Genomic DNA, 44,798 nt, shown 5'->3' with positions numbered 1-44,798 from the left:
ACGAGCGGGGCGGGCGGGGTGTTCGCGCTGGAAACCGGCGGCGGCGTCGATCTGGTCGCGCTCAACACCCTCGTCGGCTCTTACGGCTTCACCGGCGGCTTCGAGGTGCACAGCCACAGCGGCGATCTCGTGCTCGCCGCCGGCCAGCGGCTGAAATCCGGCTCGGTGGCGCTGACCGCCGATGGCGGCTTCGTCATCGTCTCCGGCGCCATCGACACCTCCGGCGTCAACGGCGGCGAAATCGCATTGTGGGGCGACAAGGGCGTCACGCTGACTTCCACCGCCAAGCTCGACGCCCATGCCAATGGCTATGCCGACACCGATACCCGCCAGGCTTCGGCGGGCGACGTCACCCTGGGAACCGACTTCATCGCCGGCGCAACCTCGACCAGCGCGGACGGCGTGATCTCCGGCGCCAGCGGCGCCATCAGCATCGCGGCCGGCGCCACGCTCGATCTCTCCGCGCGCCGCCCAGGCAACCGAGTGATCGCGCTCGAAAGCGGCCTCGGCTATTACTACGTCGATGGCGACACCGGCGGCGCGCTGACGCTGCGCGCCCCGGTGATCACCGACGCGAGCGGTCATCAGACCGTCGATGTCACGGTCGCCGACGCGGCCTCGGTGGTCGGCGCCAAAAGCGTCGTGCTCGAAGGCTTCCGCAGGTGGGATTTGAAGGCGGTCGCCGCCAGCGGGCGGTTCGCCGGCGTCACCTACAATGCCGCGACCAACACCGTGACGCTGGACGCGAGCATCGACCTCGACGCCGCCAACACCAACGGTACGCGCACCGCCACCGGCGGAATCAACTTCCTCGGCGACGAGGACGCCGGCACGTTGTCGAACTTCGTGCAGACCCTCGACCTCTCGGCGAGCTATGCGCGGCTCGGCGGCCTCGCGGGTCTCTCGACCTTCCACGCGACGGCGGGGCTCGATCTGGTCCACGATGGCGACATCACGCTCGCCTCCAATTGGAACTTCGGCGCCGGCGTGGTGAATGTCGACGCCGCCGTCGCGGCCGGCGCGATGACCGGCTCCGGCAGCAGCGCCAGCGTGGTGTCGGGCAAGGAGGGCGAGGTGCTCGGGCGCTTCACCCGCATGCTCTATCGCACCGGCGGCAGCGCGCTTGGCGAGGCGCCGATTCTGACGCTGCGGGCCGGCGGCAATTTGCGCCTCGACGGCAGCATCACCGACGGCTTCTTCCAGTTCGCCGATCCCAATGCGCCGGCGAGCGTGGGATTGGGAGGGGCCGTTTCCGATTTCAGGCCGTATGGAGGGTCCTTAAATCTCGATTATTCACTCTTCAACCTATTGTTCAATCTGAAGGTCGTGTCTGTTTCGGGAACGGGCGCGCCGTACAACAACGCCGGCAATTCCGTTGCGGCGCTGACGGACGGCGACACGCTGCTCAATTCGGTGATTTTCCCGCAGGCTTGCAGTGACGCCGCTTGCGCGAGCAGTCGCTCCGTTTCGTCCTCCAGCTACAGATTGGTGGCCGGGGCCGCGGTCAAACGGGACGCCGGTGAATTGACCGTGGCGGTCGATCCCCTGACGATCGATCGCGGCAGCGGCGGAACCTTCTCCATCAGCCCGAGCGTCAGCCGATCCGTCACGGCCAGCATCGACTACAGCATTAGTTTCCCGACGATCGCAAACCAGTGGGGCAATTACAACAGTGGATGGAGCGATGCCGCAGGTCTCGTCGCCGTATTCGGAGGTAACGCCACGGCGAACTTTGACGTATCAGGTTACACGGTCGGCAGCGATAGCCTCGCGAATGTGTTCGCCGCCTTTCAGAGCGATCTGTCGTCGGGGACCAATCCCGAGTTGAATGCTCTGGTCGCGCAATATGGTTTGCCCTCCAGCATAAGCACCAGCATAGGCAACAGCATGATGTCTGGGCCAGCGGCGTTGGTGGGATATCTGGTCACGCACTACAATTTCGCTTCGGCGCTTGCCACGGCTATCCGTCTCTCCGCCTTGGACTACGGTTTCTCCTCTCCCCTCCCAACATCGGGAAGCTATACGCTCACGACGAAGAACATGATCCGCACCGGCGCCGGCGACATCGCCATCGCGGCGGCCGGCAATGTCGATCTCACCGGCGGCGTGGCCGCGAACAGCGCCGCCGCGACCGCCTTGATCTACACCGCCGGCCAGCGCGCCACCACCGCCACCACCGCGGCGCGGGACGTCTCGACCGGCGGCGCCGTGACTGTCGGCCTGACGAGCTTGCAGACTTCGGGCAAGCTCTATCTGACCAATGGCGGCGATGTCTCGATCACCGCCGGGCAGGACGTGCTCGGCCGCAGCGGCAGTCTCCTTGCAGATACAATCATCGACGGCACCGGCAAAATCAACATCACCGGCGCTAATGACTCGCTGGAGCCAACCTGGCTGAACGGCGGGTCCTCGTCGAGCGCCACAAGTGTCGGGGCCGACCAGTACATAGTGCTCTCCGGCCTCACCACCGGGGTCGGCGCGCTCGCTGGCGGCGACATCACCATCAAGGCCGGCCGCGACGTCGATGACGCGCCGGTGCTGGCGACCTCGGCGATCCGCACCGTCGCCATCACGAAGGCCGACGGCTCGACCGCCAAGGGCGTGCAGTTCCTCGGCGACAGCAATGTCGCAATCGCGGCCGGGCGCGACATCGCCGGCGGGCTGGTCTATCTCACCTCCGGCAGCGTGACCCTTGACGCCGTCCGCGACATCACCGCCTCAGGCGGCAGTCTCTTGATCGGCACGGCCTCCATCAGCAACATGGCTGGCCTCGACCGCTCGACGCGGCTGCGCCTGATCAACGCCGCCGCCACCGCTACCGCCGGCCGCAACGTCAGCCTCACCTGGGCCGGCGCGCTGCCGTTCTCCAGCGGTTACGGCGAATGGGTCACGTCGGCGTCGAGCCTGAAGGCTGCCGCCGGCGGCGACCTCGCCTTCAACCTCTGGCGCACCGATGATCTCAACACCCTCGACGGCGCGGTGACGCCCGGCGACATCTCGCTGGCGGCGCTGAGCGGAGACCTCACCTTCGGCAACAGCGTCTCCAGCGCGCGGGCCTTCCTGTTCATGGAGCCGGACCCGACCGGCAATCTGGCGCTGGTCGCCGGCGGCGACATCGGGGCGGCGACCATCTCGATGGAGGATTCCGATCCGGTGAACCTGCCGGGGCCGTTCTTCACGATCTATCGATACGCCTGGACCAGTTATTCCGGGTCGGCGCTGCGTTCGCTGATCTTCCCGACCGTGACCTCGCAGACCAGCGAGGCGTGGCTGCGGCTCTATCACAACGAGGACATCACCCATCTCGGCGACGCCAACCCGGTGTTCATCGCCGCCGGCGATGACATCACCAATTTCACACTTTCGGCGCCGAAGGCGGCGCGCGTCACCGCGGGCGGCGACATCGTCAACATGATGTTCTTCGGCCAGAACCTCGCCTCGACCGACGTCACCCGGATCGCCGCCGGCGGCGACATCACCGCCACTTCGACGCTGCTGAAGAACATTGCCAGCGGACAGGACGCGGTGACGCGGGCGACGCTGCAGGGCAATACCTTCGTGATCGGCGGGCCGGGCTCGTTCATCCTGGAGGCCGGCGGCGACATCGGACCGTTCCTCAACTCGGCGACCGTCACCATCCAGTCTGGCAACAGAAACGACGGCTACGTCTACACCACCTACAACTATGCCGGCGGCGTGCGGTCGGTGGGCTATGACTGGAACCCGTGGCTGAAGACGCAGGTCAAAGAGGCCGGCGGCGGCGCCGATCTCTATGTGATGTTCGGGCAGGGCGCGATCGGCCCCGACTACGCCGGCTTCCGCGAGTCCTATGTCAACCCGGCCAATGCCGCGTCGCTGACCTGGGGCGGCTACGGCGAGACGTTGCTGACCTGGATGAAGGCGCGCTACGCCAGCCTTCTGATCGCGACCTATGGGACCACCGAGGTCAGCGAGACACAGGCCTATGCCGCCTTCGTCGGCCTGCCGGCGGTTGAGCAGCATGTGTTCCTGCTGTCGAAGGTGTATTTCAACGAGCTCGAACAGGTCGCTGTCACCACCAGCGCGTCATATGAGAAATACAGTCGCGGCTATGAGGCGGTGAACACCTTGTTCCCGGCCGCCAACGGCTTCACGGCGAACAGCCTGGAAGGCGGCGCGGTCGATACCGCGCGGGTCCACACCGGCGATCTCGACCTGCGCCTCGCCACGCTGCAGACGACGCGCGGCGGCGACATTCGCCTGCTCGGGCCCGGCGGCGACGTCATCGCCGGCTCGGTGGTGCGCACCGCGACGCAAGCCGCGCGGCGCAACTATGACACCAGCCTCTATGGCGGCGGCTATGCCTATTATGGGACCATCAGCGATATCGACTCGATCCCGACCGGCTTCGAGGGCATTCTGACGCTGCGCGGCGGATCGGTGTCGAGCTTCACCGACGGCAGCCTGGTGTTGAACCAGAGCCGGTTGTTCACCCAGAACGGCGGCGATATCGTCGCATGGTCGTCGAACGGCGACCTCAACGCGGGGCAGGGGCCGAAGACCTCGGCGAACTTCCCGCCGATCGCGGTCGATTTCGACTGGAACCTGTTTGCCGAGGTCGATGAACTGGCGGGCGTGTCGGGCGCCGGCATCGCCGCGTTCCAGCCCGAGGTCGGGATCAAGGCCCCCGACGTCTATTTGCTGGCGCCGCGCGGCACGGTCGACGCCGGCGACGCCGGGGTGCGGGTCGCCGGCAATCTCTCCGTGGTCGCCTATCAGGTGCGAAACGCTGACAATTTCCAGGTCGGCGGCGCCGTCGTCGGTTTGCAGATGCCGGCCGCGGCGCCGGTGGCGCTGACCACGACGACCCAGGACAACGCCGCCAACAGCGCGGTCAAGGAGGTCGCCCAGCCAGCCCAAACCGACCGGCCGTCGGTGATCATTGTCGAAGTGATCGGCTATGGCGGCGGCGGCGGCGATACGCCGCCCGCCAATGGCGACGAGGAACGCCGGAGAACGCGGGCCCAGCACAGCTACAACGCCAACGGCGCGGTGCAGGTTCTGGGTCACGGCGTGCTGACCGATCAGGAGAAGCAACTCCTGAGCGAAGAGGAAAAGGCCAGGCTGTGACTCCACGGCGTCAACGCTTTCGTGGCGAAATCAGCGACCTCGGACTATTTTCGCGCGTCGAGCGAGAAGCGAAGGTTGAGCGGCTGCAGCATGTCCGGCGGCGGGGCTTCGCCAATATTGCCCCGCTTGAGGATGACGCGCAGATCTTCGTCCGCGCGCGCGTCCGGCAGGGCTGCGAAGCTGACGCGTTCAACGGAGCCATCGGGATTGACCCAGGCGCGGACCAGCAGCGACGCCGGCGGCCCGCCATTCTTGCCGTGACGATCGACAACGTAGGAGCGCAGCCGGTTCGCCACCGGCTCGTCTTCCGATATCCAGCTCTCGAAGCGAGATTTCACCAGTTTGGCGAACTGGCCCCAGGACGGCGGCGCGTCGGCGGCCGACCGAAAATCATGCGCCGAGGCCGGCGCGGTCATCATCAGGGATCCGATCAGCATGCGCGGCCAAGCCGCCACGCCAAGCCATGTCAAGCGCCGAAACGTCACGGAGAACATCCTTTCCCGAGCGAGTGGATAGTTTGGGCGGCATTAACTCAGGAGGACAATATCGCCTGGCAACCAGGTTGCCCGCGCGCCGAAAAGCCGTTGGACCTGAGCGACGAAGCTGTCGAGCTTCTTGATTTCGAAATCGGCGTTCACAATCCGCTGCCGCAGGTCGGCGTTGACGATCACGATCTTTCCGGCGCGGTATCGGTTGACCTCCTCGACCACGCTCGCGAGCAGGCGTTCGCGAAAAATCAACAAGCCAGCCTGCCAGGCGGTTACTTCGGCGGGATCGACACTGGCGACCGCGCCAATGCCCGCGCGCGAATAGACGATCTGCTGGCCCTCGCCGATGGCGCTGGACTGGCCGGAATGCTGGACTGCGGCGGATCCATTCAGACAGGTCACGGACACCACGCCGTCAAGGCATACCGCGTTGAAACTCGCCTCGTCCGCCACGATCTGGCCACCGGCGGCCTGCACGACCACTGCGCCAGCGAGCGAATGCTGTGCGCTCACGAGAACTTCGCCCGAGATCAATTCGATCGTCGGCTGGCCCTGCGCGGAGCGAAGCGCGATACTTGTCTGGGTGTTCAAATCCAGGGAGACGTTGGAGGCCAGCAGGATCTTGCGCTGTTCGCCTTTTCCGGTTCGATAATCGGCCGACAGTTCCCGCAACGACGGCCAAAGCCCCATTGGCGGTTCAACCACCGCGAAACCGGCGACGGCCGCCGCCGCCAGACCGCCGGCCAGGACCATTCGGCGGCTCATGCGCCGGCTCGGGGCAGGGGAGGGGGCGCTTGTCGCCGACGCCGCCATCGCGAGCCGGCCAGCGACGACGCCCGCGTTGCGATGGATCCAGGCCGCCCGCTTGAAGGCTTCCATGTGGGCGGGGCTCTGGTCGCGCCACCGTTCGAATGTCTCCACATCCGCCCTGGTCGGCTCGCCGGTCTTGAGACGAACGATCCAGGCAATGGCTTCGTCGAGCAGTAAATCCGCCTCGGGCGATTCAGATCGATGGTTCACAGATAATCGCCCGTTTGTGCAAAGTTCATCCGAATCCACTCTCCTGCGGGATGAGATGATCAGGACTTATACCGTCGTCATTCGCGAGCACGCTCGCACTTCTATCAACGCCCATGGATATCCCGACGACGACCGTCGCCGCCAGCGGAAAGTTGAGGCCAGAGAAGGGAAGCCATGCTCTTCAGTATGGCGCCGTACCCTCCTAAGCGGGAGGTCTGTCTATTAGACAACTCAGCGGGCGCTATCATGAAAAAATAAGGTATGTATGTTCAAAATCTCTTGGGACATGGCGGGAGTATCCCCTGGCTCCCGCTTCCATCGCCGCCGTCAGCCCGGGACTCAACCCGTTCTGCGCGCGCGGGCTTATGGGCGTGGACGGGGCCCTCCAAGACGAACAACAGGCGTCCGGTTCAAGCTTTTGGCGCATTGTTGCAGCGCGTTTTGGTAGTCCGCCGCCACCGTCCGAACGCTGACGTTCAGGTGGTCCGCGGTCTCTTGCGCGGTCTTGCCCTCCAGGGACATAAGACGGAGCACTTGGCGCGGTCGCTCCGGAAGATCGAGGAGCGCCCGCTCGAACGCTTTGAAGTCGGACCGGGCCTCGGCGACCATCGCCGGATCGGGCGTCTCGTCGCAGACATCGACAAGGCTGTCGATTTCCGCGACCGAAACGCGATAGCTCTGCGCCTTCCGCCGGTTTCGTTCGATGTTGAGCGCCGTGCGGAAGATGTAGCTCGCAGGATTAAGAACCTGCGTCGTCGCCGGCACGCTGTCGAGACGAACGAAAGTTTCGTGCAGAACATCATAGGCGTGCTCGGATGACCCCAGACGCCTGGTCAGGCGTGCAATGAGGCTGTCGTAGTTCTCGACAATTTGCTGGCGCAGACCGAGCCGCTCAGTTTCAGCCATATCGCGACGCCTACTCAGACCATTCGGAGCCCTTAACTCTAGGGCATCTCAATGCTCGTAACGGCGTCAAGCTACAGCTTTGTGACAATCTCGCGACTTGCTGCGCTTCGATGACGCTCGCCCGCGCGGAAAGCCGGCGCGGTTGCGGCCGCGCCACATCAGGGAGGATCGAAACCAAGCGTCAACTCGATCCTGATGGGATCGGGCAATGTCGCGGGAATGGGGGGGAGCGGCTGGGCGCGATGAATCGCATCGAGCGCCTCCTGGTCGAACAGGCCTTCGCCGGAACTTGTCTTGATCCAGACGCCGAGCACGCGCCCTGCGCGGCTGAGGGAGAATATTGCGTGGACTTTTCCCTGAAGTCGCTTGCTTTCGGCGTCCTTGGGATAGTGCGGGAATCGCTTGATGTGACGCAGCAAAGCGGTTCTGAACTCCCGCATCGCGGGACTGTCGGCGGCGGTGGGAGCCGAGGGCCGACGCGTCACGGGAACCGAGGGGTCAACATGGGCGACAGAATCGGAAGGAAGCGGGATCGCGGACGGATCGGGCGTCTCCGCCGGCTGTTCGGCCGGGGCGCTTGCGGGACTGGGAACGCTGAGTGTGGCGGTCCGCGGCGTGGGAACAACCGGGAGCGGATCGGGAGCGGGAATCGAGACAACTTGCACTTGCAGGAGCGCGTTGGGCTCTGTCCCGGCGCCATGCGCGGCAACCTGCAAGCGGAGCCAATAGACGCCGCCGCAAATCAGCACGACGGCGATCACGGGTGGAGCCATCAGGCGCCAGTAAAAGGCGGACGCCTGGGACTCGGAGCCGTCTTCGCTCGGGCTTTCAGCCCAGCGGCCGTCCGTTTCGCGATGGATCATTGCGCTGTTCTCACCGTGACGATGACGCGCAGAGGCTGCGGCGCGTTGGCCGGCGTCGGCCGATTGATCGTCAGCCCCCGAAGCGCAGCCGAGATCGCCGCGTCGCGCGCGGTTTCGCCTGTCGATCCAAGCAACGCGACCTTCTGGACCCTGCGGGCCGAATCAATCCAAAGGTCGATGACCGCCCGATAATTACCTGAACCGGTCTTGACGTTTTTCCTCAAGACACGCTCGATTTCGGCGCGAACACTTTCGTTGTAATCCTGAAATTGGTCGGAGCGGCTTGGGCTGGCGGCGGCGCGGACATGCAATTCGCCAAGCGACAGGTCGGCTGTTTCCAGCGGGCTGACTGGAGGAACATCTCTCTCCTGCGGACGCGGAGAGACCAGCGCGATCGCTTCCGGACCCGCGCGCACGACTTCGAGATCGGTCCCCGACAACAAACGTCTCAGCGCCGCATCCGGGAGGAATTTGCCAACCACGGCAACGGATTGCCGGCCTGCCGCCGCGCGCGCCTCATAAAGCACCTGGACTCGCATCTGCTGCTGATAGGCGTGCAGCGCATCGGCCAAGGGCTGCGGCGGAATGCTGAATTCAACGGGTTGCGCGCCACCTGTCTGCATTGGCTCCGCCGTCGCCGCAAAACAGATGTAGAGGGCGACCGCCCCCGCCAGCAGGTCACGCGCCCGCTTCTCGGCTTGTCGCAACGCCTCGCCGGAAAAGCCTGTGACGCTTTTCCAGAACCTGCTCAGCGCGGGGCGTGCGACGAATCGCCCTTTCAACATCAACGACTGCGTAATTCTCTCACTCATCGCCGCAACGCTATCCGATCAAGCAGTCACCGAAAAGATCGACAGCGGCCACGCCGCGCCAACGCACTGGGAGGCGCTGTATATAATTTTATTATGACAGAGGTTTATCGTTCCGCGCGGGCGGCGCGTCACCGCCGAGGCCCAATCGGCGCGCTGAAGACCGGCGCCGAGGGGCGGTAGGGGATCACGGATTTCCCGAAATTCTGGCCATATTGCTGCTGGACGCCGGGAATGTTGACGATGCCGATGGCGGTGTCGGGAGACCGCGCGTCAAACGGAGGGGCATTGATGATCAGGCCGGGTTCATCGGCCTTGCGCTTGAGCTGCTTGTTGAGGCGCTCCAAGACGCGGCTGTCCATGCCGCCGCCGTTCCGATCGCTGACCGTCGGCGGCCTCACGGTGATCTCTGGCAATGTGATCTGCTCACCGGCGCGCGCCGGGAGGACGTTCAGCGCCGTCAAGATCATGAAGAAAGTCACTGTGGGCGTGGTCTTGCGCAGCATCATCGGGACGGCCTCGCCTGGATCACCAAAGCGCCCAGCGACGCATTCAGCGCGGCGAAATTGACGGGAGCGACGCCAGATCCCGCCGCGCCCGCACCACCGATACAATAGCGCCCGCAGCCTCGCCCCGCAACCAGCCGCCGGCCCGCGCCGACCGGCTCTCCGAACGTCGCGACGGGAACGCGGCCGGTGACGCGAAAACCGCGGGCGGCGAGTTGAGAGCGCACGGCCAGACAATAATGGACCGAGAGATAGGAGAACCGCGTCTCGCCATGACCGGCGCGATATTTCATCAAGGCGCCGCAGAGGTCGCCGCCAGCCAGACGCCATGCCTGGCCCAGATAAGCGACGCCGAAATGGATATTCGTCTCAGGGATCGCCAGATCGGCGGCGGAGCCGACGAAGCCGAGCATGCGGGCGGTCTCCGGCCGTATCTGCATCAGGCCGATTTCGCCAACGCCGCCGATTTCGCGCGGATTATATCCGCTCTCCACCGCCATGACGGCTTCGGCGATTTCAGGTCCGATGCCCTGGCGCAGGGCTTCCTTTTCGATCAAGGCGCGATAGGCGAGCCGGCCTTCGGCTGTTGGCGCGCCGCCGTCGCCCCGTCCGCCGCCGGAGACTTTGCCGCCCTCTGGCGCCGGCGCGGCTTCAACCGACGCAACGCGGGCGTCAACGGCGGCCTCGGCGGCGCGGGATTGCGCGCCAAACACGGCGAGCCAAAGCGCCGTCGCCAAAACGCCGGTCTGAGCGGAGTGACATCTTGCCATTACGCGAAGCCTTTTCCTCCTGAGCGTTCCACGAGCCCGATGATCGTCATGCGTTCGTCCGGGGCCACGACAGCTCGGTCTCCCGCCTATGCCCGCGCTTCGGCGCCGGGCGCGCCGGTCGGCGCAACCGGCGCGTTCGCCGCCTGATGGCCGTTCGCCTGCTCGATCGAAGGCGCCGCCTGGTTGCTGACCAATTTGGACAGTTCCGTCCGCAGATAGACGATCAGCTCCTGGATCAAGCGATCCCAGATTTCAATCTGGGATCGGAGATGGCTCGGCGTGACGCCGCCGACGACGGAGATGTCCTGCGTCAGCGCAAGGAACGGCGAACTGAGTTGCAGGCGGGCAAAGCGCCGGCTCACATTCCATTGATTGACAATCCCAAGCGGCAGATCGCCTTGCACCTGCAACACCGCGACCAGCGCCGCATCGACAAACTCGTCGCCGCCCGGGATCGGGTTGCCGGGTCGAATCTCAAAGCCGCAACCATTGGTGGCCGAGCGCAGACAGGTCACATTGGCGACGGGATCAGTCATCGTTTCGACGCGATAGCCGAGCGTTTGCAGCGTATCGCGCAGGCTCTCAAGGGTCAGTTTGGCGATGACGGTCTCGGACATGGCGGGCTCCTGCGCGAATTACAGACGAAATGGGAAATCGAAGGTGATGTGGCTCGGTCCGTGACAACGGCTCTGGCGAGATCCGCGTTCAGGATCGGGCGATGGCGCGGTGTCCGCGCCATCGGGATCGAAAGGCGCTATTTCGCCCCCGCCGGGGGTTGCGCCACGAGGTTCGCGATCGCAAGCTCATTCAAAACAGGCGGATTCTGCTTGAGCACTTCGGCGAGATAGGCCTGGCGCAGCGCGCGCGCGCGCTCGGCGCGCATCTGTTGGACGAGCGCCTCGCGCACCTCCGGCAAGGTGCGCGTATAGGCGGCTTTGGTGTCGATCAACTTCAGGATGTGCCAGCCGTCATCGAGACGAACCGGTTCGGATATCGCGCCCTTCGCCAGCCCGGCGAGATGGGGTCGGATCTCCGGTCGAAACTGGCTTTCCACGAGCAAACCGAGAGCCCCGCCATTGGCGGCGCCGGACTCGGTGGCGATGGCGGCGAAATCCGCGCCCGGGGCCTTCAACTTGCGCTGAACATCCTCAAGACGCTTGCGGGCGGCGTCTTCGGTCGTCTTGTCGCCGTCCTTGGCGGCCGCGACGAAGATCTGAGCGACCTCGAACTGACGCGGCGTCAGGAACGCCTCACGGTTGGCGTCATAGACCTTTTGCAATTCATCTTCGCCTGGATAGCTCGCCGGGGGCGTCGACACCATCTGCAGATAAAGCTCGACGAGCGCGCCTTCCCGCATGCGCTCCAGCTGTGTCGTCACACTCGCCTGCTGGTCCCATTTCCGGCTCCGAAGTTCCTCCAACACCAGGCGGTTGGCCAGAAGCATGCGGACGGCCTGACTGAGAATCGCGGGATTCTGTTTCAACGCCTCCTGATCGGCCGGCCGGAGCGTTGCGACATAGGCCCGAATTTCCTCGGCCGAGATGTTGGCGTTGCCCACCCGCGCCACCACATCGTCGCCGGATGAGGACTTTTCCGTCGCCGCGACAGGCCGGCCTGTGGCGACAGGCTGCGTGGCTGGCGACGAAACGGGCTTCGGCTTCGTCGCGGTCGACGCCCCATTCTGCTGAGGCGCGCTTTGGGCGTTGGTCACCCCGGTCATGCCAATAACGACCGCCAGAGCCGCGGAACCGATGACTCCCGCCTTGGTCATCCCTGCCGCTCCGAAAATTTTCATACTCATTGAACTGCCTTCTGATCGAGGAGCCTGTCGTTGGTCTCTTGAATGTAGTTTTCTACCTCAACTTTACTCAGCCCAAGGAGCGGTTCCTGCCCTGGGAGCGCGAGATCTCTGTAACCTTTGAGAAGGTCTTGGCTGGCCTTCAACATCAGGGCGTTCTTGCTCTGGCAGCTCTTGGCGCTGGCTTTGAAGGCATTCGCCTGGCCCTCGAATTTGGCGCGCTCGGCGTCCTTGGACCTTGCGACGTTGGCGGCCTCCTCGTAAGCCGTCTTCCATTTTTCAAGCGTCTCATCGCGCTCCGCCAGGCGCTTGTTGAATTCCTCGACCGCATCGCGCTGCTGCTGCCGGACTTCGCGGACCTCGGCCTTGGCGGCCTTGCTCTCGGCCTTGGCGGCGTCGACTTGCGCTTTGGCGGCGGCCTTGTCGCGCTCGGCGTTCAACTCGTAGTTGGCGATCTTGGCCTGAAGCGCGGCGCGCTGGTCCTCCAATTGCCGAGCCTGCGCGATGGAGCCGCGCAACGCTTCGCGCAGACGGTCGGCTTCGTCCGCCGCATCGGCCCGGACCGAAAACATCGCCACCGCCAGCGACGCCGCTATCACAAGGATGACGTTCAAGTGCGTTTTCATGATCAGAACTTCGCGTTGACATCGAGTTGCACGACATCGACGGCATAGGGCGCGCCGGCGATGTTCTTGGCGCTCATCCAGCGCAGGGAGGCTGCGACGTTCTGGCTCAGGCCAAGATTGCCGCCGAGGAAGTAACCTTGGAGATTGGAGCCCCCCAAGCCGAAATCGGCATCCGCGAAGGCGTCAACAGTCGCATCCGATTCAAGATATTTGTAACCGGCATGCACGTTCCAGTCCCAAAGCTGCTTGATCTCCTTGTCGCCGACCGTCAGACGCCCCAGCCAGCCTTGATTGCCGCCATTGAAAACACCGGATTTCGTACTGGTCCCGGAACCGATATTGTTCACCGCGACAGTCCTCAGGAGACTGCGATCGAACGCGGTATTGGTCACGTATTCGCCGTCCAGGATGATGTGAGCCGGGTTGAAGTGTGTGAAATCCGCCTGGGCGCTGACGACCAGCGGGCGATACTCGCTGGCGAGGCCGAAATACTGAAACTGGCTTGTCGTTCCATAGGTATTGCTCGCCGTCGACTCTATATTGCGCAACGTCCTGTAGGTATTGCCCTTCTGGGCAAACGACGGCCGGGTCAGGTCGGTATTGCACGCGTCGGACGCGTTGAGCACGGAGCAGAGGTCGGAGTATTTTCCCTGCACGTTGTCAAAGTCATAATAGGCGACGCCGAACCGAACCGCGGTTTCGGGATTGATCTCGCGAAAGAAGCCGACTTGCACGCCGAACAGCCATTTGTCGGTGTTTTTGAATTTGCTGGGTTGGCCGTTGTTGACGCCGAGATTGATGCCGGCGTTCAGGTCCGTGTTGTAGATCGGGAACGCGCCGAGCACCGCGAAGGGCGTGAAGTCATCGCCCACGTCATGCTTGACTTGCACCGCGGCGCCATCGAAGCCGAGTTCCTTGCTCCAGACGATATCCGTCGGCGACCAGAACGGATTGTCGAAGCGCCCGAGGTAGAACGTCGCATCGTCAAAAGGCTTGTATGACAGAAACGCGCGATCGAGCCACAGCGAGTATTTCGAGAAATTGCCGCCGGTCGCTCCCAGCGTCTGGTTTGTCGAGACCGGCGAATTGCTCTGGCCGGTCGCGAACCTGAAACCCGCGGCAAAACCGTTGGTCAAATCCGCGGCCAATCCGAGCCGGGCGCGAAGCAGATATTGCTGACGGTTCTGATCGGAATTATAGGTCGGATAGTAATAGGGATTGGAGCTCACGGGGCTGTTATCGTAAGGCGAACCGGTGTTGATCTGGTTGAAATTGGGGGTTCCCGAGGGATCGTTGCCTTGCGGGTAGAAGCTGCCCTGATAGCGGCCGCGCAAGTCGCCATAGACGTGAATGCGCTCGGCCCATTCCGGATAGAGGCCAGGCGACGCCCAGTTTTCGTTCTTCGCCTTTTCCATCACCTCTTGCTTGATCTGCTCGCGCAATTGCTGCTTGACGATTTCCGGGACGTAGGTGACGTGCCGCGCGCCGCGCGGCTCGGCCGCCGAGGCCGCCGCCGTCGCGGCTTTCGCGGCCTCGCTGGCCTTGGCGGCGGCGTCCTTGGTCGCCTGTCGCGACACATAGGCCTCGTCCTCGGCCTGTTTGATCAGTCCCTGGGCTTCCTCTTCGCTCAAGGCGCCGCGCTTGACCAACAGATTGACAAGATTGATCGACATGTTCGGCGACATCGGTTTCGCCTTGGAGACCGTCGCGCGCTTCTGATCGCTGTTCTTGGCGGGGGGCGGCGCCTGTGGATCCGTCTCGCTCTGGGCAAGGGCCGGATTAACGCACAGCAGCGTGGACAGCGACAGAGCGAGCGGGATCTCGCAACGGCGCCGATTCAATTTTCGTCCAAACATCAGTCCCCACTCCTAGAGCTAAATCCGCACGTTCGTGTTCATTCGATTTGTTGTGAGGCTCTCAGCCCGGTCGCCGTTCGGTGATCCGGGTGACGATTGGCATCGGCATGTCGGCGGGCGGCGGACTCCGCAGCGTCAGCGCCCCCAGCACTTCGTTTCTGATGACGGCGTCGAGTTCCGCGTCGCCCGTCGAAGATCCCAATTGAACGCGGGTGATGCGACCGGTCGCGTCCGCCCATAACCGGACCTGCATCTGAACGGACGCATTACGCGTCTTGGCGTTGCCGCGCAGAGCCGCCTCGATTTGCGAACTGACCATCGCCGAGTATCCGCCCCAACGACTGCCGCCGGAACCTCCTCCCCCCCCTCCGTAGGGGCTGCCGCCCGGCTTGCCGCCGAGATTGAACGCGTCGCCTGGCCCCTCCGCCTTGGCGTCAAGCGCCAGAGGACCCGGCGGAGGCTCGTTCTTGACGTCCTTGAGCGGCTCGTCCTTCGGCTTGTCGATGGGCTTGTCTTCCTCCACCGGCTTTTGTTCGTTGATCTCCTGCTCGGTCACCTTCGGCTGCTCGATCATTTTCTGCTCGGGCGGAGGCGGCGGCGGAGGCGGCGGCGGCGCGACGGTGAAGATCGTCAGGTCGCGCACCTGGAGCGGCGGCGCCATATCGTCGTGGCGGATCAACACATAAATTCCGCCGCAGATCGCCAGCGCGATCACGCCGACGGTCGCGCCACGACGCAGATATGATCCGCTTTGCCGACGGCCTTCCTGCCCTTCCTCGGACTCATCGTCGGACTGGCTCTCGATTTGGCTCGGGTCGCTCACGCAAACGCCTCCCCGGATGTCAAATCCGCCTGCTTGGCTTCGAGGTACTGCACAACAAACTGCATGAGCACGTCGACGCTGGCCGTCTCGATCCGCATTGTCGTGTCCTCGGCAAAATGCAGGATCAGGTCGTAAACCGCCTCGCGCGGATCAAAAGCGATGTAGCTCGCGTCATCGATGCGCAGACAGGACCGGTCACCCCGCTCGATCTCCAGGACAACCAAATCGCCGGGAATCCCCATGGCCGCGATCCGCATCCGCAGACACTTGGCGAGCCCGACCAACAGCGCTTCGCCGCGAATGGGAAACCGCAGCAGCGCCGCCGTCTCCGCTGCGCGCGCAACCGGCGGGACACACGCCGCCCGAGCGGCGGCGCGCGGCCTCGTCTTTATCCCGGCGCCCGGGATGAGGCGCATCAACCGCTTGCGCGCCGCGAGCCGGATGCCGTGTCCGAACTCCGCCAGGACAGCCATGACCGACGGCCACCCCATGCCGAGCGCATGTTTCGCGCCCCGAGCGACGCCGGCATGCGGCGCATCGCCGCCGCGTTCCCGCCGCGCAGAGCGTGCGACGTCGGCGGGATCAGGATTGGCGACCACGGACAGCACCATCGCAGCCCCCATCACTTCACAAGCGGCTTGGTGGCGAGTCCGACCTGAGTCAGTCCGATGCGGCCAAGCAGATCGAGAACGTCCATGACGTTCTGGTATTGCGCCTGCGCATCGCCGCGCAGCACGATCGGGAACTCCGGCGTCAGCGCCTTCTGCTGGATCAGGCGCTGTTCCAGTTCAGGCAACGTCACCGGAATGGTGTCGAGGAAGATCTTGCCATCATTGCCGACGGTGATCGCCTTCGTGGTCTGGGTCGCGAGGCTGGGGGCCGCCGACGCCTTCGGCAGATTGACCTTCTGGCCCTGCACCGTCGCGGTCGTCATGATGATGAAAATCACCAGGAGGACGTAAGCGAGATCCAGCATCGGCGTGATGTTGATGTCGTCATACGGTTTTGCATCGGACTGGATTTGCATGGCCGTCATTCCGCTGCAATTTGGTGGTCGACGGGATCGGGCCGATTGTTGTCCTCATCGTGGACCTCGGCCATCCGCGTGATGAATTCGTCGACGAAAACCTGAACGTCCGTCGTCAAATTCTTGATGCGGGAGATCAGGTAGTTGTAGCCGAACAGCGCGGGGATCGCGACGGCGAGGCCGGCGACGGTCGCCACCAGCGCGGCCGCGATGCCAGGCGCGATGGCGTTGACGTTGACATCGCCTGAAGCCGCGATCGCCGCGAAGGTGATCATGACGCCGACCACCGTTCCGAGCAGCCCGAGGAACGGTCCGCCGGAAATCGCGATCGTCAGGACGACCATCAACCGGTTGAGTTTCTGCATCTCCTTGGCCACGGCGCTATCGAGCATCGCCCGGATCGAGGCGATCGCCGCGGCCGACAGCACAGGCGCTTTTCGGCCGTGTCTGGCCAGGCGTCGGTGAATCTCGTTCGCGCCGACGTGATAGATGCGATAGAGCGAAGAGGATCGCATCCTGGCGGCTTCGCCGGGCGCGAGACGCCCGCCCAGCGTGGAAACGTCCTTCGTATCGCCGCGACCGAGCGCGCCGAGATCGTTGGACATTTCATGGAACGCTTTCAGGAAGTCCGCGTTGGCGCGGGACTGCCTGTTGATATAGCCGGTCCGGTCCCACATCACGACCCAGCTCAGCACGGCCATCATCATCAGCACGCCGATGACGACCCAGCCGTCGAGCGTGACCGATTTCAGGATCACCGCGAAATAACCCGACAGCCAGCTTGCGGTCTCCTCATCGACGCTGAAGGACAACAGCTTGGACTGATCCGGCCCTTGCCCGATCGCCGCGAACCTGATGAAGCCGTTGGGGCGCGCGACCTTGGAGATCTGCAGTTCGTCGATGTCGCCGACGAACCCCCCCATCGCGGCGGGGGCTTCGACAGGAGCCGGAGCCGCCGCTGAGGAAGCCGGTTCGGAAGCGACCGGCGCCGCGCCGGGAACCGCCGCATCGCCGCCGATCAGCGCGATCGAGTTGAGAGCCGGCAGTGAAGCGGCGACAGAAGCATAGGGAACGCCGTCCAGAAACAGCGAGACCTGACCATTGTTGGCGACCACCGCCAGATGACGCCAGCCGCCCGGCGCGACCGGCGCGCCCGCGCCGCTGCGTTGAGTCACGCCCGCATTCGTCACCTCGACAAACGGCGCGCCATTGTCGATCCCGATCACGAGACCGTTTGACGCGGCGGTGTCGCGCCGGCTGTAGATCGCGGCATTGGCCTGCGCCGCGGCCGGCTTGATCCATGCCGACCAGGTGAAGGCTGAATTGGCCGCCAGCGCCAGCGTTGGCGAGGCCGGCAATGTCAGGGCGGACCGCCCGTCCAGACGCAGGCCGGTGGCGATGATCGATCCATCGGCGGGTTGGCCCACGCTTTGAGCATTATTGGCCCATACGGTGGAGTCCATCGGCGGCGCGCCGCGCTCGCTGAAGTGATAGACCAGCACCGCGTCGGTATCGTAGACGCCCTTGGCGTCGCTGGCCGCCACTGCCTTTTTATTGCCGTAGTAGAGCCAGATATCGGACTTGGCCCCGGCCAGCACGTTCGGCGCGGATACCCACACCAGCGCCTCACCCAGGAGCGAATCGAATTTTTCGATTTGAAACTTCAAGGGCGTCTTGTCGTCGGAGGCGATGAAGCGAAGGTCGCTGCCATCGTCCTTGGTCGAACCGAAGCGGAAATTGCCCAAATGCAGCCGCACCAGAACCGGCGTGGAGCCGATCGGATCGGTGATGTTGGCGCCAGACGCGCTGGCGTCGATGGTGATTTTCTTGCGCAACGACCAGTCGTCGTTCCACCATGCCTGCGCCGGCGAAGGCAGCAAGGCGACAATCGCCACAACCGCCAGAAGCGCGTTCGTGAGAAATCTCGCCGTCGCTGGAAATTTACGCAGCGGCGCAATCATGTTTGACCGACCCATCGTCATCAGAATTCACCCCAGAAGCGGAAATTGACGCGCTCGTTCCCCGCGCGCGTGTAGGTTTGGCTGATCTGCGGCACAGCAAAGGTGAGCACGCCGTTGAAGTAGTTGAATATCTTGAAGCGGGAGCCGACGCCGTAGCTCCAGACCGAGAATTCCGTCTGTTGGCTTGGCAGCGGCCTCAATGTCGAGGCGCGCCCGGCGTCGGTGAAGCCAAACAGGCGCCATTCATTGAACACCATGATCGGCTCCGCCTTCTCTGCGCCGGCGTTCTTCAACTGCTCCTGCAGCAGACCGCCGACGTCGGGAGAGCGAAGCTCGATATTGCCGACGACGCCGTTGTCGCCAAGCACCTCCGATTCGAGATAGCCGCGCACGGTATCAAGCCCGCCGATGCTGAACTGTTCAGACGAGACCAGCGGTCCGTCGGCGGCCTGCGCCTGGACCTTGCCAAAAAGCTGGAAGCCTTCGCCCAGTTCCTGGGTGTGCGAGAGATCGAAGTTGAAATGGGCGAAACTCGGCTGCGCGGCGTAACGCTTGGCGTCGAAGTCGGCGGTGCTGCTGCTGAGCGCGCCGATATTCGACGTCGCCGAGGCGTTCATTTGCGTGACGAAACCGTCACTCTGGTAGGTCGCGCCATAGCTGGCGACCATCGGATAATAGGTCACCGGCGAGGAAAACGCGTCCGCGCCGAGTTTGACGCTCTGATCGAAGTGCTTGTAATCGAGGCCGGCCGACAGCGTATGGAAGAACCCCTCCCGCGTAGGCAACGTCATCACCGCGCGCGCGCCGACAATCTCGCCGGGACCGATGATGCTCACGCCGCCAACTGTTCCAACACTGCTTTCCGACTTGACGCCATAGACCAGCAGGCTCAACCAGTCGACGCCCGGCGCGCGGGCCAGATAGGATCCGGAAAACACCTGCGCATCGGAGGGACGTTCCGGCGCGACCTGATAGCTCAGGCTCAGCGAATGCCCGAGCTGCCAGAGATTGTCGTAGTGAACCGTGGCGTTGAGCCGCGACGATGTCGTATTGGGCGAGTTACGATTGTTGTATTCCAGCGCGCCGTGGACCGGAAGCTTGTCCTCGACGTTCAGATCCACATCGACCGTGCCAGGCGCCACGCCCGCGCGCAGCACTGGCGTCACCTTCCGGTCCGGCCATTGGTTGAGCGCCATGATATCCTTGGTCACCGCCCCGAACTCGGGCAGACCGCCCTCCTTCAAAGAAGGCGCATTCTCCTTGATCTTGTCCGTGTCGAAATAGCGCGAATTCTTGACCCGCAGCCGGCCGACCTTCATCTCGGCGACCTGCAGCCGGACGACCTTGTTTCCGACATTCTGCGCCGGCACGGAGACGCTGACGGTTTGGTAGCCCTTGTCGTGATAGGCTTTCTCGAGCGCCGCTCGCGCTTTCTCCACATCGTCCGGCGTGCGGTTCGGCCCCAGGAACGGGTAGATCGCCGTGTCGAGATCAATCTCGGGCAGCTTGTCCGCCCCGATCACCGTGAAATCGTCGATGTCGAAATGCTGCGGCGGCGCGGGAGAGGCGGGGGTGGAGGGCGCGCTGGGCGCTTGCGCCTTGGCGGCGGCGCCCGCCGCCTTCGCGGATGCCGATTTTGCCGGGGCGTTGGCGACAGTCGATTGATCGGTCTGAGCCGCCAACGCCGGATCGACGGCAAGAACGCCGCCCGCCACGACCATCGGCGTCATTTTCAGGTACAAAGCCACCCATTGCGCAGACCCCAGCCTGCGCATCCTGTCGTTCAATCGTCTTCGCACGAAACGCCCGCCTGTCTCGAAACCGATCCGCGCATCGACGAGGTTCTTCACCTTCGTCAACGCGGCCATGACTTTAAGACAACTGGGCCTGACCTAACCTGCAAAATCTTCCTAAGAAAAACCCGCCTGTGCGCTGGCGGGCTCTGTTGCCTCAACATGATCCCGGAAACACAGCCCGCCGTTGCAAGCATCTGTTCATAATTGACAATGGTGAAGGAGGCGGCTTTCGTAATGGGCCCTCGGTTGTCGAGAGCCGTCGCTCGGCTTGCGCGAAATAAGCGATGGCGCAACCACGATGCAGCAGTGGCGCGGTTCCGTGATCCGCCGATGCAGCCCGGAATACGGCTTCAGCACCGTAAGGATAGCCGCCGCCTCTGTAACCATCGCCGTCCGAACATGCGCCTCCCCCTTGTCATCGATCAATCAATGACGAGTTCGGACAGACGCCGTATTGCATGGGACATGCGCTGAAAGGCGTCAGGGCAGTCCATCGGCTTGCAGCCAGGCGACGGGAGCCTATTGAACCGGGCGGGCGTCCCGCCAACAGCAATTGGACCCGTCAAACGAACGCGCCAGCATTCACCGGCCGAGTTGCGCCCGCTTCTCGTCGGCAAGCCGCACGGCCTGCGCCTCGGTGAGCGCGCCGACGCCAACCACCTGGTAGCGACTACGCGGGTCCGGGCTTTGCAACTCGCTGCGCTTGCTGCGGCGTTCGTCGTCCTCCTTAGGCGCGGGAGGCGTATCGCCGCTGCCGCCGCCATAGCCGATCACCTCGACGATGATCACCGACGGCCGGTCACTTGGGCCGGTCTGGGTAACGTCCTTGACCGCGTTGTTGGCGGCGTTGTCCTGGGTCGACGTGGTCAGCGCCGCCGGCGCCGCCGCCGGCATTTGCAGCCCGGTGACGGCGCCGCCAACCTGGAAATTGTCGCCGTTGCGGACCTGATAGGCGACGATCGACAGATTGCCCGCGACCCGGACGCCGGCGTCGCCGGCATCGACGATGCCGCGAGGCGCCAAGAGATAGACGTCGGGCGCCTTGATGCCGACCGCAGGCTGGAACGCGGCGATGCCGGCGCCGGACACCCCGGCCTGCTCATCGACCTCGCCATACAGGTCCCAGTTGAAATCCACCACCACCGGTGGGAAGTTGGCCGAGGTTTTTGGCCCCTGTCCGGCGTTGAGATCGCCGTTCGAGGACCACGCCAGAATGTCACCTCCATTCTGGGTGAACAGCCTGCTCTGGTTCAGCACCAGGCTGCCGTCGGTGAAACTCGACACCGAGCCGCCGCGCAACGTCAAAATGCCTTCGAGACCGACCGGGATTTTGTCGATCGCGGTGGCGTTGGCGTAGGCCCAGTTCGACGCCGCCGCGCCGCCATACACATCGATGCTGTAGTTGCGCCGCGCCGCCTGGGTCGAGGTGCGCACCACCGAGCCGGCGATGACGTCGCCGCCCGGCCCGAACAGCCGGATGTCGCCGCCGCGGGTGGTCTGCAAGGTGGCAAGCCGCAGATCGAGATTGCCGGTGTGGACGCGGGCGGTATCGACCGCGCCGCCTTCCAGGCCGTTGGCGGTGAAGCCGTGAGCCGCCGGGAACAAAGTGTTCACCGCCTCATAGCCGCGGCTGTATTTCATATAGGACGGGCTTGTGGTCACCCCAACCTGTTCGAGTTCGTTGAAGTACACCTCCGACAGCAAGAAGATCCGCTGCTCCAGCGGCGACAGCGCGGTGAAGGCGGCGTAGGCCTGGCTGTCGCTGACCGCGGTGGCGCCAAAGGCCGCCAGCAGCGCCGCGGCGTGGCGCGTCTTCATCCATTGCGCCAACTGCGCGCCATAGCCGCCCCAGGTCAGCGCCGAAACATTGGCCGGATCGACATAGCGGTCGCGCAGCGCGCTGTAGTCGGCGCCAATCGCGCCGAGCCCGAACATCACATAGAGATCGGCGCCGCCGCCGCCCGTCGTCACCGCGCTCTTCAGCCAGGGATTCCAGTCGTAGCCGACGGACATCACGCCGCCGCCGAAGGTGGTCGGCGTCGAGATGTCGCAGCCGCAGGCGATCGAGTGAGAGCTGACCTGGGTCACCGAGGAGTTGAGGAACGGCCCGATGTCGCCGCCGGCCTCGAGGAAGAACGCGCCGGGGCCGCCGATCACGAAAGTGTTGCCGTGCAGCGTCGGCAGCGTGACCTTGGCGGCATTGACCACCTGCGACGCGGTGGCGGTGATGTCGCCGCCGGCGGCGATGCGGGTGATGTCGGTGGCGGCCAGGTTCTGGCCGAAGAACATCATGTTGACGATGTCGCCGCCGGCGATGATGCGCGCCTGCTTCGGCGCCGCCAGGGTGACGTCGAGGATGTCGCCGCCCGCGGCGACGAACACCGGCAGCGGGTCGCCCGCGTGGGTGATATTCTCGTTGTGGAACAGCCGCTTCTGCGCCTCGGTGGTGGTCGATGTCGCCACCGGAAGGCCGTTGCTGCTGACCGCGTGGGTGGCGCCGGTCGGGAAGAACGGCGCGGAGGCCAGGTTCGCGGGATCGACGTCGCTCATGACGATTGTCACCGGATTGATGCTGCCGCCGGCCAGCAGCGCCAGCTGCCCGTCGGGGTCCGGCATCATCGTGAACGACGCCCAATCGACGGCGCTGTTGAGCACGTTGAAGGTCATGTCCCCGGTCAGCGCCGCGATGCTGACGCTGCCCGGAAGAATGCTGTTGCCGTAGTCTCCGACGATCGAGACGTCGCCGGCGGCAAGCAGCGACAGCGACAAGCCGGCCGACCCGGGCCGCAGCGCGAGGTCGCGGCCCGCCGTGGCGGTCGCGGTCGCATTGTCGAAGCTCAGAAGGGTCTTGCGATCGAAGCCCGTGGTCAGATTTGACCCGATCAGCGCGCTGCCGGCGGCGGCGGCGATATCGCGTTGGGCGGCGAGCGTCGCGGCGCCGGAACTGACGCTGACCCGCCCGCCGAGGATGTCGCGGCCGGCGGTGAAAGCGACATCGCTGTCGCCGAGGTATTGCATGGCCTTGGCGCTGCGACCGTCGGCCAGCGTCAGCGCCACGGTGCGGATCGCCGACGTCGAGATCGCCGGCACGTCGTTGATGTCGTGGCCGGCCGAGATGGTGATGTCGCCACCGGCCAATGCGCCGACGCCAGTCTTGAAGCCGGACGGTTTCAGATGCCGATCGACCAGATTGCTGATCGAGGGAACGATATTGTCTAGGCTGATCCAGTCCGTCGTGGTGTTCGGGGCGCCATAGATGTTCGCAATCAGACTGCCGCTGCGCCCCAGCACGTCGCCGCCGGCCCTGATGCCGATGTCGCCGCCATTGCTGAGATAGAGCCCGCCCGTCACCATGTTGGCGGCGAGGTTGACAGCCGCCATGGAGCCGGTGGAAACGTCGCGCGCGGTGGTCGCCGTGGTGGAGGCGCGCTGGCCGACGGTATAGACCGCGACCGCGTCACTGACGCTGTTCGTCGCCACCCCACCGGTCAGATCGACATCGCCGGCGGCGGCGAGGCTGATGCTGCCGGCGCCGGTGCAGATCATATTGCGGGTGGTCAGCGTCGATGTTCCGATTGCCGGAAATGGCGAGGTCTTTCCCGCATCCGCGTATGCGGCATTGACGTCCTGCAGGAGAGCCATAGCGAAGTTATAATGCTTTACGAAATAGGCGACCACCGCCGCCGGCGCCTGTATATATCCAGGGTTGATTTTTGGCGCGCCGTATTGTGCGATCAAATTGGCCAACTCCGCCGGGACCGAGCCGGATTGCAGATCGGCGGAAAAGGCCGTCGTGAGGTTCGCAACGTTCATGATGCCGTACCAGCCGGAATAATCGCTGGCGTCGAAAGTGACGACCATTCCTGGCCCCACGGCAGCGACGAAATCGTCAACGCTTGCCCATCCACCGATGTAGTCGCCCCAGCCGTCATCCGCCGTCGGGAACAGAAAGGTGTAAGCACCGGAATTGGTCACGCTCCGACTCGTCGTCGGCGCCATGGAGAATGTTGCTCTGCTGTCGGCATTTATCATCATCGGATTGACCGACGCCGTCAAACCGCCCGCACCCCGGCGCAATGCCGCCCCGGCCACCAATTTGTAGGTCGTCGAAGCGACAGCGCTGGAATTTGAGCAAGCGGCGTCGCTGCAGACCAATGGGAACACCACCGAATTCGCCAGCGTGTCGCCGGTGGTGGCCGCGGTTGGCGAATTACCGGCGGAGTTGTAGGGCGAGCCGGATCCGCCGGCCGAGATCACCTTGATCCCCCCGTAATACACCGCGTTTGAATAACCAATATCGAAGCGAATGTTATCCGGGTACGCCCCCGGCCAACCAGCGCTGAAGTAACCATTCGCGCTGATGCTTAAAGGGGCCGGCGCGTTGGGATCGGCGAACTGAAAGAACCCGTCGGTGATGCTGCCTTCGAGCCGCAGGTCGCCAACGGCGCGCAGCGCCAGCACCGGCGCGCCGCCGAGGGCGCTGCCGCCGGTGCGATAGAGCATGCGGGTGAAGCGCCCGAGCACCTCGCCTTCCTTGCCCGAAACCACGCTGGCGCTGCTGCCGGAGCCGATCATCGCGCCGGCCGCGACGGCGGCGTCGACATTGACCACGCCGGCGCCGAAATTCCAGGTGGAGGCCAGGGTGATATCGCCGTCATGCGCCAGATCGAGCCCGGGCCGGACCTGGAAATTCGACTGCGCGGCGAGACCGCCGAGCTGACCATAGGCCGAGGAAATATCGAGCGTCTGCACAAAGGTCGATAGCGTGCCGGCGCCTTCGTCGCCGAGGAAATTCAGCCCGCCGACGCTGGCGCGCGTACCATTGGCGTTGGCGGTGTCGAGATCGGCGCCGACATCGAGCGTCACCGCGTTGGTGGCGGCATTATAGGTCACGCCGGTGAACAATCCGCTCGCGGCCACCGCCTTGAGATCCCATCGGCGGAACGCTTCGATGACCACGCTCTTGGCGCCGACCACGGAAGACGCCGAGGCGACGTTGACGTTGACGGTCTGGCGGCCGGCGCCGTTGTCGATCACCGGGGCGCGCAGCGTCAGCGTGCCGCCGCTGTCGCCATCGACGTAGGAATAGCCGTAGCCGCTGGCGAGCGGGATGGCGCGGTTGCCCGGCCGGTGCGCCGAGATGTCGATCCTGGCGCCGGCCGCGATGGTGATGGCCCCGCTGGCGCCGGAGATCACGCCGTCGGCGCCGGTCGAAGTGGAGCCAGTGATGAAGTCGGAGCCGAGTGTGACATCGCCGGCCGCGGCCTTTCGCGGATCGGTGTCGGCATAGCCGTTGGCATGGGCGTCGAGTTTTGCCGTCGAGGTCAGCGCGACGCCCCGGTTGCCCCACAATGCGATATCGCCGCCATTGACGCCCGAGGTGTCGATCGCGCCGGCGATTCTGACGAAGCCGCCATCGGCGGTCAGCGCCACCGAACCGGATTTCAGGATCTGCCCGGCGTCGAGCACGAGGTCGCCGGCATGGCTGTGCAGTTCGAAGCCGCCAGTGAAGCCATAAGAGCCGGCCAGCGTATTGAGCGCCACCAGATCGACGCCGCCGCCGCTCTCCAGCGCGAACACGCCGCCGCCGCCGCTTCTCGCGGCGCCGTCGATGGCGCCGCCGAAGACGACATTGCCTGCGACCGCCGAGATGTCCAGCCGCCCGGCATTGCCGGCGCCGCCCGCAACCGAGACCAGCGTGCCGGCGCCGAGCGTGATGTCGCCGGCCTTAGCGGTCAGCCGCACGACGCCGCCGGCGGCCGACGCTGTAGTGGAGTCGGTGGCGTCGCCGAACATCGCAACGTAGCCTGGGGCTTCAACCACGGCGCCGTTCGACAGCGACAGCGCGGACGCCGAGATCAGCTCGACCAGCCCGGCGCTGGCATGCAGCGTGCTACCGCTGACCGCGACCGAACCGCCGCGCAGCGACAACGCGGCGCCGGGGATGCCGCCGAGCTTGGCGAGATCGAGCGCCGCGGCGCCGAGATTGTCGATGCTGAGCGCGCCGCTGGTGGTCAGGGTCAGGTCGGGGATCACGGTGGCGCCGGCTGCCGCGCTCACAGCGCGGTCGCCGAGATAGGGCGTGTGCAGCGTCAGCGCACCGGCGCCGGTGTTGAGCCCGGCGTTCTGGCCGGTGACGAAGACGCCATTGCTGGCGGACAAGGTCACGCCGCCGAAGAAGTCCTTGCTCTGCAACGCCACCGCGGCCGACAGCGCCAAGGTGGTGCCGGTCGGCAACGTTACCGATACTGAACCGTCAAGCTTCACCGCCTGATTCGCACCGTAGGTCCAGACGGCCGTGCCGCTGAGATAGCGCGCGCCCTCGGGCAGCGTGACGTTGAGGCCGCCGGCGTTGAACGAGAGGCCGGAAATGGTGATCTCGCTGCCGGCCTGTAGCGTGGTCCCTGCGTTCAATTGGCTGACCACGCCAGTGCCAGCATCGAGCGTCACCACGGTTCCGGCCGGCAGCAGCACCGGCGTGGCGTCGAGCAGCTTTTGATAGCCGAAGTTCGATGACCATATCATCGTCCCGGCCGGGATGACGACGCGGGTATCGGCCTTCAGCGTGGTGGTGACGGTCGCAGCCGTGGTGGTGGCCTTGGTGGCGACCAGCCCGCCGCTGAAATGGATGCTGCCGGCCTTGATCTCGAGGCTGCCGGACTTGGCCAGGCAGCTGTCGCAGGCATAGCCGGAGGTCGCGGAATTGCCCAGCGTCACGCTGTCGGCGTTGACCGTGACCGCGCCGCCCTGGGCGCCCGCCAGCATCGAGGCGTCGAGCCGCAGATCGCCGAACCGATAGGAGCCGTCGGCGAAGTCGATCGCGGTCTGCGAGCGCAGCGTCAGCCGGGCCGCGGTCTGCGCCAGCACCGCCTGCAGTCCTGCGGTCACCACCACGCCCTGGTAGTTCGGATCGGTGACGCCGACGCCGATCCGCGCCGCGCCGAGCGCCACGGTCTTGGCGTTGTTCAGCGCCAGCGCGTCGGACAGCGTGACGCCGCCCGAACTGTCGAACATGATCGCGGCGCCGGTGAGCGTCGCCGCGCCCACGCTGAGGCTCGCGGCATTGCTGAAGTTGGTTCGGCTGGTCAGCCGCTCCGGCCCGTTGGCGACGCGCAGCAGCGCGCCGGCGCCGGGGGTCGAGCTGTCGCCGATCCGATAGACGCCGTCGCGCCGGTCGGCCATGGTGCCGATTGCGGTGATCGCGGCGCCATCGGCGATCGTAATGCCGCCCTTGGCCGCCAGCACGATCTCGCCCGCCGCGATCGGATGCGCGGCGTCATTGCCAAGCGTAATGCTTCCGGCCGACACCGCCAGCGTGGTGGTTCCATCGGCGTTATCGGCGCGGGTGGCGCCGACCAGCAGACTCTCGGCATTCAGATTGCTCAGGCTCGACGCGGTCACGGTGAGCCGACCGGCGCTCGGCTGCGCCGGCAGCGCCGAGACGATGTCGATGACGGCGCCGCCGACATCGACCTTGGCGCCGCGGCCGCCCTCGCCCGAAGCCGCGCGCACTGCGGCGTCGATCAGCAGCGTCGAGCTGGCGTTCAGCACCAGTCTGCCGGCGTCGACCGCCAAAGCCGGGGTGACGGTCTTCTTCTTGGCCGCGAGCTTGGCGAAGTAACTGTCGCCCGAAGTCAGCTTGATCGCCGAGAACTTCTCGAACACGCTCTGCGACTGCACCGCAAACAGCGCGGGCGATGACTGCGCCGCGCCCGACAGCGCGTCGCCGTAGGAGCCGACCGCAAGCTCAGTGCCGTCGGCGCGGGTGTAGGCGCCTCCGACCGCAAGCCTGGCGGCGCCGGTCTGCTCCACCACCAATACGCCGCCCGGCAGCGTGGCGTATTGCGCCGGCAGCAGCGTGTACCATTTGAGCCCCTGGCCGATATCGATCAGCACCCGCTTGCCGACGCCGTTCACCGATGACAGCGCGGCATAATTCGCCGAATAGACCGGGTCGTAAGCCGCGACCGCCTTGTCCGACAGGCCGGGAACGATCGCATAAGGCTGCGCGCCGCCGGCATAGGTGTAGCCGGTCTTGCTGGTGTAGGCGTCGTCGTTATAGCTGTTCAGCACGTCGCGCGAGCCGCCGGCGCCGGCGGCGAATTCATAAGCGGTGACGTCGCCGCCGCCGGAGACGTTGACCACGGCGCCCGAGGTCACCTTGATGCTGTCGCCCCTCAGCGTCAGCAGCTTTGCCGGCGGCGCGGAGATCGCGTCGCCGCCGGTCGGGGAAAAATACCATTCGATGCCGTCGGTGGTGGCGCCATAGGGAATGCTCAAGCCGTTGGCGGAGACTTCGGTATAGCTGCCGTCGGTCAGCGTCAGATCGCCGGTCGCGGCCAGCGTCAGGCTGCCGAGCGGCGCCCGGATCACGCCGCCCTGCACGATGGTCGGAGCCTGCACCGTGAGGCTGCCGCCGGCGGAATAGGGCGCGTCGGGCAATGTCGCGGTGCTGCGCGCGAAGCTGATCGAGCCTGCGGCCTGGTTGGTCTTGATGGTGAAAGTGGCGCCAGTGGTCGGATAGATCTGCGCCGCGGCGATCGCCAGATCGCCATTGACGATCAGCTTGCCGGTCAGCGCGGTATTGGTGATGGTGGTGGTCTTGAAGTAGCTGATCCGGTAGTCCTGCACGCCGATCAGGCGCAGATCGCCGTCGCTGATCAGATTGACGTTGGCCACCGAACGATCGAACAGCACCGCGCCTGAGATATCGAAGGCCTTGCTGGCGTGCAGCGTGACGCCGTTCGACGCCGCCGCGCCGGCGTTGTCGCTACTCAGCACATCCATCGAACTGGCAAGCCCGATATAGGGCGCGGTAATGGCGAGATCGCCGCCCGATTTGATCACCACGGCGTTGGCGTTGGCGACATCCGGCTTGCCAGCATCCTGGCCGATGTCCCACGGCCGCGAAGACACCACCAGCGCGCGGCCGAGCGCCAGCGACACGTCGCCCTGCGAGCTCAGGCTGCCGAGCGCGGCCAGCGTCGTGAAGCCCGACGCCTTGATCTGGTCTGCGGACAATTCATTCGCGGCGTCGGCGACGCTCTGGGTCAAGACCACGTCGCTGAGCTGCAGCGCGCCGCCCTCGGCGTCATCCGATCCGCCTTTGGCGCTGAGGACCGCGTTCGAGGAAATCGTAAAGCCGTTCGGCGCCGTGATGGCGCCGGCGTCGCTCCAGACCGCGGTCGGCGTCAGATCGCGCCGCGCCAGCGAGGTCGCCGCTGTTGTCAGACTCAATGAAGGCAGATCAAACCTGTCGGCGGCGCCATCGAGATTGACCGCGGCGCCGGCCTCGATGGTCAGGGTCCCGCCCGGCTGATAGCTCCCGCTCGTCGTTTGCAAGGCGGCGAGGCGCGCGGCGCCGTAGAAGCCGGTCTTCAACGTGGTCTTCGGCGAGGTCAACACGATCGAGCCGCCGGCGTAGACCTTACCGCTGCGCACCGTCGCGTCGAAGCGGCCGCCGGCATCGGTGGCGCGCGGATTGATCACGCTGACGCCCGACAAATCGGTGACGCTGCCGGCGCCAAGCACGACGCCGTCACTGGCTTCGAGATCGCCGAGCAGATAGACCATCGAGGTCATCGCCACGTCGGCGTTGGTGGCGCCGGACACTTTGGAGGCCTTGGTCTCGACGATGGCGCCGTCGTTCTCCACCGTGAACACATCGGAGAGCGCATGCGCGGCGTGAATCGTCTCGTAGCCTGTGAAGGCCTCCGGCAGCGTCTGTTGCCGCACGATGCTGCCGCCCCGCAGTCGAATGCCGCCCTGGTTGAGCAGTTTGGCGACCGTCAGCACCGCGCCCGGCGCCGATACGATACTGCCGCCGGCATCGACTTTCAGTTCGACCATGCCGTCGAGGGTGAGGTTGACCGGCTTCTGGTCCCAGACCTCGGCCGGCGCCGAGGCGGTGAGAAGCGTCTTGACGTCCGCGTCGGTCGCAAGGCTGCGCAGCGCCGTGGTCTGCTCGCCGGTCAAGACGCTCGGCAGCAATGCTTGCGACAACAACAGCGTCTCGCCCGCCTTGACGCTGTAGGTCTGGGTCTGCAGCACCGCGTTGGCGCCGCCAAGGCTCACCCCCGAAGCATTGACGAAGGCGTTGGGCAGCAGGACGGTCTTGTATGAGGTGATGTTGTAGGTCGCAAAACCCTTCTGGAAGAAGTCGAGTGGAATTGCGGTGGCCAGCGCGGTGTCGTCGACCGAGCCCGAGCCGAAGGCGACATCGGGCGCCCACAGCGTGAAGGCGCCGCCGCCGGTAAAACCCGCCGCCTTGATCACCGAAGGGTCGAACTGAACAGTGGAGGCAATGGCGGTCGGATTGATCACGTTCGGGGCCGAATAGCCCGGCAAAAACTCGTAGCGAGCTCTGAAGCCGGTGAGATCCCCGAAATACGTGTAGACCTCGGTGGTCCCGTAATTGACGTTCTTGAGCTGGTAGAATGCGCTCTGGTTGATCAGCGCGAGATTGCCGCCCTTGCCGGTCAGCTTGAGGCTGCCGTCGAAGGCCACCCGTCCGCCGCCCGACAGGTCGATCAGTTTGGCGTCGGACAGCAGAATACTGCCGCTGACATCGGTCGAACTGATCGCGCCGGTGTTAACGATCCCCGACCCGTCGGCGACGCTGGCGGCGCTGAGCATCGAGATTCTGCCGCCGTCGAGATAGGCTGGACCGGCGATATCGAAGCCGGTCTTGCCAAAGTCATTCACCCAGCGCCCGGCCACCGACAGCGCGCCGGTGACTTTGATGTCGAACGAGCCCGGCGCCAACGCGTCGTCGTCGCTGCGGAAGACCGAGCCTTTGGTGGTGAAGTTGGCGGTCTGCAACTGGATCGCGCCGGCCGGCGCCGTCACGGCGCCCGCGATATTGATGGAGCGGCCGGCATAGGCGTCGAACACGCCGCCGGCGGCAAGGCTCACCGTGGCGTTGCCGGCGACGCTGATGGCGCCCGAGGTCCACAGCGACACTTGCGACAGGCCGGAGCCGCTCAACAGCGCGTCGGACAGCACGGTGACGCCACTGGCCGGGGCGTAGTCCGAGGCGGCGACCACGCGGATGTCGCCGCCGCCGACCGTCGCGTCGTTGCTGGACGACTTGCCGAGCTGCTGCACCAGCAGCATGCCGCCGGTCGGAAGCTGGGTATTGGCGGCCTGCGCTTTGCGCAGGTCGCCGTAGACCGAGGTCTTTCCGCTGCCGGCCTCGCCCTTGGCGATTTGCCGGAGCCCCGGATAGACTTGGCCGTACAGCACGTCGTCGAGCGAGACTTGGGCCGACTTCACGGTCAGGCTGCCAGCGTCGCGTCCTTCGGCATAGGCGGACTCGTAGCGCCCGTCGCTGCGCAGCGGGTTGGTCCAGGTCTCCGTGACGCCCCAATGGGCATGGTTCCGGGTGAACCCGCTGCTGGCGATCGCCACATAGGTGTTGGACAGATCGGCGCTGCCGATATCGACGATGAGGCCCGTGTTGGTCAACAGCTTGGTGGTGGTGACGAGACCCGCCTCGTAAGTCACCCAGCCGCCGGAGATGTCGATCGTGGCGCCCGACTTCACCGTCACGCTCGGCGCGGCCCCGGTGGACGTCACGCCGCCATTGGCGCCGAGGATGACGGCGCCGCCCTTGGTCATCAATTGCGCGGCGGTGACCCCGACCGCCTCATAATAGGCCGCGGCCGAGAGCAGCGGTGAGCCGATCCACGCCACGCCGTCGGAGCGCGCCCCGGACAACCGCGCATCGATCATCACCTTGGCGCCGTTGAGAAAACTGTTCTGGTACCCGCCGGAGTCCGCGAGTTCGTTCTTCTTCAGCAGGAGCGACAGATTATAGCTCGACACCGGCGCTGAAACGTCCTTCAGGCCCGACACGTCGATGGTCGCGCCTGATTCAATGGTGATATGGCCGATAACGTCATTGTAGCGGTTGCCGACATCCTCCAACCCACTGCCGGCCGCCACCCCGATGGTCACGGCGCCCGACGGCGCGCTGATGGCGGCGCCCGATTCCATCGTGACGTTCAAGCTGCTGATCCGCACCTGCGAGGATTTGAAGGCCGACAGCGAGCTGGAATCCTGCGGAATCGTCTCGCCATTGGCATCGGCGGCGATGTTGATGATGCTGCCGGGAGCAAGCCGAATCGTGTCGCCTTTGACATCGACGGCGCCGTTGCGCGACACGCTGGTGGTAGCCCCGAGGATGCCGGAATTGACCGTGGCGCCGCCCTGGCTGCCGATGCTGATGTAACCGCGATCGGCCTCGATCAACCCGCTATTGCTGACAGTTCCGCCCCAACTGCCGACTCCATGGCCACGAATATAGGGATCCGCCGAGGTCGCGCTGCCGTCATAAGCCCCCAGATTGACGCCGTTGCCGCCACTGGCGAGGCTGACCTGCCCGGCCGCCACCGACAGAGTTCCGGCGTTGCTGACGTTCGGCGCCATCAGCAGGATCATGCCGCCGTCGGCGGCGTTCACCAGCGCGCCTTGTTCAACCGTGACCGCGGCGGCGTTGGTTCCCGATGGGTTGCTCGTCAGACCCTGGAAGGTTGGGGACGTCCCGTTGGTTTCGGCGTAGCCGGTCAGACCGTATTGCAGGAACTCACCGTTACGCTGCGCGATGCTGCGCGCCACGGCGCCATCGGCGCTGCGCCCGATCTCCAGCGTCGAGGCGATCAGGCTGCCGACATTGACCTGCGCGCCGCCGCCGAAAATGATGCCGTTCTGATTGATCACCAACACGGCGCCGTCGGCCTTGATGGCGCCGAGAATCCGGCTCGGCGCCGCCGCATTGCCGAGCACGCGATTGAGCGCCACCCAATTGGCGTTGCCCTGCTGATCGAAGGTCAGCTTGGTCGCGGAACCGACGTTGAAACTGTCCCAGGACATGATCGCCCGCGACTGGGTCTGCCTGACATTGACGTCGTATCTGCCGTTGCTGATGTTCTGCGTCGGCAGGCTGGCGCCGGTCCAGGCGGTGAGGCCGTCGGTCGTGCTGTTGGGATTGGCCACCGGATTGAGCGCGCCCGGCCCCAAGCCGTTGAACGACGAATTGCCGGCCCGCGCCGCGGCGCGCGCCGCCGCCTGCGCCGCCTGCAAGGCCTGCGTCGCCCGCTGCAACGACGCCTGGCTCTGCTTCGCCGCGGCCGCCGCCATCTGCGCCGCGTCCGACGCCGCACTCGTGGCAGCGCTCACGGCGCCCGAACCCGAATACCCGCCGCCGCCACCGCCGCCACCGAGGCTGCGGGCGTTCGCCGGCGCCGCCAGCAGCAGCAGCAGCGCCAACGCGCTCACCCCGGCAAGCAGGGTGTGTGGCGACACCGCATCGCCCGGATTCGGAATCCGCATTCCTCGGTTCAGAACGGCTTTATTTCGGCGATGGCGGCGCGGCTTCCGAACGAACATCGAGAGTTTCCCCAGCAAAGACCACGACGGCCGCAGAACCCGACGGCGTCGCCCTCACCTATGGATCCCTGCCGCTGCGCCAGACCGACAAAAAAATGTTCGAAATTCCGCAAAATCCGGACGTGGTCGATCCGACCTACCCCAGCAGTACGACGCCACCCGGCAATGTCCGCGCGCGCGCGCCGAACGCCTGCTCGATCTGACCGACAACCCGATCGAGATTCTCAATGCGCAGCCTCGCATTGAACAGGCGATCTCCGAGTGCGCTATTGATGAGGATAATCTTCCCCGACCGATAGCGGTTGACCTCGGCGATCACGTCTTTGACCGATGTCGATTGAAATATCACAACGCCGTCCCGCCAGGACGCCACCATCGCGGGATCGACCGCCGTTGGAGAGCCAACGCCTGCGCCGGAATAGACTGCCTGCCGCCGGGAGCCCAGCAGCAGAACCGCTCCGCGCCGCTCGATCCGGACATGCCCTTCGAGACAGCAAACGCAGACGGCATTATCGCGAAAGCGCACGTTGAATCTCGCATCGGCGGCCACGATGCGTCCATCCGCGGCGCGCAATGTGACCGAGCCGCCCGACGCCTCAACCATCGCCTCGCCCGCGATCAGCTCAATCTGGGTGGCGTGGTCGGCCGCGGGCCGCAGCACGATGCTGGTCTGGGTATTCAGATCGATCGAGGCGTTATCCGTGAGCATGATATGGCGCTGCTCGCCGGTCGCGGTGCGATAATCGGCTGCAAGTTCGGACCAGGACGGCCAGAGCCCCAGCGGCGGATGCGCCACCACCACCGCGACGCCGGCCGCCGACGCCGCCAGCGCGCCACCCAGGAGAGCGCGGCGTCCCAATCGCGGTCGGTCAGGCGCGATAGCTTGCCGACTGGCGTTGCTCACGCCATCCGTGGCGCTTCGCTCGCGCGCAAGGGGCTCCAAACTCCGCCAGGCTCGGCTGACGCGATCGAACGCCGCGGCCCGGCCAGGGTCGCCAGCGCACCAGAGTTTCAACGCTTCGAGATCCGCCGGGCTCGCCTGTCCCAGCGCAAATCGCCTCACCCAGTCATAGGCTTCGCTATCATGGTTCGCCTGATCTGCGGCCACGTCGTCAGGCATGTTGATCGCCTTGTCGTCCGGAAGCCGTGGCGGGCGTCAGCAAGGGTGTGGCGGACCGCATCACGTCTTCTTCTCTATTGTGGAGGCTACACCCGCCCGCGGACCGAACCGCTGCACGATTTTTCTTTCCAATCGCTCAGCGCAATGCAAAACGGCCTGCTTGAGCTCACGCTCGACCAGACGTTGCGAGATGTTGAAGCGATTGGCAAGCTCACGCAGCGATGCGCCATCCAGCCTTGACGCCAAAAGGATTTCGCGGCGACGCGGCGTCAATTCATCGACGGCTTGCCTCAGCAGCGCCAATTCGGCGCGGCCTTCGGCAATCCGCGCTGCGGCGGGCGCCTCATCGACGAGGTCGAGGGCCGCCCTCGCGTCGTCGAGCGTCACCAGCTTCTGCTCGCTGCGCAGACGTTTCAGCGCAATGTTGTAGGCGATGCGCAAGATGTAGGGCCAAGGCCGCTGGACGGGATTGACCGGCGTCAGCTTCGCCAGCCGCAACCAGGTATCCTGCATTGCGTCGCTGGCGAGTTCGGCCGATCCCAGCCGCTGCGTCAAACGCGATTTCAGATCGCCGTAACTGAGGAGAAACAAACGCCGCAGCGCGTCGGGATCGGCGCTGGTCATGCTAACCAGCCCCCTAAGGCTGAGCACGAGCCTTCAGAGACCACGGTTTCAGCGCTCAGGCTTGACGGCATGATCATTTGCTCGAGCTCGCTCGCCGCCGATCGGGCGCACTGCAACCCGCAGGCTCGCCCGGCGATGGCGCGAAGATCACCATCGTGACCGGCTGAGGCAGATCGGCTGGCGGAGCGCCAATTTGAAGCCCCTGGATGGCCGTCGCCAGATGCTCATCTCCAGCCGCATTGACCAGTTGGACCCGCGCGACCGCGCCGAGCCGGTCCAGCCAAAGGCTGACGATCGCCTGGTCGCGTTGCGGCGTCGCCAGGTCAGCGTCGCATAGAGCTTCGCTGAGCCGCGACTGCAGCAGGGCAAAATAGCGATCGAAGTTTCGGAGATGGGCATGAGCCTCCGCAGCGGGCGGAGCTCGCAAAATCGTAATCGTATCGGAGTTGGCCGTCGCAACGGGAAGATATCCGGTGCCCCGAAGCAATGCGCGCAAGCCTGGCATCGGCTGGTAGGCGCCTTTCACCGCCATCGAGCGGCGCCCGATCGCCAGCGCCCCATCATAGAACACCTGTAGGCCGGTCGAAGCGCCATAAGAGACCAAAGCGTCGGCAAGCGGTTGAGCCGGAATGTCCAATTCGAAGCTAGCGACAGCCTCCTTCGCCTGTGCTCGGGCAACCGCCAACTGAACGACGGTCATGCCAACAACGATGCCAGCGGCCAGAATTTGTCGCCGCCATCCGCCCCGTCTTTGACACGGCTTGGGCAATCCTTGCAGTTCAAAACCACGCTTCAGCACCCCAACACCACCACACGAGAGTTCGCGCCGCCGGTTGAGATCCGATGGTCGAGGGATTCAAACACGGGGCTCATCGGTGGAGAAGATTACTTTGCCCGTCGCGACGGATTCATGACAGGACAAGGACCGCCAGTTAAAATGCGTCGGCAGCCAACCTGAGTTAAGCTTAAGCCACCCACGATTGAGTGCGGACGCGATAAATTGTAGCGCCGGACATCGCGCAAAACCCCGGCGTGAAGTTCCTGCCCGGTCTCGAATCAAGAACGCCAGATGGACAGTTGCTCCATCGGCGGCCTGATCGCGTCCAGCGGAAAGAGTCGTAAGTAATCGAGCAGCCCGAAAGGTCTGCTCCCCGAGGTCCCTTCGCGGGGACGCGGAAGGTCGAGAAAACCGTTTTAGTTCTTGCGCTTCGAGCGCGCTATTGAGATCGGCTCTCGACTTTCCAACTGATGTCATCATGTGGCGGTCACGCGCCGACCACGGACAGAAGCATGATGCCGGCGAATGGACACACGGAGCTTGACACCAATAGGCCCATTACAGAAGAACTGAACAGCCTTGCAGGCGCCTTGCGGTTGATCAGGCCCTCAGGACCGTCTGCGTTGAACTTCAACACCCAGTCGCGGAAGATCTGGCGCGCCACGCCGCCGATCTCGGCGGCTTCGTGGGTCGTGGCCAGGGCCAACAACCGCCGCGCCTGCGCCGCATCCTTCGCGCGCTCGGCCGCAACACGCATGGAACGCGCGTCAAGATCTTCTCGAAGGGCAATGTCGTCAGGCGCGCCGCGCGGCCTGACTTGAAGCGCGAACGGGCGCAAATCTTTGCCCCCGGCGATGGCGGCGGCGCGATGCGCGGCCATCGCCTCACGTCCGGACTCAAGGCCTGGGCGCGAAGTCGAGGGTCGCCGTCACGCCCACGCCCTCGACGCGCGACCATTCGAAGCGGGCGCGATGGATCGCGGCGATCCGGCCGACGATCTTCAGCCCCAACCCTGGCCTGTCCGCCGCGCCCGGAGCAGGTTTGTGCGAAGACGCGCCGATACAGTCGCCGTTGTCGATCACGCGGAGGACCGGGCCCGGTCCGGCTTCGACGCGAATCTCGGCGCCTTGTGGCGTGTGACGCACGGCGTTCTCGATGAGGTTGCGCAGGGCGTTCTCGACCAGGGCGGGATGCCCCGTGAAAGGCGTGGCGCCGTTGGCGGCGAAGGCGATGCTCTTGCCGGCGCCATAGACCAGAGCGGCGAGATCGCCCACCAATTGTTCCGCCAGCGCAGCCGGATCGATCTCCTCCATCGCCGCGCGCAGCGTGGACTCGGCCCGCGCGAGATCGGTCAACTGTTCGACCAGATGGTTGAGCGCCTCCAGATCCTCCTCAACTTTTCGCGCGCGGGGATCGGTAATTTTCTCCAGTTCGAGCCGCGCCACGGCCAGCGGCGTGCGCACTTCATGCGAGATGGCGGACGTCAGCAGCCTTTGCGAGCGCATCAGTTCGGCGGTTCGGTCGAAGGCCGCGTTGACGGCATGGGTGAACTCGGCGATTTCCAGAGGCATGTCGGCGGTCGGCAGCAGCGCGGCCTCCGCCCGGGGATCGAGTTGCGCGACTTGGCGCGCGGCCTCCTGGACCGGACGCAGACTCTGCGCCACCGAAAGGATCGTCGCGCCGAGCACGAAGACCAGCATCAGGCTCATGGGCAGCAGCATGTGGTCTATGACTTCTTGCGCAAACACATGCGCGAGCACGCCGTCGCGGTCGTCGATGATCGCGATTTCGATCATGACGGGCTCGGGCTGTTCAACGACGACGCCCCCGCCGGCGACTTGCAGCGGCTGACCGGGCTTGACCTGCCGCATCCAGAACACCAGCGGCGTGACGTCGAGCGGCGGAAAATGCGCGTCGCAGGCGTGGTCGCAATTGGAATAGAGCTGGGCGCCGTCCGCCGTCCGCACCCGCGCGACATAGCCGCTGTTTGCGGCGCCGTAGCGCGCGCGCAAATCCGGCGGCAATTGGAAGGCCGCGCGCCCATTTTTCACAAAGACGCCGCGCGCCAGCGCCTCGGTTTCCCTTTCAATGGCGAAACGTTCGAGCGTCTGGTCGTCGGACCAATCCTTCACGAAGATTCCGACCAATTGCGCGAGCATGGCCAGAGCCGCAAAGAATGCGATGCGCCGCACCACGAGGCCTACGAGGGACGTCGCCTGACGCCTCAAGGCGCGACCTCGCGCGGTCGGCCGGCCCGGCGCAGGTCGAAAAACGCCTGCAAGCGCCAATGAGTCCCGTTCAGCAGCAGCCTCAAAACCAAACCTCCGTCAGCGTCGCGACAGCGACCGTCGCGCGCGAAAGCATCGCATAAACCGGCCGCTCGCATAGGCTCTCTTTCGCGGGCGCGAAGCTCCAGCCCATGTGTTTCCAGATTTCTGACAGGGAAATGACAGGTTCCCCACCCCACTTTTTGCCCCATGAGCCGAAGTCCGCCGCTCGCCGCGTGCGACGGAAATAGTGCAAGAGGAGCGATGTTTAAACACATGCTGGCGAAAACGAATGGTCGAAGTTTCATGGCTCTGGCGCTCGCCGCCGCGCTGGCGCCCGCCGGCGCCCGCGCCGACGAGGCCGAGGTCGGCGCGCCGCCCGAAGTCGGCGTGGTCACGGTCGAGCGCAAGGAAATCGTGATGACCAAGGACGCGCCCGGCCGCATCGCGCCGATGCGCATCGCGGAAGTCCGTCCGCGCGTGTCGGGCATCGTGCTCGAACGGGCCTTCGAACAGGGCGGCGTGGTCGAAAAGGGCGCGGTGCTCTACCGAATCGATCCCACGCAATTTCAGATCGATCTCGACAGCGTGCGCGCGGCGCTGGCCAAGGCCGAGGCCATCCTGTTTCACGCCGCGCGCCAGGAGGATCGCCTCAAGGCGCTGCTCAACGGCCAGACCACCACGCAGGCGCAATATGATCTGGCGCTGGCCGCCAAGCGTCAGGCCGAAGCCGACGTTCTGGCGCAAAAGGCCGCGGTGCGGCGCGCCGAGGTCAATCTCGAATACGCCACGGTTCGCGCGCCAATCACCGGACGAATCGGCCGCGCCCTGGTCACGGAAGGCGCGCTCGCCTCCCAGGAGCAGGCGGCGTCCTTCGCCACCATCCAGCAGCTCGATCCGATCTATGCCGATTTCACCCAATCCGTCGCGGAAATGAACGCGCTGAAGGAGGAGATGGAGCGCGGCGGCTTGAAGCCGAAGAGCGGAGGCGCCGCCCGCACGCGGCTGATCCTCGACAATGGCAAGACCTATCCGCTCGAAGGCAAGCTGCTGTTTTCCGACGTCACCGTCGACCCAGGCACCAACCAGGTGACTCTCCGCGCGCAATTCCCCAATCCCGAAGCGGCGCTGCTGCCCGGCGCCTATGTGCGCGTGCAGATCGAGGAGGGCGTGCGCGCCAACACCATCACTTTGGCGCGCCAGGCGATCCAGCGCAACAACGCCGGCGGCGCCGAGGTTTTTGTCGTCAACGACCAGGGCCGCGCCGTGCTGCAACCCGTGCGTCTCGGGCGCACGCTCGGCGAACAGGTCGTGGTGGAGGAAGGGCTTCACCCCGGCAACCGCGTCGTCGTCGAAGGGTTTCAGAAATTCATGTCCGGCGGCCGCGTCGACCCCCGCCCCGTTTCGCTCGGTCGCACGGAAGCGCAGGGCGAGCGCGGCTAGATTCGGTGAACACACGTTCACCGAATGCGCTCTAACATTTTGTTTTTACGCATTTTCTTCACGCGAACCGGCATCCACTTCGCTTGAAAATGCTCTAGCCGCGTTTCGCCCAACGACCGCCGTCCGTCCTGAAATCTGTTCCGGAGTCCAGACTGCATGCCCGCCTTTTTCATCGCGCGACCGGTGTTCGCCTGGGTCATCGCGATCTTCATCTGCCTCGGCGGCATCCTCGCGCTGCCCTTCCTGCCGGTGTCGCAATATCCCATTGTGGCGCCGCCTTCGATCTCGATTTCGACCTCCTATCCCGGCGCCTCGACGCAGGACCTGTATTATTCGGTCACCCGCCTGATCGAGGAGGAGCTTTCGGGCGCCGCCAATCTCCTGAGCTTCGAATCGACCGGCGACACCACCGGCGAGGTCGAGATCAACGTCGATTTCAAGCCGGGAACCGACCTCGCGCTCGCCGCCGTCGATGTGCAGAACCGCATCAAGCGCATCGAGCAGCGCCTGCCGCCGGCGGTGCAGCAGCAGGGCATAGCCATTCTCGAAGCGTCCACGGCGATCCTGCAATTCGTCACCCTCACTTCGCCCGACGGCTCGCTCGACGAAATCGGCCTGGGCGACGTCGCCACCCGCTACGTTCTCCCGGAACTGCGCCGGGTGAACGGCGTGGGCCGGGTCAGGCTGTTCTCCACCGAGCGCGCCATGCGCGTCTGGCTCGATCCCGACCGGATGCGCGGCTATTCGCTGACCACCGAGGACGTCATTTCGGCGATCCGCGCGCAAAACGCCCTGGTGTCCTCGGGCATGCTGGCGCAGCCGCCGAGCCCGTCCGCCGAGCGCACCCAGAACATGGTGCTGGTGAAGGGCCAGTTGGAATCGCCGGAAGAATTCGGCGCCATCGTGCTGCGCGCCAATCCCAACGGCGCCGCGGTGCGGCTGCGCGACGTGGCGCGCCTCGAGGTGGGCGGCCTGACCTACGCCTTTTCCACGCGGCTGAACGGCAAGCCGGCCGCCGCCATCGCCGTGCAGCTCGCGCCCTCGGGCAATGCGCTGGCCACCAGCGCCGCCGTGCGCGAAAAAATGGCCGAGCTGGAGCAATATTTCCCACCGGGCGTGAAGGCCGAAGTGTCCTATGACGTGACGCCGGTGATCAAGGCGTCGGTGAAGAAAGTGTTGATGACGCTGGCCGAGGCGGTCGTGCTCGTCTTCCTGGTGATGTTCCTGTTCCTGCAGAATTTCCGCTACACGCTGATCCCGACCATTGTCGTGCCGATCGCCCTGCTTGGAACCTGCGGCGGGCTTTATGCGCTGGGCCTGTCGATCAATGTGCTGACCATGTTCGGCATGGTGCTGGCGATCGGCATTCTCGTCGATGACGCCATTGTGGTGGTCGAGAATGTCGAGCGCATCATGGCCAAGGAGGGGCTTTCGCCGCGCGAGGCCACCTTCAAGGCGATGGAGCAGATCACCGGCGCGGTGATCGGCGTGACCATGGTGCTGATGGCCGTGTTCGTGCCGATGGCGTTTTTCCCCGGCTCGGTCGGCATCATGTACCAACAGTTCTCCGCCGCCATGGTGATGTCAATCGGCTTTTCGGCGTTCCTGGCGCTGACGCTGACGCCGGCGCTGTGCGCCACGCTGCTGAAGCCTCTCGATGCCGGCCACCACGAGAGGAAGGGCCTTTTCGGCGCCTTCAACCGCTTCTTCGACCGCATGACCGATCGATATGCCGGGCTGACGCGGTGGGCGGTGGGGCGGCGCCCCGCCTTTCTTGCGCTGTATCTGGTCATTGTCGCGGCCATGGGCTACGGCCTGTGGAAGGCCCCGTCGGGCTTCGTGCCGGTGGACGACCAGGGCTATGTCGTGGCCGACGTGCTGCTGCCCTCGGACGCCAGCGCGACGCGCGCGCTGGATGTCGTCAAGCAGGTCGAGAGCCGGTTGCTGAAGGAGCCCGCGGTGGAATCCGTCACCTTCATCACCGGCTACAGCTTTTATGGCCAGGGCTCGATGACGGCGCAGGCGTTCGTCACGCTGAAGGACTGGTCGCAGCGCGGCAAGGACGATTCGGCCGACGCGATCATCGCCCGCGTCAATCCTTATCTCGCGCGCATCGCCGATGCGCAGACATCGCTGCTGGCGCCGCCGCCGATCCCCAATCTCGGCAACACCTCGGGCTTTTCGTTCCGGCTTCAGGATCGCGGCCAGCGCGGCTATGAGGCGCTGATGGCGGCCAGGGACAAATTGATCGTCGAAGCCGCAAAATCGCCGGTGATCGAGAAGATCGTCGAGGAGGGCCTGCCGGGCGCGCCCCTGGTTCGCGTCGAGATCGACCGCGAAAAGGCCGGCGCGCTGGGCGTGTCCTTCACCGACGTGAACGATGTCATCTCCACCCATCTCGGTTCGATCTACGTCAACGATTTCATCAATCGCGGCCGCACGCAGCGCGTGGTGGTGCAGGCCGACCAGGACAAGCGCGTCCGCGCCGAGGACATCCTCACCTATAGCGTGCGCAACAAGACCGACGAAATGGTGCCGCTGTCGGCCTTCGCGCGGGTGGAATGGGCGGTCGGGCCGACGCAGATCGTCGCCTTCAACGGCTATCCCTCCGTCCGTCTGACCGGCGAACCCAGGCCCGGCTTCACCAGCGGCGACGCCATCGCCGAAATGGAGCGACTGATGTCGACGCTGCCCAACGGCTTTGGCTACGACTGGACCGGGCAATCGCTGCAGGAAAAGCTCGCGGGCTCGCAGGCGGCCTTCCTGCTGGGATTGTCGGTCCTGTTCGTGTTCCTGTGCCTGGCGGCGCTTTACGAAAGTTGGGCGATCCCGTTCTCGGTCATGCTGGCCGCGCCGCTCGGCATTGTCGGCTGCGTCGTCGCCGGCTACCTCAACGTGCTGCCAAACGACGTCTATTTCACCGTCGGGCTGATCACTATCATCGGCCTGTCGGCGAAGAACGCCATTCTGATCATCGAATTCGCCAGGGATCTCAGGGCGCAAGGTCTGACGGTCGTGGCCGCGACCATCGAAGCGGCGCGCCTGCGCTTCCGGCCGATCGTCATGACCTCGCTCGCCTTCATCCTCGGCGTCGTCCCGCTGATGATCGCGACCGGGGCGAGCGCCAAGAGCCAGCAGGCGCTCGGAACAGGCGTCTTTGGCGGCATGGTTTCCGCGACCTTGCTGACCGTGTTCTTTGTTCCGGTGTTCTTCGTCGCGGTCATGGCCTTTTTCATCCGGCGGCGCGCGCGGATGGCCGCGCCCCCGGCGCTTGCGGCGCCGGCGGAGCCGGTATGAAGGCTAGCTCAGAAGGGAACGGATCCAAAGGCGCGCCTCGCGTCATGGCCTCAGGTAATGAAAAGACCGCCGGATACGCATAAACAGACATAAAAGGAACGCAGCAGCGCTATTTTTGTGGAAACACAAAGGGTTGCGGCCTTCTGTCGGTCTAAACGAGGTTTTGGCGGCGTGTCGGAAAACGAGTGTTTCCGACACGCCGCCACAAGCGGCTGAAATGGCTCGCCAGAGGCCAAGAATATGCACGGAAACTCATGTCGGAATGAGATAATATACGGAAACGGCTCCTGATGAGCTTTCCGTGCATGTTGGTCGGCTCTATGCGTGTTTCCGCCGATAATGACCGGCAGGCGCTGGACCATCAACGCGACGCGCTTAAGGCCGAAGTCGATCTGGCATATATGGAAACGATGGATCGTGGCGCATTGCCGTCAATGATATTATGCCCAACGCGGGGACATTCTCCTCAAACGGCATTCCGCCAGCGTCATCAGCCATCATGATTTCGGACGCGCGCGCGATCGTGACCTCCGGCCACATGCACGTGCCGCGTCGTTGCAACGCTCACGCGCGTGTCGCACGCCTCGCGAACTTTCAAGAAACTGCGTCGAGAGACAGCACGGCGAATTGGCCGGCGCGGTCGCGCCAGCTTTGCGAAACCCGCCACCCCGCCGTTTCCGCCAGGGATCCGAAGGTGACAAGATCGTATTTCCGGGAGCTTTCAGTGTGGATGGATTCGCCGCTGAAAAAGGTGAAGTCCCGGCCGGCCAAGGTCACAACACGCGAGTCCAGACTGACCAGATGCATCTCGACGGCGGATTCAGTCTGGTTCCAGCGCGCTTCATGGATAAACCGGTCCAGCGGAAATGCGCCGTCAAGCTCGCGATTGATCCGCGCGAGCAGATTGAGGTTGAAAGCCGCCGTCACGCCCGCGCTGTCATCATAGGCGCTCAGAAGCGTCCTCACGTCCTTTTTCAGGTCGACGCCGATGATCGCGGCGCCGACGTGCCGATGCATGCGCGACAAAAAGGCAATGGCCTCGCGCAGGTTGAGATTGCCGATGGTGGATCCCGGGAAGAACGCTGTCCTGGGTCCGAGCGGCAGCGCCGGGGGCAGATCGAAATCGCGCGTGAAATCCGCGACGATTGGGAACACGTCAAGCCTGGGAAAACGTTTGGCGATGCGGCTTGTGGTTTGTGCGAGTTCATCGGCGGCTATGTCGATGGGAAGGTAAAGCCGAGGCGCGCGCAAGGCGTCGATGAGGATCTCGGTCTTGATCCCGGAGCCCGCGCCATATTCGAGCAGCACAGCGCCCTCGCCGCAGAAGTTGGCCATATCCTGAGCGTTTTGCGAGACGATCTCCGTCTCTGTTCGTGTGGGATAATAATCTTCGACGCGCGTGATCGCGTTGAACAGGTCCGAGCCGCGCGCGTCATAGAGCCAGCAGCAAGGGATCGATTTCTGTTTGCGAGAAAGCCCGGAGACGACGGCTGCGCGAAAAGCCTCGTCCGATCTCGTTTGG

Annotated in this window: 27 protein-coding genes; 4 read left to right on the top strand and 23 right to left on the bottom strand. The window is 64.9% G+C overall.

Annotation, left to right across the window (positions count from 1 at the left end):
- The first annotated feature begins 18 nt into the window (after window positions 1–18).
- Window positions 19–5,109 (top strand): filamentous haemagglutinin family protein, encoded by a 5,091-nt coding sequence (locus tag CCR94_RS08200; protein ID WP_104507385.1) that lies wholly within the window; start codon window positions 19–21, stop codon window positions 5,107–5,109.
- A gap of 44 nt (window positions 5,110–5,153) precedes the next feature.
- Here the strand turns inward: CCR94_RS08200 and CCR94_RS08195 are convergent, their stop codons facing one another.
- From CCR94_RS08195 to CCR94_RS08175, 5 genes are all read right to left on the bottom strand, one after another.
- Window positions 5,154–5,594: a hypothetical protein gene (locus CCR94_RS08195; RefSeq protein ID WP_146089904.1), complete on the bottom strand. Its 441-nt coding sequence runs from the start codon at window positions 5,592–5,594 to the stop codon at window positions 5,154–5,156.
- 42 nt (window positions 5,595–5,636) lie between these two features.
- On the bottom strand, window positions 5,637–6,656 hold the full coding sequence (locus tag CCR94_RS08190) for a FecR family protein (RefSeq protein ID WP_244593988.1): 1,020 nt from the start codon (window positions 6,654–6,656) through the stop codon (window positions 5,637–5,639).
- 324 nt (window positions 6,657–6,980) lie between these two features.
- A complete protein-coding gene (locus CCR94_RS08185; RefSeq protein ID WP_104507382.1) occupies window positions 6,981–7,523 on the bottom strand; it encodes an RNA polymerase sigma factor in 543 nt (180 codons plus the stop codon).
- Window positions 7,524–7,681: 158 nt separating this feature from the next.
- On the bottom strand, window positions 7,682–8,386 hold the full coding sequence (locus CCR94_RS08180) for an energy transducer TonB (protein ID WP_104507381.1): 705 nt from the start codon (window positions 8,384–8,386) through the stop codon (window positions 7,682–7,684).
- Complete coding sequence (locus CCR94_RS08175; protein ID WP_244593987.1) at window positions 8,383–8,958, bottom strand: STN domain-containing protein; 576 nt, start codon at window positions 8,956–8,958, stop codon at window positions 8,383–8,385. The genes CCR94_RS08180 and CCR94_RS08175 overlap by 4 nt, the downstream gene beginning before the upstream one ends.
- A 154-nt stretch (window positions 8,959–9,112) precedes the next feature.
- Between CCR94_RS08175 and CCR94_RS08170 the strand changes: the two genes are divergently transcribed.
- Window positions 9,113–9,295 carry a hypothetical protein gene (locus CCR94_RS08170; RefSeq protein WP_104507380.1) on the top strand — a complete coding sequence of 61 codons (183 nt, stop codon included), beginning with the start codon at window positions 9,113–9,115 and terminating at the stop codon, window positions 9,293–9,295.
- 31 nt (window positions 9,296–9,326) lie between these two features.
- Here CCR94_RS08170 and CCR94_RS25945 read toward each other — a convergent pair whose 3' ends face one another.
- The 17 genes from CCR94_RS25945 to CCR94_RS08080 all read right to left on the bottom strand — a co-directional run bounded on the left by CCR94_RS25945 (window position 9,327) and on the right by CCR94_RS08080 (window position 38,497).
- Window positions 9,327–9,704 carry a hypothetical protein gene (locus CCR94_RS25945; protein ID WP_244593986.1) on the bottom strand — a complete coding sequence of 126 codons (378 nt, stop codon included), beginning with the start codon at window positions 9,702–9,704 and terminating at the stop codon, window positions 9,327–9,329.
- Complete coding sequence (locus tag CCR94_RS08160) at window positions 9,701–10,471, bottom strand: lytic transglycosylase domain-containing protein (RefSeq protein WP_104507379.1); 771 nt, start codon at window positions 10,469–10,471, stop codon at window positions 9,701–9,703. The genes CCR94_RS25945 and CCR94_RS08160 overlap by 4 nt, the downstream gene beginning before the upstream one ends.
- A gap of 86 nt (window positions 10,472–10,557) precedes the next feature.
- Window positions 10,558–11,088 carry a YbjN domain-containing protein gene (locus CCR94_RS08155; RefSeq protein ID WP_104507378.1) on the bottom strand — a complete coding sequence of 177 codons (531 nt, stop codon included), beginning with the start codon at window positions 11,086–11,088 and terminating at the stop codon, window positions 10,558–10,560.
- 137 nt (window positions 11,089–11,225) lie between these two features.
- Window positions 11,226–12,242 (bottom strand): peptidylprolyl isomerase, encoded by a 1,017-nt coding sequence (locus CCR94_RS08150; RefSeq protein ID WP_244593985.1) that lies wholly within the window; start codon window positions 12,240–12,242, stop codon window positions 11,226–11,228.
- Window positions 12,243–12,268: 26 nt separating this feature from the next.
- Window positions 12,269–12,787, bottom strand: a complete 519-nt coding sequence (locus CCR94_RS08145; protein ID WP_338052980.1) for a hypothetical protein — start codon at window positions 12,785–12,787, stop codon at window positions 12,269–12,271.
- A 110-nt stretch (window positions 12,788–12,897) separates the two neighbouring features.
- Complete coding sequence (locus CCR94_RS08140; RefSeq protein WP_425332322.1) at window positions 12,898–14,736, bottom strand: putative porin; 1,839 nt, start codon at window positions 14,734–14,736, stop codon at window positions 12,898–12,900.
- A 76-nt stretch (window positions 14,737–14,812) separates the two neighbouring features.
- On the bottom strand, window positions 14,813–15,574 hold the full coding sequence (locus CCR94_RS08135; protein ID WP_244593984.1) for an energy transducer TonB: 762 nt from the start codon (window positions 15,572–15,574) through the stop codon (window positions 14,813–14,815).
- Window positions 15,571–16,185, bottom strand: coding sequence for a hypothetical protein (locus tag CCR94_RS08130; RefSeq protein ID WP_104507375.1), 615 nt, complete (start codon window positions 16,183–16,185; stop codon window positions 15,571–15,573). Before CCR94_RS08130 ends, CCR94_RS08135 begins: the two co-directional genes overlap by 4 nt.
- Before the next feature lie 11 nt (window positions 16,186–16,196).
- On the bottom strand, window positions 16,197–16,601 hold the full coding sequence (locus CCR94_RS08125; RefSeq protein WP_104507388.1) for an ExbD/TolR family protein: 405 nt from the start codon (window positions 16,599–16,601) through the stop codon (window positions 16,197–16,199).
- A 5-nt stretch (window positions 16,602–16,606) separates the two neighbouring features.
- Window positions 16,607–18,562, bottom strand: coding sequence for a DUF2341 domain-containing protein (locus tag CCR94_RS08120; RefSeq protein ID WP_244593983.1), 1,956 nt, complete (start codon window positions 18,560–18,562; stop codon window positions 16,607–16,609).
- Between the two features lie 20 nt (window positions 18,563–18,582).
- Window positions 18,583–20,430, bottom strand: a complete 1,848-nt coding sequence (locus CCR94_RS08115; RefSeq protein ID WP_244593982.1) for a ShlB/FhaC/HecB family hemolysin secretion/activation protein — start codon at window positions 20,428–20,430, stop codon at window positions 18,583–18,585.
- Window positions 20,431–20,940: 510 nt separating this feature from the next.
- A complete protein-coding gene (locus CCR94_RS08105; RefSeq protein ID WP_104507372.1) occupies window positions 20,941–33,690 on the bottom strand; it encodes a filamentous haemagglutinin family protein in 12,750 nt (4,249 codons plus the stop codon).
- 193 nt (window positions 33,691–33,883) lie between these two features.
- The gene (locus CCR94_RS25485; protein WP_158254669.1) at window positions 33,884–34,867 is read right to left on the bottom strand and encodes a FecR family protein; all 984 of its coding nucleotides are present in this window, start codon (window positions 34,865–34,867) and stop codon (window positions 33,884–33,886) included.
- 60 nt (window positions 34,868–34,927) lie between these two features.
- A complete protein-coding gene (locus CCR94_RS08095) occupies window positions 34,928–35,491 on the bottom strand; it encodes an RNA polymerase sigma factor (RefSeq protein WP_104507371.1) in 564 nt (187 codons plus the stop codon).
- Window positions 35,492–35,564: 73 nt separating this feature from the next.
- Window positions 35,565–36,290: an STN domain-containing protein gene (locus tag CCR94_RS08090; protein WP_146089903.1), complete on the bottom strand. Its 726-nt coding sequence runs from the start codon at window positions 36,288–36,290 to the stop codon at window positions 35,565–35,567.
- A gap of 466 nt (window positions 36,291–36,756) precedes the next feature.
- A complete protein-coding gene (locus CCR94_RS26595) occupies window positions 36,757–37,107 on the bottom strand; it encodes a COG3415 family protein (protein ID WP_146089902.1) in 351 nt (116 codons plus the stop codon).
- A gap of 58 nt (window positions 37,108–37,165) precedes the next feature.
- Window positions 37,166–38,497 (bottom strand): sensor histidine kinase, encoded by a 1,332-nt coding sequence (locus tag CCR94_RS08080; protein ID WP_146089901.1) that lies wholly within the window; start codon window positions 38,495–38,497, stop codon window positions 37,166–37,168.
- 345 nt (window positions 38,498–38,842) lie between these two features.
- Between CCR94_RS08080 and CCR94_RS08075 the strand changes: the two genes are divergently transcribed.
- Complete coding sequence (locus CCR94_RS08075; RefSeq protein ID WP_244593981.1) at window positions 38,843–39,979, top strand: efflux RND transporter periplasmic adaptor subunit; 1,137 nt, start codon at window positions 38,843–38,845, stop codon at window positions 39,977–39,979.
- A gap of 156 nt (window positions 39,980–40,135) precedes the next feature.
- Entirely contained in the window at window positions 40,136–43,276 is a 3,141-nt protein-coding gene (locus CCR94_RS08070; protein WP_104507366.1) for a multidrug efflux RND transporter permease subunit, read from the top strand.
- Between the two features lie 594 nt (window positions 43,277–43,870).
- On the opposite strand, the gene egtD is transcribed toward CCR94_RS08070, so the two are convergent.
- The coding region (gene egtD, locus CCR94_RS08060; protein WP_104507364.1) for an L-histidine N(alpha)-methyltransferase at window positions 43,871–44,798 on the bottom strand (928 nt) is incomplete at its 5' end.

This window comes from Rhodoblastus sphagnicola, assembly GCF_002937075.1.
Classification (GTDB): domain Bacteria; phylum Pseudomonadota; class Alphaproteobacteria; order Rhizobiales; family Beijerinckiaceae; genus Rhodoblastus; species Rhodoblastus sphagnicola.
Note: the sequence above shows the minus strand (reverse complement) of the source record. Positions and strands in the feature narration are given on the sequence as shown.

What these genes read in the sequence shown, in the direction of transcription:
- CCR94_RS08150 (WP_244593985.1), bottom strand. Translation starts at nt 12,242, where the DNA reads ATGACCAAGGCGGGAGTCATCGGTTCCGCGGCTCTGGCGGTCGTTATT.
- CCR94_RS08185 (WP_104507382.1), bottom strand. Translation starts at nt 7,523, where the DNA reads ATGGCTGAAACTGAGCGGCTCGGTCTGCGCCAGCAAATTGTCGAGAAC.
- CCR94_RS08075 (WP_244593981.1), top strand. Translation starts at nt 38,843, where the DNA reads ATGGCTCTGGCGCTCGCCGCCGCGCTGGCGCCCGCCGGCGCCCGCGCC.
- CCR94_RS08115 (WP_244593982.1), bottom strand. Translation starts at nt 20,430, where the DNA reads ATGGCCGCGTTGACGAAGGTGAAGAACCTCGTCGATGCGCGGATCGGT.
- CCR94_RS08105 (WP_104507372.1), bottom strand. Translation starts at nt 33,690, where the DNA reads ATGCGGATTCCGAATCCGGGCGATGCGGTGTCGCCACACACCCTGCTT.
- CCR94_RS25945 (WP_244593986.1), bottom strand. Translation starts at nt 9,704, where the DNA reads ATGATGCTGCGCAAGACCACGCCCACAGTGACTTTCTTCATGATCTTG.
- CCR94_RS08070 (WP_104507366.1), top strand. Translation starts at nt 40,136, where the DNA reads ATGCCCGCCTTTTTCATCGCGCGACCGGTGTTCGCCTGGGTCATCGCG.
- CCR94_RS08130 (WP_104507375.1), bottom strand. Translation starts at nt 16,185, where the DNA reads ATGGTGCTGTCCGTGGTCGCCAATCCTGATCCCGCCGACGTCGCACGC.
- CCR94_RS25485 (WP_158254669.1), bottom strand. Translation starts at nt 34,867, where the DNA reads ATGCCTGACGACGTGGCCGCAGATCAGGCGAACCATGATAGCGAAGCC.
- CCR94_RS08180 (WP_104507381.1), bottom strand. Translation starts at nt 8,386, where the DNA reads ATGATCCATCGCGAAACGGACGGCCGCTGGGCTGAAAGCCCGAGCGAA.
- CCR94_RS08095 (WP_104507371.1), bottom strand. Translation starts at nt 35,491, where the DNA reads ATGACCAGCGCCGATCCCGACGCGCTGCGGCGTTTGTTTCTCCTCAGT.
- CCR94_RS08125 (WP_104507388.1), bottom strand. Translation starts at nt 16,601, where the DNA reads ATGCAAATCCAGTCCGATGCAAAACCGTATGACGACATCAACATCACG.
- CCR94_RS08160 (WP_104507379.1), bottom strand. Translation starts at nt 10,471, where the DNA reads ATGGCAAGATGTCACTCCGCTCAGACCGGCGTTTTGGCGACGGCGCTT.
- CCR94_RS08155 (WP_104507378.1), bottom strand. Translation starts at nt 11,088, where the DNA reads ATGTCCGAGACCGTCATCGCCAAACTGACCCTTGAGAGCCTGCGCGAT.
- CCR94_RS08120 (WP_244593983.1), bottom strand. Translation starts at nt 18,562, where the DNA reads ATGATTGCGCCGCTGCGTAAATTTCCAGCGACGGCGAGATTTCTCACG.